The following is a 57671-nucleotide window of genomic DNA, read 5'->3' on the forward strand; positions in this document are numbered from 1 at the left end:
ATCATCATTTGATAATGGATGAAGTCAAAGAAATGCAAATCGCCCGGTAACTCTTCTCCTGCCAGCGACTCGGCACGCTGAACTGCCTGTTTCGCAAATTCGGATTGATCGATCCGTTCGAAATACTGCCATAGGTAATAATAGACCGCCAATGACTCGTAACCGACAGTCGGCTTTCCTGTTTCCCGCTCGTATCGACCGGCCACTTGCCCTTGGTTAACCCATTCCTCAATCAGCCAGTTCTCGAATTCCGGAGATTCAATGCCCCGGTCATAGCGATTGACCGCAATCAATAATTGGTCAATCATATGGACTTCGTCGCTTTTCACATACCGTTTTTCATCGAAGTCATAATACTCAGGAAAAAAAACTTCAGTTTCCCCAGCATCCAGCATGGCAAACGATTTGGGAAGTACGGTCATTTCGTCGATCAGATAGCTGAGCGTAAGCCGGTTGCCTGCAAGCTGATAGGACCAATCATAATAATCTACGGCTATGCCGCCCTGATGTTGACGATCTTCAATCGCAGATGAAATTTTCCTGGAAAGTTCCAAATAGCCTGGTTCTGCAAACTGTTCTGCCGCGCCTTCCAAAGCCGATGCGATGCGCACATCATCGATCAACGCATTTACATTCGCTTCCTCGTATAAGCGCCAAGGAATAAACACCTGGCCACCTGTTTCGATTAAGAAACGTTCTTGCAAAATGGCCGCCTGCTTCGCAAAATTTTCTTCATCTTCAATTTGAAGCAAATACTCCAAATACAAGCCGAGACTTTCCGATAAATATTCAGATTCCCGGTTGTCTGGGTAGGCATGGATGACCCCATCATCATTTACGTAATGGGAATCGACCGTTTCTTGAACTGTAGTTCCTTGTCCATTGACCATTCCGCACCCCCCACTTACAATTGCCAAACTGACAAAAATCGCCACTAATAATGATTTACATCCTTTTGATTGCTTCAATTGAGCAAACTCCCCATTTCCCCGACTGTAGTAATCGCTGTTTTTTTAACTTCATATCCTGAAAGTTCATTCTGTGCTCCGATCGCTTGCTCAATGCGCTTCAATAATGGTTGAATGGCATCGCCATTAGCCTCCTTGACCAGTACATAAACCGCCCCTTTTCTGCTTGTGACGAGATCACGTTGTCGAACAATAGACAAGAGGGCCGCCCTCTCTAACTTCGAAATCATAATGGGGCAATTGACCGAAGGGGTTACTTCCATCAACCAAGCACGCTCTTTGCGCTTGCTCGTCTTCAGCATCCATAAAGCCTGTTCGACGAATTCCTGAAGATTCAATGCGCGAAGATCCCCACCCTTTTTCAAAAGAGACTGTCGCTGAGCTTCTAGTCGAATTGCCTCTTCTTCCAGCAACTTCACTTGCTCAGAAACAACCCAAAGTGAAAATTGAAAAACCGACAAAAGGAAATAAGATCCGATTGACGTCATCGAATCAGCAGGTTCCTGAGCTGCGATTCCAATCGAGACAATCAAAACAAGAAACAGAAAGGCCGGAAGCCATTTTCTAGGCAACAGCAAGATAAAAGGAACTGAGATGAAAGCTGCCGCTATGGCATTTTCATAAAACGGCCATCGAAAGAAAAGCAGAGCAATACCTGAAAGAAACGCTAAACATATGAAAAACGGTAAAAATTTATACTTATTCATTTTAATATCTTCCCCGTAAAATAATTGGTAAAAACTCAAAAAGGTATTGAATTTCATTACCAAAATTATCTTACACCAGCTGGCGAAAAAAAACTATGGGACAGAGAAAATCTCTGTCCCTTCCTTTTAATGTATTCCATTATTGTTTTTCCCAAAATTGACTATCCGTTTTGCGCCGGCCGATTTTCTTAATGAGCGCAAAAAGGGCAATGATGATAAAGATCGCAATTGGAATCGTTATCCACCAAAGATCCCTGGTCGTTTGGGCGAAAAGTACGCTCATCGGACGGGAAACATTGATTTCTCCATTTGCCGTTTCCACAACTATGCCGTCAACTTCCGTTTTATGGTCCATTTCCTTTAAATCCACCCACTCATATTGATCAAACTTCTCCAGTTTCTGCATCACTTCTTCAAAATTTTCAATTCCAAGGTATGGATGGTAGAAAAACGCTAAATAACTATCGCCGAATTGTGCAGTATACTCAGCTCTTTCAATCATCTCATCAACTGCATTCGGATTTTCAGGATCGATATAACCCAAAGTTTCAGGGATTACTTTCATGCCATAGAGATTGGTAGGCTTCGAGTCATAGACTGAGATGTATGTTCCATCATAGGTACGGTCGGATATTTGGATTTGCCCAACATACGTAGAGAAGTACTTTGCCAACTCTTTATAACCAGTTTCTGACATCGAATAATGTGGGGCTTCGAAAGCGATTGGATAAAGTCCTTCCGCTGTCATTTCATATACACCATTGACGATCGAATCATAAATATGAGTCTGTTCATATGGCAGACCAACGTTTCGGACAAATTCTTCATACTCCTCACCCGACGCGAAGTCATCACGCAACTTCACTTCGTCATCATGCGCTTGATAAATCGGACGATCATTCTCCACGTCCCAATATTCAAACCCCTCACCGGTTTCATCCGCCCGATATTGATGAAGATAACCATGCTGGATAAGACTAGCGCCATTTTTCTGCATTTCTTGTAGAACCTCAACCAGTTCGATTGCTTGGGACAAATGGATGCTTTGACCGGTTTCTGGATTCGTATAGACCGGCACGACAGTAACCGCATAAGGAATATTCCGCTCCGCTAAGTAATCACCAACTTGTTTAACCAATACAGGATCGCTCCTCGGATGGATATCTTCCAAGCGAATCAATTTTTTCGGCGGTGATTTTTCTTCTCCAAAAAAATCGAATAGCGATTCCCCAACAATATCACCGAGCCTTCCTGTAATCGAGTTGGTAGCTACGTAATAGAGATTATCGTCCTTGAATATAAGCGGATGACCTCCATCTGCCGCCTGCCCTTCATACAAAACTTCCATCTGCTCGATTCCGTTGATGAGCAGCATTTCCTTCTCTTCCTTTAAGTCGAACATTTTCCCATCTCCGCTTACTGCATCAATGTTACGGTAATCCCGGACACTGAGATCGGGGGCTTCTTTGAAGTATTCAAAATAGTTCCCGATGAACATTTTTTTGACATCATCATATTGGTCGACTATAAACAATTCTTCCTCAGTCAATTGCCGTTTTCCAAGGCCAAAGTAAATGACATGTGTGTAATCGCCTTTCACATATTCAGCAGCGGCATCTTCGATTGACTGTATCGTTATGTCAGAGCTAAAGTGCCCGACCAGCATGTCTAGAAGCGGCACCTCTTCTTCTTGAGTCTCTTCTTCTGCATGATACAAAATCAATACTTTCGGATCGTTGCCAGAAGTTTCATCAGCAAACGCTTGCCACGGAATGCTGGCTAATAGAATAATCAATACCATGGAAGAAATGATCTTTTTCATCAATAGCCCCCCTTCCCTACTTTGTCTCATCTTCCATCATGAGATGATAATGGATGAAATCGAAGAAATGCGTTTCACCTTCCCCATTTTCTTCTATCATATTCGTCGCACGAACTTTTACCTCTTCAGCCGCTTCTTCTTCACCGATAATAAGAAAATATTCATTCATGAAAAAGTACATCGCCAGTGATTCATATGTCACTGCAGGTTCGAGTGTCTCACGGTCGTATCTTCCGAATAACCGACCTTCTTCCGCCCACTCCGTTTTCAGCCATTCTTCAAAAAGATCTGAAGATAACCCGATGCGTTCACGATTAATCGCAATTAGCAGTTGATCGATTGGATGGACTACATCACTCTTCACATACACTTCTTCCGCCACATCGAAATATTCCGGAAAGAACACTTCATCAGTGTCTACATTTTCAAGCACTCGATCTGCATTCATATCTTTCGGGACATCATCGATTAAATAACTCAACGTTATTCGCTGTGCTGGAAATTCCACTTCCCAGTCATAATAGTCGACTGTGTATCCATTATTTGTTTGGATGCGGGAAATCGTTTCGATAATCCGGTCTGCAGTCTCGGAGTATTCAGGACGGTCGAATAATGCATCAGCTTCTCTGAGCGCTGCGGCAATGCGGATATCATCGATCAGCGCATTGACTGTCGCCCCTTCAAAAATAAGCCAATTGATGAAAAAATTATCGCCTTCTTCCACCACAAATTCGCTCATTAGATTCTCATACTGCTGCGCGAACTTCTCTTCGTCTTCCATCATCACCAAGTACTCCATATATAATCCGATACTTTCTGACAAATATTGTGAATCTGGAGCGGATGGATAGGCATGGATAAACTGGTTTTCATCAAAATAATTTTCTGCGAAATCTTCAGGTATCGCTTGCTGCTCGACCTCTTCAGTTTCAACAGGCACCTGCTCCTCTTCTGGAGGGGGGGCAGGTTCACTCGACTCCTCGCTGCATGCACCAAGGAGTAAAGCGAGCATCATACCCGGTAAGAGCCATTTCCTCATGAATCCACTCTCCCTTTGAAGCGCTGGGTTTTGTCCCAGGCAATCGTTTTTTTGCGCAATTTGCTCCATGTATAAGTGGCAACGCTGCGAATCAGCAGCAAGATAAATAATTGGGCGTAGGTGAAGTACATAATCAGCACGTACAGCACATTGGTCAGCGAGACATTCCGATCGACAACAAGCGCACTCAAAAGCTGTGCCGTATAGACGATATAGGTCATAAACCATAGCATCATGAGCGGTGCACCGATACTTGGGATATCAACACCTGCAATGCTCAGTATGAAGAAGATGTCCGAAATCAGCAGCATCAGCACGAAAATCAGGTACGTAAAGAGATGCTGCAAACTAAGCACGAAAGTTCTGCCTCTCCAGTGTGACCAGTCCTTCATTGATTTCTCCAGCAAATACAAGTTGCCGGTCAACCAGCGCGTCCGTTGCTTGATGAAAGCTTTAAGCGTTTCTGGCTCCTGCTCCCATGTACGTGAAGTTGGAATGACCGGCAGCACATAGCCAGCTGCTGTCAGACGGACGGTCAGTTCTGCATCTTCCGCCAAGGCATATACGTCATAGCCGCCCAACTTCTCAATCACTGAACGGCGCAGCAGCATGTTCGTCCCGGCGAGAGAGCCCAGTCTGAAAAGTGCCCAGCGCCCGCATTGCATAAGCAACTGGAATACTTGAAATTCGAGCGCAATCATACGGGTCAATACATTCGTATCAACGTTTTTCGTTTTGACATATCCGACAGCACCCGCAGCATTCGGCACTGTTTCCGCTGCCTGGACCAATTTCTCCAATGCGTCCGGTTCCGGTTCATTATCAGCATCATAGACGACAAAATAATCCGAATCCGTTACGCTCAAACCATAGTTTAAGACCCGGGATTTTCCCTTTGGATTGCCAGGCGGTACAGGAATGTAATGGATGCGCGAAAAGACTTCCGCAAATTCCTGGACGATTTCGGCAGTTCCGTCTTTGGAGCTGTCATCCAAAAGATAAACATCAAGCTTGCCTTCATATTTCAGCCGCGCCATGGCGCGCAATGTATTTTCAATGACGATTTCTTCATTATGTGCAGGAATCAACACGGCTACGCTCGGATAATGTTTGACCTTCGGCGGATTGCGGAACTGCAGCCGGTACCAGACACCGCCGATTGTCACCGCGGAATAAAACAGCAGCAAAATCCAAAACAGGACAACTGTGGCGGTGATGAGTATATTCATATGGCCTTACCTAAAGCACGTGACAATTCATTCAAATTGGACACCTGCTCCTTTCTGACTTTGTATGGTGAGTCCAACAAGTTCAATTCCTGCTTCACTTTGTCGCGGTAGCGCTCCATCATGAGGCGGACGCCTTCTTCGTCAATATCTTTGAGCAGCAAGTAAATCGATTGCCCAGTCGAAGTCGCCAAATCGAACTTCTGGCGGATCGTCGACAAAGTCGCCCGCTCCAATGATTCTTTAATATTTTGTTGAGTGCGCTTATTTTTCGTATCGATTGTGATTTCGACAAACCAAGCTTCTTCCTGGCGACGTTCAGTTGTCTTCAGCACCCATTGTGCTTGTTCAGTAAACTCGTTGACCGTTAGGATATCCGTTTCTCCGTGATACTTCTGGAGAAGCTGCACTTGGCGATGCAGTTCGCTCGCCTCATAGCCAATCTGTTTGATTTGGTTCAACAACAACCAGAAAGACAGGATAAAGCCCGTGAACAGCAGATGGCTATAAACATACATGATTTCCAATTCTGGCCGTTGCGTGAAGAAAAAGGCAAATACGGTCAAGAAAATCCCGTAACTCAAAATAATGCTTATACCATACAGGAACACATACCGTTCATGAATCAAGGTCATGAATAAGATGGATAGTCCTGCCACCAACAACATCTCAGTGGAAAAAGGCAGAACCAGCGAGAACAACGCCCAACCAAATCCAAGCACCATCAAAATTAAAATTCCGAGCTTTAAATTGTTTTTCATTCCGCCCACCCCATCGCATAGGTTAAAATACCCGTTATTTATTTCAATATTATAAATACTGAAATATCATAAACCTATACTACTACAGAAAGATAATTTAAACTAGTATAAAAAGTATTGTCAGTATTAATATCCTGTGATTTTTTGTTTATTATAGGTATAAATAATTATATAAACCAAATTTTCAGATATCATTTTCAACATGAAGAAAGACATAGTGCGCTTAACCCAAAGCTCATGAAAGCGGATACAGATATTGTCATTAATTTTTAAAATTTTTTTGTTTTTATTCATTCCTTATAAAAATGCAATAAAAAAACTGCCGGATCGGCAGTTTTTCTTACGATTAGTCAATAGTTTTTAATCAATTTCAAAGAGGTTTTTCCGTGAGGTCTTATCTTTTAGGAGGCGGAAATTAATCATAACTAAAAATAGGCATGCCAAAAAACCTCCGGCTTTTTCTTTTTTTTAGCAGGGGCAAAATGTGTTAAACTTTAGGTGCCACGGTACAGGGGCTTAGCCTGTAATCGTAGCGTAATTGGTGTGTGACCAAGTGGTGAATCGTTTTGAGCAGCTTGTTCATGCAGGCCACCACGGCAACCTTATGACATTTGTTATAAGGTTGTTTTTTTAATTTCTGATAATAATCCACCAGGTGGTTCTGAGACAGGCGCTTCTGTTTAAGCATGTTCATAATGATAATGTAAAGCAGTTTGCGGAGGTGTTTGTTTCCGCGTTTATTGATGCGGTCCCTTGCGAGAAACTTACCGGATTGGTAACGGCGAATGTCGATGCCGGCAAAGGCATTCAACTGCTTATGATTCTCAAATCGCCCGATATCGCCAATCTCAGCTAGCAAGCGAACGGCGGTATTGTCTCCGATGCCTGGAATACTTAACAGAATGGCATACTCGTCCAACGGAGAAGCAAGCGCGGCCATTTTCTCGATACACGCCTCTTTCAGAAAGACAAGCTCCTGGAACCGCTTAGCGTACAGTCGAACCAGCTCACAAGCAAGGTCATCGACCTTTACCGCAGGGTAGGAACTATTGGCGGCATCCAGCAGTTGGATGGCTTTTTCTTCTGCTTTTTTAGTGGACGTTCGCTTTTCAGTATTGGCGAGAATCCGGTTTCTAAGCAACGTTTTGGAGTTCCCTAACACGAGGTCGGGATGCGGAAACAACTGCACTAACCGAAGAAAGAGGTCCGATTTTGTCGTGAACAAGTCAGTCAGTTCCGGGAAAGTGAGCTGCAGTTCCGTGTGCAGACGTCCCCTGACGACGGCCAGCTCCGCATCCAGATCCGTGTAATGCCGGGATAGTTTCTTGAGTTGCCGGTAGACATCTAATGACGGTGTCTCCAGGCGACGTTCATTTTGGAAGTGGCTGCTTGCGAGCTGATGAGCGTCTGCGCGGTCCGTCTTATGTTTCCGCAACCGGTCATTCTGCAGTTTGGCTTCCAGGGGATTCATCAGATAATACGGATAACTGTTTTCTTGCATGAAGCGTTCGAGTTGGCGTGAATAAACGCCGGTGGATTCAAATACCAGGTGTGGCACCTCATCATAACCTGCGGTTAGGTCGTCAATCAGCAGCTTCAACGCAGCAAAATCTTCGCGCGTGTGCTGGATTTCTTTTTCAGCGATACAGGTTTTCAGCGCGTTATAGACCACAATATAGCTTTTCCCCATACTGACATCAAAAGCGATGACATGTTTCATCTCCCACACTCCTTCATTTTGATTGGAAGCTTCACCGATCCTTACCGATTCCCATTTCTTCTACACGATCTCAATGGATCCCACATACTCAAACCTGATTCAGATAAGGTGGGTGAAGGAGGTCCGTTTTATTTACGGATTCAAGATCCCAAAACTGCCTCGACCTCCGCTTCACCTCTACTATAAAAAAATAGTAGGACAAACCAATGCCTTGGTTCGTCCTACTAATCTTAGTATGTTTTCTTTTATAAGTACGTATACATAACTGGATTTTCCGTATTTTTCTTTAAGCGTTTAAATCCATTCTTTTTGTAATATGCCCTGATCTTCTTGTTGTATGCTTCGTCTTGCTTGGAAGTATTTGTATAATAACCTGGAATGACGACCAGCAATTCTACATCCAAGAACTTCAATTCCTCTAGCATTTTTTGCCCGAACGATTCCCCGATGCCTTTGTTCCGCTCTTCCTCGGCCACTTGCAAATCATCAAACACTGCCACTAGGCCAAAGACATCATCGATATCCGGTATATGCTTTAAATCTCGATAGACATCCCCCAAACCTTCGGAGATATGCTCTGCATACATAGCCAAAGACTCGAGCGAACTGCGCTGGGGATTAAACAGGTAGAAATGGGCATCCCCGACTTGCGGCTGTTCTTCCTGCCCTTTTAACACGCAATCGGCTTTACAAGCAAAAATTTCAGTACCCGGCCGCATCTCAATCCGGTAGTCGACGTGGATATCATCTTCTGTAATCATCAAATCTCCTCCTTCACAGTGTCCATTCAGCTGAACGTATATCAAGTATGTCATTTATTATCAGAAAATTCAATCACTATCACAAACTATTGGCCTGTCTTTTCCTCGGCCAATTTCTTCTCGAATAGCTCCAGTAATCGCGCTTTCAATTCGGGGCGCTGCAAGGCAAATTCAATCGTCGTTTCGATAAACCCGTATTTTTCGCCTACATCGTAGCGTTTTCCTTCGAACGCAAACGCCCGAACAGCTCGTATTGTATTGAGTTTTTCGATGGCATCGGTCAATTGGATTTCCCCGCCAGCCCCCGGTTTCTGCTCAGCCAGCAAGCGAAAAATTTCCGGTGTCAGCACGTACCTGCCCATGATGGCAAAGTTCGAGGGTGCATGGCCAGGCTCCGGCTTCTCGACAAAATGGTCGACTTTCATAAGATCCCCGTCGATTTCTGCTGGCGCAATGATACCATAGCGATGCGTTTCACTATCACTTACTTCTTTGACCCCGATAACCGGGCTGTCTGTTTTCTCGAACTGCTCGATTAACTGGTGAAGCGCTGGAGGATCGTTCTGGACGATATCATCTCCCAGTAGTACTGCAAACGGTTCATCACCAATAAAATGACGGGCTGACCAAATGGCATGCCCTAATCCTAAGGGCTGTTTTTGGCGGATATAATGGATTTCCACTTCGGATGTGGCAAGAACCGAGTCGAGCATATCGAGCTTACCTTGCTCTTTCAGAATATGCTCAAGTTCAAAGGCATGGTCGAAATGGTCCTCAATGGCGCGCTTTCCTTTTCCTGTGACAATGATGATGCTGGTGATGCCGGATGCAATTGCTTCTTCGACAATATACTGGATGGTTGGCTTATCGACAATTGGCAGCATTTCTTTCGGCATTGCTTTTGTCGCCGGCAAGAAACGCGTACCGAGGCCTGCTGCCGGGATGATTGCTTTTGTAATCTTCATGGACCTTCTCACCTTTCCTAATGCAATCGTTTACTTGAGAGTATAGCATTGTTTCGAAAAAGCAAAAAAGCCTCCAGCATAGTGGAGGCTCTTGCTTAAACGAAAAGATGCGCAAACAAGACGATGACCGGCAAAGTGATTGCTGTACGCAAGAGGAAAATAACTAACAGTTCCCAGAACTTCACAGGAATATTCGATTTCAGGATCAAGATGCCGATTTCCGACATATAGATTAACTGGGTGAGTGACATGCCTGCGATGACAAATTTCGTCAAATCACTTTCAATGCCGCTGCCAAGCACTGCCGGCAAGAACATATCCGCAAATCCAACCAACAAAGTCGGCGCCGCTTGTGCCGCTTCCGGCAAGCCTAAAAACGTCAATAGCGGAATGAGCGGATAAGCGATGATACGGAAAATCGGCGTATATTCCGCAATGACCAGCGCGGCCGTTCCAAGAGCCATAACCAGCGGGATTAACCCTAGCCAGATATCCATGACTGTGCCGATACCAGACTGTGCAAGTTTCTTGCCACTTGCGGCTCTGCTCGCTTTCAAGCGCGCCGCTTCAAATCCCCATTTGAATAAGGACACATTTTCAGGAACACTGTCGTCGATTTGTTTTCCGACACCTTCCCGGTATGTATCGGTTTTACGGGACAAAGGCGGAATGCGGGGCATGATGACCGCCGCGATAAGGCAAGCAACTGAAACCGCCAAATAAAATGGCAAGAATAGGTGGCCGATGCCAATAACATTTGCGACGACCAGGCTGAACGCAACAGAAGCGATCGAGAAAGTTGTCGCAATGACAGCAGCTTCACGTTTCGTGTAATAGCCTTCGTCGTATTGTTTCATCGTCACGAGAACGCCAACTGGCGCAGCGCCCATCCAGGAAGCCATCGCATCGATCGACGAACGCCCCGGAAGCGTGAACACTGGACGCATGATTTTATTGAGCAAAGTCCCGACGAATTCCATCAAGCCGAATTCAACAAGCAGCGGCAATAGAATGCCGGCAAATAAGAACCATGTCAACAATACCGGAGCCAGGTCATAAAGCACGACACCGCCTGTGTTGCGCGAAGCGATTGCTGCAGGACCGATTTCATAAAACGCCATGACACCGACCGCAAATCCGATAAAACGTATCGCCAAGCTGATAGGGCCGATAATGAAAATCGGCCGAAGCATCTCAGAATTTTGGATAAAGCCAGGTTTTACGATGCTCGCTGCTAAGCCCGCGAATGCAGAGAACCCGAGAAGAACCAGGATGAATCCAGGAATCCACTCTCCGAATGTACTGAGCAGGAATGAGGCCAAAATACCGACCCCTATTGTAATTTGCCCATCATATGAAACAGGCACTAAAAATAATAAAGCGCCGATTAATGATGGGATGATGAATTTCCATGTAGCAGATGGCGATAATGCCGGTTTCTCTTTTGGAAAGCTGGTCATGAACGTTTCCCCCTTTTGTATAATCCCCTTCGATTATGACTGCAAATTCGTTAATGCCTGATCCAGCACTTTGATGCCTTCGTCAATCTGCTCTTTTGTAACTGTCAACGGCGGAATCATCCGGATGACTTCCCCCGAATTGCCGCATAGATAGAACAACACCCCTTGCTTCAGGCAATCATCCAATACTTCCATGACCGCTTTCCCATCTGGGTTTTTGGTTTTTGGATCCATCAATTCGATGCCGATCATGAGCCCGACACCGCGCACTTCGCGAATGACCGGATGTTTTTGCTTCAACTTATCTAGCTCTTCAAGGGCATAGGCACCGAGCTTCTGGGTATTCTCCAATAGCTGCTCTTCTTTCAGCACTTCAATCGATGCAAGTGCCGCAGAACAGGCGAGCGGATTGCCGCCAAATGTCGTGCCATGCGTGCCAAGCGGCCATTGATCCATCAATTCTTTCGAAGCGACCGTGGCGCTGAGCGGGAGCCCGGCAGCGATGCCTTTCGCGACCGCCATGATGTCCGGAGTCACGCCAAATGTCTGTGCAGCGAACCAATTGCCGGTACGGCCAAAACCGGTCTGAACTTCATCGAATATGAGCAGGATGCCGTGGCGGTCGCAGATTTCACGCACTTTTGCCAGCCATTCTTTGGGCGGGATGATGTAGCCGCCTTCGCCAAGTACCGGCTCCAGAATGATACAAGCCACTTCTTCCGGCGTCACTTGGTGATTGAAGAGTTTTTCGATGTCGCGTTCCAGCTTTTCAGGGAAGAACACTTTCGGGTCCGCACCTTCTGGTAAATCATCTGGATGCGCATACGGCAATTGATAGGTCAGCCAAGATGGCTGCATATGCTTGCGGTATTTGCTTTTCGAAGTTGACACGCTGAGAGCTCCCATCGAGCGGCCGTGGAAACAGCCGGTGAACGAAACGACGTATGGGCGTTTCGTGACATATTTCGCAAGTTTGATGCCGCCTTCGATCGCTTCTGTCCCGCTATTGGCGAAAAAGAAGTTATCTAGTTTCCCCGGCATAATCTGCTGTAGTTCGTATGCCAGCTTCAAAATCGATTCATAGATGATGACCCCGGACGGCCCGTGGATCAGATGGTCCGCCCCGTCTTTGATCGCCTGGACGACTTTCGGATGGCGATGCCCGACATTCTCGACCGCGATGCCGGATGTGAAATCCAAATAAGTGCGCCCATCCGCTCCGTAGTAATAGCAGCCTTCCGCTTTGACGACCGGTAGATTCGGATGGTCTTTCGCCATGCTCGGCGCCAGCAGATTGCCGATAGAGTTCGTCATTTCCATCCAGCCCTGTGTTTGTTTCATTGTCATAAGTCTTCATCCTTTCCTGTTGCGATCGCGTGTTTTTTCAACTTGCGCACGACCGAAGGCTGGCTGATGCCCAGCCGTTCCGCCATTTCAGTCGTTGTGCGGTAGCGCTTTTTGGCATTTTCCAATACTTTTTTCTCGACCACATCGAGCAAATGCGGCAAACTGCGCCCTTCGAGTTCGATGCCGACTTGTTCGTCTTTCGCCGGGCGATAGCTCGCGGGTAAATCTTCGAGACGGATTTCACCGTGCTCGCTTTCGAGATAGCTGCGTTCGAGCACATTGCGCACCTCGCGGACATTGCCGGGCCAATCCAATTGCAATAGATGGACATATGCCGTATCCGCCAATTTTTTCCGGACGCCGTATTTTTCCCCGAGCGCTTCGATCGTCTGAGATAAATGCGCTTCAAGGTCTTCTGGCCGTTCCCGCAGCCCCGAAAGCCTGATGAGCGACACATGCAATAGATAAAATAACGCTTCCCGAAACCTGCCTTCTTGCGTGCGTTCTTCTAATGAGGTTTCACTGATGGCAATCAATCGGATATCGCGTTTTTCCCCAAGCAATTTTTCCAGCATTGACTGCGCTCGGCCTGACAACTGATCAATTTCATTCAAAACGAGCGTCCCGCCCTGTGCCAGGCCGAAATAGCCGCCTTCGCCTTCAAACGATTCAACGAAGATCGTTTCCGGAATTGCGCCGCAATCAACTTCGATAAAGGCTTCATCCTTTCTCGCACTGCGCTGGTGAATAAGCTTGGCAAATAAACTTTTGCCGGTTCCACGCGGCCCTTCGATCACCAAGGAAGCATCATATTCAGCCAGTTTCATCGCACTGCGCAGCGCGCGTTCGGTCTGCACGCTTTGGGCGATGACTCCATCGACCGATAATTGACGGCCCCGCAAATACGCCAATTCCCCCTTGACCCGGTCCATTTCCATTTCCAGTGATTCCAGATATTCTTTTATGACCATCAGTTCTGATACTTCATAGGAATAACTGATGACGTATTCTACCTCACGCTGCTCATCGAATACCGGCATCCCAGTAATGAGCATTTTTTTACCCGTTGCCGTTTCCTGGACAAGCACCAGTTTTTTCTTTCGTTCAATGACAAGTGGCGTGACTGCTGGCGTAAATATGCCTTCCTGCTCCAACTCGTAGATTGAGCGGCCAAGCAGGGCGGCGGGTTCCAATCCATAATGCAATCCGCTCATTTCCGTTACTTTAATGATGCGCCCTTCACGGTTCGTGATGATGATGTCTTCATCGTGCATCGCCATAACTTCTTCAACAGCATCCGGTACAAGTAAATGTCCGTGCATATTTCACCTCGATTATTCATTATTGTATAGACTATACGATAATGAATAATATAAAAGCAAGACAATTCGAACAATTTTTTGTTTTGTTGAAAAAAATCCAGCAAACTATTTAAAAGAAAATACCTTATAATCTAATAGACCTATTCTAAAAGTCACTATTCAAGACTATACTATTCTAGATATTCCATTTATTTCACATATAGGAGGATTTAAATGAAAGCTGCATTAACACTTATTACTTCCCTCATACTGGCTATAGCGATCGGAACAGTCCCGGCCTTCGCCATATCAGAGGATGACCGCGGGTTTAACCGCTTATTAAGCGAAATCGGCTGGGAAAAAGCGGATTACATCGATTATTTAGACAGCAAAGGCTGGACGCTGGATGATTTTTATTCTTCCGCAGATCTCGGCACGCCGCTCACAGAAGACAGCCTTTCACAAATTATGAGTACCTACGAATTGACACGCGCTGAATTGAACAGCCTGCTCGAAGAGTTCGGTGATTTGGATGCAGGTGTAGATGTATTGGACGGGGACTTCATCATTTTCACGGAAGAACTGGAAGATTCACTCGACTTCTATTTAAACTTTGAAGAAGAATTAACACCAATTACTGAAGCGAATTTGGCCACATTACTTGAGGATTTCGGTTTCACTTCAAAAGATGAGCTCGAAGAATTCCTCAATTTGTTTGATGATTCCCTCGCAGATTACGAGTTTATCGAGGACTTGGAGAGCTCTATCATGTTCTATCAGGAAGAATGGCTTTTCGACCTGGACATGGAAGGTGTATTTGCCGAATTCGGCGTGACCGAACAGGAACTTGAGCGCCTCGCAGAGCATTTTGAAACGCTCGATTATACGAATCCGGAATTCGAACAACGCTTAATGGCACTCAGCGAGCGCATGATGGCGATTGAAGATTTCTCAACGGTAACTGAACTGTCCGCAGAACAAATCGCAGAACTCTTGTCAATCTACGATGAATTCATGGAAATTTTCGAAATGGAAGCCAAGTATTATTTCGTCAAAGGCGATGAGAAAAAAGAAATGAGCGTCCAATCTCTCATCTCTCTCGAGTCGACGGATGGCTATGACCTGTTGATTGAACTTTATAACTTAGAAGGCGATTTTTTGGCAGATATCCTGTTGACCGCTGACATGTTCGGTTCTGATCTTATCGTCGACACCGGAAAAGAGTTGGAAAACAGCACCCCGACGGTTACCCCGCCACCTAAACAAACAGCGGATAACACGAATCAAACCGTCAAAGGCGGAAAACTTCCGAAAACAGCCAGTGATTTCGCGCAAAACGCAGCACTTGGGCTGGGCTTTATCGCTTTCGGCGCTTTGTTGTTCAGACGTGCACGGGTGAAACCCACGTCATGAACAAAAAGCGAATTTCCTGGTTGATGACAATTGCGGCGGCCGGAATGATCGTCTTCGGCCTATGGTTCAGTGGTACACAGGCTGCAACTTTCGCGAAGGGCTATCTTCTATACAAAGCAGATTCAGTCTCTGCAGAGGATTTTGCGCCCAAACTGCAGACGACAAACGCCAAAGTATCTTTGCCGGATGCAGAAGCTGTCGAATCCCCTGAGGTTTCAATTGAGGAACCAGAAATTATTGAAAAGCCAGCGGAAACAACACAGCTCCCGAAAGACATTCGCTATCCGTCCGATCCGCAAATAGGCGATTTAATGGGCGAACTGATCATCCCGAAACTGGGCGCAAGCTTGCCGATCATCCACGGCACCGATGAAGACGAGCTGGAAAAAGGCGTCGGCCATTATGCAGGCAGCGTCTTGCCCGGGGAAGACGATAATTCCGTCTTGTCAGGGCATCGCGACACGGTATTCCGGGAACTCGGAAAGGTCGGAAAAGGCGATGAGTTCATCGTCCACACTGCTGACGGCACGTTCACATACCGTGTTCGCCAAGTGCGCATCGTCGATGAAGACGATCGCACTGTCATTGTCCCAAAACCGCGTGCCACTTTGACCGTCTCGACCTGCTATCCTTTCGATTTCGTCGGCTATGCGCCAGAACGCTATATTCTCGTGGCTGACCTTGTCTCGAGCAGCTAAACAAAAGACCGCAGCTTCCCTTTGGGAGGCTGCGGTCTTTTTGCATGCAACAGAAAAGCCCTGAATTCGCATTCAGGGCTTTTCACTATTCTACGTTGACGATGTCGGAAATATAGAAGAATCCGTAATCGTCCATGACGATCGTATACACTTTCGTACGTTCCTGCAACGACCAATTGCCTTCCGCGTCCTTGAATTCAAACGCTTCTTCTGTATAGACAAGGGCATGATCTTCCTTGATCTCGATATTGGTGATATCAAGCTTATTAAAGATATGTTCCATGTTTTTACCGGCAATCTGGTCGATATACTCAATCATGCTATTGTAAATATCGCTTTGATAGACCAGCAAGTTCTGGACATAATAGAAATCTTCTTCCTGTAATGCCAATTCGTAGAATTCCTGATAGCTCACGACAAATTCCGTCAAAGACTCTTCCGTGAATTCATGCGTCGTGCTGTAGTCGAATTCATAATCTTCGTCTTCGTAGTTGCTGTCGAAATCATCGTAGACAGGGAAAATCTCGGCGACCGCTTCACGGCTCATTGGGTTTTTCGCCCATGCATCCAATTGGTCATACATCGAATAGAGCGGGATGGAAAATCCGATTGAATCCCCTTCCGGGAACAGCAGCGAGTTGATGCCGATTACTTTTCCGGTTCCTGCATCGAGCAGCGGCCCGCCGCTAGATCCCGGCGCCAGTGCAGCATCGATCTGGTAGATATTTTCGTAAGTGAATTCCTGGTAGAAATCACGGTCGATGCCAGTTAAATACCCCATAGACGCGGTATTCTCAAAACCGGAAGGGCTGCCAAGAGCGATAACTTCCGTTCCGACATCGGTTGCTCCCATCTCGACATCCAAAGGTTCGATGCCAGTCAAATCATTTACTTGGATTAAAGCAATGTCGGATTCAGCTGAAATCCCGACAACGGTTCCTTCATGGTCTTGGCCATTGATATTGCGTACAATGACATCCGTATAACCCGACACCACGTGGGCGTTGGTCACGACCATGCCTGTTTCCGTAAATAAGAACCCGGAACCTTGGCCGCCTTCAGCCAAAATCGTGTAGACACGTGATTGAGCACCTTTAATGACAGCCGTCTTGTCTTTTTTCTTCGGCTCGACTTTCTCTTCTTGGTCGGAAGGGTGAGTAATATTTTCTGCTTTGGTCACCGTGCCTTCAACCGGTTCTTCAGAAGATACTTGCGTTTCCGGTTCTTCTACCGGCATTTCTTCTTCAACTGGCTCTTCTGCTGGCTCTTGTGCCGGCTCTTCTTCCACCGGTTCTTCCTCAGGCACCTCTTCAGGCACTTCCTCCGCCGCTTCGGTGTCTTCCTGCGGCAATGCCACTTCCGGTTCTTCCTCTCCCAATAACTGGCCTAATCCAAATCCAAGCCCCAATAATACGGCCAACAACACGAGCGCATACATGAATTTATTGCGCTTCGGTTTGCGTTGCTTTCTTGTGGAAAGCGGAGCTCCGCAATTATCACAGAACTTTGCAGACTCATCATTCATCGTGCCACACTTTGTGCATTTCATAGCTGTACCTCCTGCCGGACATAATTTATCCCCGAATTTTCTTCATTATAAACCTTAGAACGCCAAACCTCCACCTTAGGTTGCCTTTGTAATATTTTGTCCTTATTTGGTAATAAATTTCAAAATTCTGAACGTTTTTGATGAGCCTTTATACTCATCAAAAATGCTTAAAGCGCCATTTTTCCTGACATCATCAGAAATCGAATAAAATTACCGTCTCGTTCTTTTGGGAAATGCTTTTGTAATAAGTGGATAGGAGATTAGAACTTGCCAGCTGCAATACATTATTAAGAGGTTCTTTCTTTCGGTGGTTTATGTTACTTAGTTGGACCAGAAAGCCAAATGAGTAGTTTGTTGTCTGTTTCACCTCTGAATAATCTCCTCGCTCTTCTGGGTTCACCTTAAGATTTCTCTGCATATTACGTGCAAGGAAATATTTCCGTTAATTGGATGTATCCGCTGGCAGTGGCCGCCTAGTTAGACTTGATAATCGCAAAAGCCTTTTGCGACTATTCCATTTGCCTTTATATGGCTGATTAAAACTGATCACGCTAATATAATTCGTTTGCTCTATGACACTTGAGACAAAGCATCCTTCCTTAAGTGCAATCTCCACTAAAAAAAAAGCAATGCCTCAGCATCGCTTTCTACACTTGCTTCTATGGGAATTCTCGGCAAGATCATCGGACGTCGATACCGGTGAGTGTCTCCTGTAGTTCCAGGGCCTCTCCGAATAACTGCGCATCCGCTTCCCCGCTTGCTTTCGCTTGGTCGTTTACGCGCTGCAGCAGTTCATCCAACTGTCCTTGAATCTCTTGATACTCTTCAATGGTCAATGTGCTTTTGCTGTCTACATGGCGTTCTAGCTGTTCCAATTCTTGTTCCACATCGCTTTGAGGGCCAAGGCGCTCAATTACTTCACGCCCCGGCTCATACTTTTTGCCGCCCGGTGAATTCTCGCTTGCAAACGTTACGGGTTCGAAATGTGCCATGAATACCATCCCAAAAGCGAGTGCAGAAAGTGAAATGTTCAGAGCAGAAATCTTCAAATGATCTTCCTCCTTCGAATTGGTCTGCTTTCACTTCTAGGCTAACCGATTTGTCTATCCTCGTAACCCCTTTATCGACAGTCTTCATCAATACTTAACAAACTTTACATTCTATTTTCAGCGCAAAGAAAAAAACCGCTGTATCAGCGGTTTCAGTGGTTTTTCTTTATCTGTAATCTGCACGGGTCATGCGCCCGTTATATGGCAACCGTTTTTGCTGCTCCAAATCACGTTCGCGGTTCTCGATCTTCGCGGCAACGATGCCGAGCAAGGTGCCGAATGCAGCTCCTGCGGCTACTTCGATCGGCTGATGACCGAGCAGTTCTTTTAACTCTTTATCGCGCTCCACAAATTCAAAACTCGGGAACTCTCCCGAAATTTTTGTAAAGCTGTCCTCGAGGTCATTGACCAAACGCGCGATTTCGCCTGTGTGGCGGCGTATGCCTTGCGCATCATACATGACGATGGCTCCGAATACGACTGCGAGTGCGGTTTCTGTATGGCGTGCGCCTTTATTGGAAGCGACGTATGCAGCGAGTGCCGATACACCTGCTGAGTGGGAGCTTGGCATGCCGCCAGTCGTAAATGCTTGCTGCCAATCCCATTTCCCTGCCACCACTTTATGCGTGACGATTTTTAATCCTTGTGCGATGCCGATCGCCCCGAGTGACGTGATCATTCCGCGGTTCATCTTTCTCATCTTTTCATCCTCCAATATAGTAGCTGCTGCGGCTTATTCTGTCCGTTAACTTCCTTTACCCTGAAATCCCTGAAGGTATGTAAAGGAAAGAAGGAAATATTTTTAGAGGAAAGAGTCAGAAAAATCCGAGCCATTGATTATTTTAATTGTAGGTCGATCTCAAACTTCACATCAGGTGTAACGGCGCCTTTACTGCCGAAGATTGTATACGCCGGATATGAAGAAAGTAAGCTTTTCGTTGAAGGTGGAATCGAGTTTGCGGCAGTCAAGAGAATCGGGGCGTCTGCTTTAGCTGCAAGGACTGCCCCCGCTAATGCGTCAGGGAAATTCGCACCGGTCGCAATATAAGCTTTCTGTTTCCCCATGGGTAAGCCCTGGTTAATCAATTTGCCAGTGTCAAAGCGATTGGCTCCACCATAGCGTGTGGCTCCAGGCAATTGCGCCATGACGGCATTGCTGATAGCCCCTGTGCCACCAGTGACGATTGTTGCGCCTTTACCGGACAGCGCCGCTTTTGTTTCTGCAGGCAATGTGCCACTGCGCGTCAGCAAAATCGGGATGCCATGTTTCGCTGCGTAAGGCGATACAGAGAGAACATCCGGGAAGTTCTGGCCATTGGAGACCACTGCCCGGTCACTCGTGATTCTTTTTGCAATCATGGCTGCTGTTTCATAGCGAGTTTTGCCGCCGATACGATCGACTTCATTGACCAGCTGCCTCACTTGAGTTTCAACCGTTGCCGAAAGTGCACCTTTGCTGCCAAGAAGTATGGCTTTTTCAGGTTTTAAACGGCGGATTTCAGCGACAGTAGCCGGATGGAGATGATCCCCTTTTGTCAGCAAGATCGGGGCGTTTTCCTGATAGGCGAGCGGCCCGCCCGCCAAGGCATCAGGAAAGTCATTCCCTGTAGCGATGATAACCGTCGAAGCAGAGCTCCAACCTGCCTTGGAGATGGCCGCCGCTGTTTCGTAGCGTGTTGCACCGGACAAACGGTTTGACCAATGGCTGGCGTCCAACGTCAATGCACGATCGATATTCAAGCGGCCGTGTCCGTAATACACGTCTTTTCCAGCAGCGCCAAGGTCTTTCGCAGTCAGCATCAAGCGCCCGGCGATATCGGTATTGCTGAGTTTTGGCTCATTCGCTTTCAATAGAGCCGCAGCACCGGAAACGATCGGTGTGGACATAGATGTTCCATCCAATCCGCCAAATGACTCACCTGGAAAGATGGAAAAAACGTTGGATCCCGGCGCCGCAATATCGATGGTTTTTCCGAAATTAGAAAAATCGGAGTGCTGGTCGGCGGCATCGGTCGAAGCTACCGACATTACATTTTGATAGGCCGCCGGATAATAAGGGGAACTAATGCCATCGTTGCCGGCTGCCGCCACGACAAGAACGTTTTTGGAATGCGCATACTGCACAGCTTCTCTCAAGAGATTTGTGTCTGAATAAGCAACCAGGCTCATATTGATGATGTCCGCCCCACTATCTACCGCGTAGTATACGCCAGCAGCAACATCTGAGATAAACCCATCTTCGCCGTCGAACACATCGATCGGCAGGATGCTCGTCGAGGGCGCCACACCGACTCCAAATAATTCATTGTTCATATTTCCCGCAATAAGCCCTGCTACATGGGTCCCGTGAATTTCTACACTGACACTGCCAGATTTTCCGGTGATTACGTTAAAAGGGGACAAAACCCTTCCAGACAAATCGGGATGCGCCAAGTCAAATCCATCATCAATCACCGCCACAAGCACATCAGCTTTTCCGGTCGTCTTGTCCCAGGCAGCTTCGGAACCGATGAGCCGATGATGGTATTGATATCCTGCATAAAACGGGTCGCTCGGTATCGCGGCCAGCTCCACACGCCCGTCGGGTTCTGCATACTCAACATCACCTTGACTAGAAAGCTCTGTGATAAACGATTCCACACTCTGCCCTGCCGGCACTTCAAGTGTGACGATTTGCGCGTTGCCTGTTTCCGCTGTCTCGACCTGCTGCGCGGCAGCTTTGTTTTTTAATGCGCCGTCATCTCGCAGTTTGACAATGACACGGTCCACCGGCTTGTCTGTTGCGGCTTGGGCTTGTCCAGCCGTTCCGATACCTACCAGAGAAAGGGCTAAGGTTATAGCCGCCAATGCTGTAGTTGTCTGTTTCATGGTCATTCTCCTCACATCCCGTAGTCTTCCACTCTTTATTTTCTGATAATTCAAATAGTTATTTACAAAAATTATACGACCTTTCAGGACAAATGCCTAGACAATGTAAAAATTCTTTTGAATTTAGATAAAAATGGATATTATTCTCTATCCTCTGAAACCCCCGACTTAGCACTATAGGCACAATTTTTATTATTTTAATCAAAAAAACAGCTTCTCGTCAAATGAATGACAAGAAGCTGTCGAAACTATTGATGCTTATTTACTTAATTCGGATTGAGGAGTCGGAATAACGGCTTCGTGGAGAAGGATTTCCAGCTCTTCCACATAACGCTCTTTCTGTTGAGTTGTCCAGTTGAAGACGCCTGCCATATAATCGGCAGCGGCTTCCTTATGGGCATGCACCCAATGGATATCAAAATACAGTGCGCCTGTACGGCGGATGAAGAAATCAACCGGTTTGCAAACTGCTTCCGATTCGATACCGTATTGCAGCATTGCATAGACGAGCGGATCGAGATTATGCGATGCGGCATCAGCCAAACCGTCTGTATAATGACTCAGCACATGGTCGACGTTCGCGCCATAGCGATTGACAAGCATTTCCATCGCATCTTCGGTGAGCCCAAACTCGGCCGCCCGTTTCAAGCGATCGGTTTTGAATTCCTTGAATCCTTTAGAACCGCCGACTTCTCCGCCGGAAAGCGCCATTTTCTTCGTCGATACTTTCTTGAAAGAAGTACCATATTCCTCTTGAAGCTGTTTGGTGACCAAGTCCATGATGCTCTCGCCCATTTTACGGTAGCCGGTGAGCTTGCCGCCCGCGATTGAAATCAAGCCAGAATCCGATACGAAGATTTCGTCTTTACGGGAAATCTCGGATGGGTCTTTGCCTTCTTCGTGGATCAGCGGACGCAATCCTGCCCAGCTCGATTCGATATCAGCCGCTGTAATCGAGACGTCCGGGAACATGAAGTTAACGGCTTCGAGAACGTAGTCACGGTCTTCTGTTGTCATCGTCGGGTGCGCGATATCTTGTTTGTATACCGTATCAGTTGTGCCGACATAAACTTTGCCTTGGCGCGGGATGGCGAATGCCATGCGGCCGTCCGGCATGTCAAAATAGATGGCCTGTTTGAGCGGGAAGCGCGACTGGTCAAATACCAAGTGAATCCCTTTTGTCAGCTGCAACGTTTTGCCTTTTTTCGATTTGTCTTCTTCGCGCAATGTATCGACCCAAGGGCCTGCCGCATTGACGATTTTCTTCGCAAATATTTCGTGGATCGAGCCGTCAAGCTGGTCTTCTGCTACGACGCCGACCACTTTGCCGTTGTCGTAAAGGAAGCCTTTCACTTTCACGTAGTTCATTGCCAGCGTGCCTTTTTCAACAGCTTTTTTCATGACTTCCATCGTCAAGCGCGCATCGTCTGTCTTGTATTCGACATAATAACCTGCACCTTTGAGTCCCTGTTGTTTCACAAGCGGCTCGCGGCGGATTGCTTCATCACGCGAAAACATGCGGCGGCGTTCACTTCTTTTGACGCCTGCCAGGAAATCGTAGACGCGCAAGCCGACGTTTGTGCTGAGTGGCCCGAATGTGCCGCCTTTGTGGAATGGCAGCATCATCCATTCAGGTGTCGTGACGTGCGGCCCGTTTTCATAAACGATTTCGCGTTCTTTGCCGACTTCTGCAACCATCTTCACTTCAAATTGTTTCAAATAACGCAAACCACCGTGCACGAGTTTCGTTGAACGGCTTGAAGTCCCTGCTGCAAAATCCTGCATTTCCATGACTCCTGCACGGACGCCGCGTGCTGCAGCATCGAGCGCGATTCCCGCTCCTGTGATCCCGCCCCCGATGATCAATACATCAAGTGGCGCTTGTTTCATTTGTCCATAAGTTTTTGTGCGTTCTAGGCTTGAGAATTTCATTCTTAACCGACTCCTTTTCCAATATATTCCATATTAAAAAGAGAGACCTGTACACAGCCGCAGAGTTATATCTGCTGTCCTGGCATGGTCTCTCTTCGTCTCCGGCCATTTATCTCTCGTGTGATTAACTTGTAAGTTTAGTTGACGGGCTTGAATGTGCGAGTTGCGGCTACCGCATTTTGCCAGCCTGTATACAGTCGCTCGCTTGTTTCGTCGGACATTTCCGGCTCGTAAGTTTTATCCAACTGCCATTGTGCGGCAATCTCGTCTTTGTCTTTCCAGAATCCAGTAGCCAGTCCTGCCAAGTAAGCAGCCCCAATCGCCGTCGTTTCTTGAATGCGTGGGCGTTCAACAGGTACGTGAAGCAAATCCGATTGGAACTGCATCAGCATATCGTTGCCGACTGCGCCGCCATCAACGCGCAAAGTCTTCAATTCAATCCCTGCATCTTCTATCATAACATCTACAACGTCTTTTGTCTGATATGCGAGCGCCTCAAGTGTCGCACGAATGAAATGTGCTTTTGTCGTGCCGCGCGTCAAGCCGAATACAGCGCCTCTCGCATCGGTATCCCAATAAGGCGTACCGAGGCCGACAAATGCCGGCACCATATAGACGCCATCTGTCGATTCCACTTGTTTTGCAAAATCTTCGCTCTCAGGTGCCGTCTCGATAACCTGCAGCCCGTCGCGCAGCCACTGGATTGCAGAACCTGCCACGAAAATACTGCCTTCGAGAGCATACTCAACTTTTCCATCAACACCCCAAGCAAGTGTCGTTAACAAGCCATGTTCGGATTCGACTGCTTTCTCGCCAGTGTTCATCAGCATGAAACATCCAGTTCCGTAAGTGTTTTTCGCCATGCCTTTTTCAAAGCATGCTTGGCCGAATAAGGCTGCCTGCTGGTCGCCGGCGATCCCTGCAATCGGCACTTCATGTCCGAAGAAATGATAATTAATAGTATGTGCATAAATTTCAGATGACTGGCGTACTTCCGGCAGCATGCTCTTCGGCACTGTCAGGATGTCGAGCAGTTCATCGTCCCACTCAAGATCGTGGATATTGTACATGAGCGTACGGGATGCATTGCTGTAATCAGTGATGTGCGTCGAACCGCCTGATAAACGGTAGACGAGCCATGTGTCGATGGTGCCGAACATCAAATCGCCATTGTCCGCTTTTTCTCTCGCGCCTTCGACATTGTCAAGGATCCATTTCACTTTCGTGCCGGAGAAGTACGCGTCGATCAAAAGGCCGGTTTTTTTGCGGAATGTATCGTTCAATCCCTGGTCTTTCAATTCGTTGCAAATGCCGTCCGTTTGGCGCGATTGCCAAACAATCGCTTTATAGATCGGCTTGCCTGTATTGCGATCCCATACAACAGTTGTCTCACGCTGGTTGGTGATCCCGATACCCGAAATTTCAGAGGGATCGACGTCTGTTTTGCGCAAAACTTCTGCGATACACGCCAGGACGGAAGTCCAAATTTCATTGGCGTCGTGCTCGACCCAACCCGGTTTCGGGAAAAATTGCTGGAACTCCTGCTGGCCCGTACCAACAATCTCGCCTGCATGGTTCAACAGGACCGCCCGTGAACTGGTTGTTCCTTGGTCGATCGATAAAATATATTTTTTACTCACTGGAATCTCCTCCGCTAACTTATTAAATGGTTTTTTCTTTCAATTGCTTGGCCTTCGCTCGACCATTTTTCAATTCTACACTGGCTGTACCGATAAATACCAGGACAAGCACTAAACTTAATGCGAAGAATGGCAAACCGTAATCTCCAGTGAACAAGGCTTTGTAGAAAACTGCCCCGTAAATCCCCCCGAAAGCCGGGCCGACAATCGGCACCCAAGCGTAGCTCCAGTCAGACTTTCCTTTTCCTGGAATCGGCAGCAACGCGTGTGCGATACGCGGCCCTAAATCACGAGCAGGGTTGATTGCGTATCCTGTTGTGCCGCCAAGCGACATGCCAATCGCGATGATGAGCGCGCCGACGATCAACGGGTTCAAGCCTTCCGTAAAATCATTGGCGCCGATGAACAACAGACCCATGACCAAAACGAAAGTCCCGACGATTTCACTGATCAAGTTGGAAAACGGGCGGCGGATAGCCGGAATTGTTGCAAAAACGCCAAGCTTTGTTTCCGCTTCTTTCGTTCTTGCCCAGTGAGGAAGATAGTTGAAGAAGACGATGACGGCACCGATGATGGCACCCAGAATTTGTGCGGTTATATAAACCGGCACCTGTGACCATGGAAGTTCACCGACAGATGCAAAACCTAAAGTGACTGCCGGATTCAAATGCGCTCCCGAGAAATTCCCGACTGCGTAAACGCCCATTGTTACCGCGAGCCCCCACGCAATCGTGATGACGATCCATCCTCCGTTCTCCGCTTTTGAGTCTTTCAACGTTACGCCTGCTACGACACCAGCACCAAAAATGATAAGGATCATCGTACCGATCAATTCTGCTAAAAATATTGTCATTTTCCATACACCCCTTTTTCAGATCCTCCGCTTTTATCGAACCTGCCGAATGACAAGGCACGCTGTCCAACAGAATCTCCATGTATAATCAAAAACCGGCCACAAAAAAATCCGCACTGAACGAAGGCCCAATAGACTGGGCCTTGTCCGATGCGGATCTCTTTTCTCCTGCACGGTCCTTAACTTGTAAAATCAATTTAGCAGTTTTTGAAAACGCTGTCAACAATTAATTCGGGCTTGTTTAGGAGTACTGGAAACTGAAAAAATCGGCACGCCTTCTTTGTGAAGAACGATCGCAGATGGACGGGCTTTACAGAATCACGTATCCCATAGTTCTGCCTGGGATGTTGAAACGGCTTCTGCCCCGCCTTGGTAGGCAAGTTCGATATCTTCTCTTGTGCGGATCAAGCCGCCTGCAATGATGGGAATGCCGGTACGTTCGTGCACTTCTTTGATGATCGACGGGATGAGCCCCGGCAACAACTCGATGTAATCAGGTTTTACTTGATCGATCAAGCTCAAATTATGTTCAAGCGCATGGCTGTCGAGCAGGAACAATCGCTGGATCGTTGTCAATTTATTTTTCTTTGCAAGAGCGATGACATTGCTTCTTGTTGAGACGATGCCGTCCGGTTTCACTTCCCGGACCAAATACTCAATGCCGTAAGCGTCCGTCTTCAAGCCTTGAATCAAATCGGCATGCAAGATGACTTTCTTGCCAGCTTTCTTGGCAGCAGCGACAAGCGGCTTGAGCTGGGCGAGCCGGACTTCCAGAAAAATGATGGTTTCCTGGTCACTGGCAAGCAGCCGTTCAAATTCCTTCAGGTTGCGCATGACAGGCACTACGCCTTTTAACTTAACCAACACTTTTTCCTCCTCAGTTAAAAACAATCTACGGACATTATGCGCCAGCTTTGTTTCCTGCACAACTATTTGCCCCCCAGCTTCATTTCATCGGCCGATTGCGCTAAAATGACAGTAATCATCCAAAAGGAGTTGGCGGTTATGCGGGTCAAGAAAGTGCAGAATGTCTATCAATTGGCTTTTATGCCTAGAGTATTTCCGGTGAATTGTTATTTGGTCGAAGAACAGGAAGGCTTGACGCTTGTCGATTGCGCTTTGGGATTCGCGGCAAGGGATATCGCGCTGGCGGCAAAAACCATCGGCAAACCAATTACAGAAATCGCGCTGACGCATGCCCATATCGATCACGTCGGTGCACTCGATGCTTTGAAAAAACAGTTTCCCTCGGCACAAGTTTCGATCTCGGAAAGGGAAGCAAAAATTCTCTCGGGGGACAAAAGTGCTTCGCCTGAAGATGCAGGCAAACCCGTCAAGGGCGGAATCCCGAAAAATATCCAGACAATACCCGATCGGCTGCTGCAAGAAGGCGACCGAGTCGGCTCACTTGAAGTCGTCCTATCTCCTGGGCATTCCCCAGGATCCATTTCCTTTTTCGATAGACGCACCGGCGTCCTCCTCGCAGGAGATGCTTTTCAGACATGTGGAGGCACTGCAGTTTCTGGCACTTTCAAGCCGCTGTTCCCGTTTCCAGCCCTGGCGACATGGGACAAGCAAACAGCACTCAACAGCGCTAAAAAGTTGACTTTACTGCACCCAAGCTTTCTCGCCGTCGGTCACGGCAAGATGCTCGACCACCCGATGCGCTTCATGGAACAAGCCATCCGCGATGCCGAACAAAAATTAAAACCCTAGCCGAAAATGGCTAGGGTTTTTTTCGTTCCAGTTGCTGGCGCCCGACGCGCATAAACCACACCGGCCGTGTAATTTCTGAAACTTCCTCTACTCGCCGGATAATTTCAAACCCGACCTTTTCGTAGGCACGAATCGCCGGCTTGTTGCGGATATCGGGATCGGTGACGCAGCAAGTCAAGGAACCGTCGCGAAACACCACTTCTTCCAAAAAGCGCCGGATGATCGCTTGGCCGAAGCCTTTGCCGCGATAGGCAGGCGCGCCGATGAGAATATCCAGGCCAGCTGCTCGCTGTAATTCCTCAAATTGTTCACTGCCTGGATAATCGCTCCAGCGAAATGTCTGGATATATCCAATTGGTTGCTCCAGGTAATAGATGAGATACGGCTTTGTCGGATCCCGTCCTTTGATGCTGCCGACGAATTCGCGCACGAACTCCCCGTAAGTGCCATTATAGCTATAGCCCCAAAACCGGTTGATCTGCGGCTCTTTCGTGATCCATTCATAAAGCTGCGGCAAATGTTCCCGACGCAAACGTTCGAATCTGAGATTTTCAAGCTGTAAGGCCATGAAACATCCCTCCTCTTGGGCGCGGCTACTCCCGGTCTTTATCTACCGGTGTCCGCAAATATTCCTCCAATTGCTCATTCGGCAGTGAAAACATTGATTCTACAGGCGAATAATTTCCGGCAAGCCGTCCAATCGGTGCAAGTTTTTTCGTATCGATTCTTCCCTTGTCATATAATTCATCGTCGATATGGAAGCGCAGCACTTTGCCGATGACGAGATGATCGTCGCCAAGCGGAATGACCTGCACCAATTCACATTCCATGCTGACGGGCGATTCTTTTACGCACGGTACTGAAACCACTTCAGATGAGACAGGCGTCAATCCAACATAAGCGAATTCATCGACATCCGGCGCGACATGCTCGCCACTTTTCGCCATTTCATTCGCGAGTGGTGCCGAAACGATGTTGACGACAAACTCGCCCCGCTCCCGGATATTCGTGAGAGTGTCTTTTACTGTCCCCATTCTTGCTTCGACCCCTTCACCTATCGAAAAGATCACCATCGGCGGATTGCGCGAAGCGACCGTAAAAAAACTGAAAGGCGCCAAATTCAACTCGCCGCCGGACGATACAGACGATACCCAAGCAATCGGCCGAGGCAACACACTGCCAATCAGCAATTTATAATTTTCCTTGCTCGTTTGTTGTGCAGGATCGATGATCAAAAATATCCACTCCCTTTTCTATTCCTCCGAACCGTTATGCCTCGCATGATCGATCGATTTCTGAAGCACATAGCCGAACAATGAGATTCCCGCCAAATACGGCAGGATCATCATGCCGAAACCGGTCCCGAACTCTTCCATAGTTCCCGTAGCTTGAAGATACAGCCCCCAAGCTATGTAAAGTACATACCCGACTGTCACGAAACCAAGCCAGATATACCGTTTCAGCCACCATGGCAATAATAGCGGCGCCAGCACAAATACTCCCAACTGGATATGGCCCATCCATTCGTATACAAACTCCACCTCTTTCACTCACCCCTTACAAAATCATGAACCTAAACTGTCATTGCCAATATACAGTGTCTTTGTAATTTATAGATGTATTTTAACTTTCGCTACAAAACAGCTTTAACCCTCTTTCAATGAGTTTTTTCCTATACTTACATTAGATATATCCATCCAACAACACTCCGTTTGAAATCAATTAATACACAAGCTGAAATAATAAAAAAGACCTATACAACTAGGCACGCTTTCTGTCATTTCTGACAATATAGGTTTATAATACAGTTAATAATTAGGGAGGTGTCCTATATGGAATGGGAACGCAAGCTCGCCCAGTGGCGTGCTGAAGGGCTCATCGATCAAGAGACAGCTGAGCGCATCCAAGCGTTTGAAACCCGACAGCCGAAAAAACGCAAACTGCCTCTTTTGCTCATCATTGGCTTGATCTTTTTCGCGCTCGCTGTCTTCAGTTTTATTGCCGCGAACTGGCAAGCTATACCGGCTATCGCGAAAGTCGGCATGGTCGTATCGCTCATGTGGATTTTCTATGTACTCGCGTATTTCTCCGAGAAAAAACATTTTGGCCATCCCGTCATTTTCCGCATACTCGGATATGTGATGTTCGGGGCAAGTTTAATCGTCACCGGCCAAACTTTTCATCTCGGAACCGGTTCCAGCATTGTGCCATGGGCCTTGTTCATTGCCGCTATTGCACATTTCTTCATCTGGCGCCACTCCGCCTTTACAGTATTGGCGTTCATTAGCGGGATCACCATCCTGACCTCGGCAGCTCCTGGCATCGGCTTGATCGAATGGCTTCTGTTCATTGCCGTCACGCTCGCTTGGTTCTTCCTGAGCAAAGATGGAACGACGATGATCTTCAGCTGGCTGTTATTGCTCGGTTCTGGTTTTCTTGTGTGGAGCATATGGGATATCGACAGCCCGCTTGTGCCGATCTGGACCTTGTTTGCGCTAGTGTTGCTCGTGCTGCTGATCCCAAAAGACAAGCAGAAGCTATTAAGCCCGCTTTATCTGATCATTGGCGGGATCCAGCTCATCGTCTTCCTGGCGATCCGCGGGGAAAGCGATATGGCTTTCGCCGAGTTGTCCCTGCCTGAATCAATCGCCCTTGCAGCAGCGGGAGCCCTAGTGATCGCAGTCGCTTACTTCCGCGAACGCCATTTGATGTGGCTTGGCACGCTCGGGCTTGTCGGCTTCATGCTCTTCGATGAAACGGCCATTGCCCTGGCCATCGTTGCAGAATTGACCGCGCTCGCCTATTTGATCATCGCCCAGCGCCAAGACCAGCCGCTCGCTTTGGGCTTCGCTTATTTCATCGTCGTCCAATTTGTCATCTATGTCATCTATGCGTGGGAACGGCTCGACATGTCGCTGTTCTTCCTGATCGGCGCCATCCTGCTGTTCGTGCTGTCAGGCATCGCCTGGTGGCTTAACCGCAAGAAAGAAGGTGCAGTGACATGAAGAAATGGCTAATGCCTGCCTTACAGACTGTCTTCGTCGCATTGCTCGTCGTCAGCTTCTACGCCACTTCCTGGTTCGGCGATCAATACTTATTGCGTGCTGAACCATTCGACCCGTTCGATCCATTCTATGGTGAATACGTCATGCTGCAATATCCGGACCTCGACGCGCCTGCCGGAATTCGCGATGGCGCCGTCTACTTCACCTTGACCACAGGCGAAGATGGCTACGCCGTCATCGACCGCATCGAAGAGCGCCCGTTCTTCGGCGCTATCAACGGCAGCAAATACGACCGCCGTGTTGTCGCGCCACAGCTTGAAAACTTTTACGTCGAGCAAGGCCGAGGCCCTGAACTTGAAGAAGCAGTCGACCTCGAAGTTACCATTGACGTGGCGCCTTGGGGTTCCATCCGCCCAGTCAGCATCGCCCCAAGACAAGAATGAGTCATAAACAAAACCCGGCATGCTTATGCCGGGTTTTCGTTTGGCTTAAGTTTTGCAATCAGGAAACTGATGAAGTGCAAGCCGATTTCACTGCGCTTCGCCGAGCACACTCGATCGTTCCAGCAGGCAGCTTCGGTAATATTGATCCATCTCTTCCCACAAAGTTTCATTGCTGAAATTGTGGCGTACCCATTCCTGGCCTGCAGCCCCCATGGCTTCACGCAATCCAGGATCGCTGATCAACTTATCCAGTTTCCCCATGACATCTGCATGGCTGTCGGGATCGACCAAATAGCCGGTTTCCCCGTCCACCAAGGTATCGCGCGCGCCCGTGACGTCCGCAGCAATGACCGGCATTCCCGTCAGCGCCGCTTCCGCAGACACATTGCCGAACCCTTCACGCTTTGTCAGGAATAAAAACAAATCCATTAAATAATAAAACGGTACCGGGTCCAATTGGTAATCCTCGTGGACGATATACGGATGATCCGTGATCGTCTTGCGTGTCCACTCAGAAACTGCATCTGCCGATTCGTAATTGCCGACGATGAGCAGCCGCAAATGCGGATGCTGCGCGTGCAGCTCGGTAAAAGCACGCACCGTTTCGTCGATGCCCTTGTCTTTTGTGATCCGCCCCATCGACCCGAGTACAAGTTCGTCGCCGGTCCATCCATATGCTTGGCGCTTTTTCTCCACACGCCCTTGCATATCGTCATCCAGTTCAAAACGCTGCAGATCAAAGCCGTTGACGCTGCCATGACCGAGAATCTTGATTTTATCAGCGGGTGCAATGCCAAGAGCGACAATCTGGCGTTTTAGGCTCGGCGATACCGCAAGCAGGTGGGTCGACGATGCAGCGGCGATTTTCTCTGCCATCAACAGGATTTGACGCTTGATCCCTCCGGTTGTCTCGAGGCGCAACCCCAGCACATTATAGATGCGAACAGGCACCCTGCAGAAATAAGCGGCAAGTGACACAATCAGCCCCGCTTTTGGCGTTCCGGCATTGACGATATCCGGCTTTTCGGAGCGAATGACGCGTATGCAGGCAAACAACGACTTCAGGTCTTGTTTCAAGGCAATTTCACGTTCCATATTGACGTGCAGCACCTTCACGCCTTCTTCTTGTTCAAAGATTTCTGCGTAACTGCCTTTTGAACTCAAAGCTTTCACCTCATAGCCGCGCATTTCCAATGTCTTTAATTGCCCCTTCACCAGTTGTAGGCTTTGGGCAATGGTCATGGCGTACAATACTTTCGCTGACATGATGGACCGCTCCCTTTCAGGCCCCTCGCACCGCTGGGGCAGGTGCAATCGGGCTGCCGATTTGTTCCAATAATTCCGCCGCATAATGGGTAGCGTTATTCTTTTTCACCGAGAATACTTTCTCGCTGCCCCGGATCAATTTCGTCAAGATTTCACGTTCATTGGCAAGTGCTTGGTCGATACTCAGTTCGGGATTGAAAAATTCATAGGCCGTGAGAAGCGGCGAGCGGAGATAGTTAAAAATATAGCGATTTAAGTTCATTATTTTTTGCAAAGACTCTATTTCAGCCGTTTCTCTAACTAGATTGTCTCCTCTCTCAAGAATGGCGATATGCGTGACTTTATTTATTCCAGAAAGATGAATATGGCTGAGATATTCAGCCATCTCTTTTTGATGTGCGCCTCTATTATTGAAATAGCTGCCGATCGATGACAGTCTATTGATTACATGCGAAGATTTGGACTTCCCGGTAAGGTCCTTTGCAGAATAATCTCTGAAACTATTGGTCCACGGGACAGAATGGATCGCATTTCCGTCTGTGATAGCCATATCTTCCGCAATAAATTCTGCGCCATACTGCATACATGCGGTCATGCAACTAAGGGTTTTTCCCGTATTGGAAGGCGCAAAAACTGTCACTGTAGAATTATCTTTTTTGAACGCAGAACAATGGATGGGCGCGTACCCTTTTTTCAATAGCAATAAAGTGGCCAAATCAGTCATAATATAAGGTATGGAGTGAAGGTTCATGATCCGGTGAATGATAAGTTTATAATAAGCGTGGTTAACGGTGATTTTCGGCTCGTCCGTTAAAAATCCTTCTGCCCGAATACGCATGCTGCCTATCCCTGCATAATTGCGTGTGTAATAGATTTTATCCGCGCCAGGCATGCCGCTGAAATAATGATATTTCCCCATCCCTTCGTGTTCGGCATCATCATTGAATTCCTTCAGCTCGACCTGCATGCGGACCACGCAGCGTTCGTATTGTTCCATGGTGCCTTCGGGGATATTATGCCCGTAAGACCATCCGAATTTTTTGATGTTTGTTTTGACTCCAAGGACCCCTGGAGATGCAATATAATAATGTGTTTTCAAATGAAACTCCCCTTTGTTTGTGATTTCCCCCGCATGGCCGGATCCCCTAGTTTAATTCGCCTGCTGGCACCAGTGATTCGCCGAGGCAGGTTTTATAAAAACTGTCCAGTTCTTTCCATAGCATCTCGTTGCTGAAATTGGCACTCGCCCATTCACGCCCGGCTTCCCCAAACCGAATGCGCAAACTGTCAGAGGCGATCAGCCTATCGATCGTTTCCGTGATTTCCTGCAAGTTTTCAGGATCTACCAGCAAACCGGTCTTTTCATCGATTATCGTATTTCGCGCACCCGTGACATCGGAGGCGACGACCGGTAGCCCGCACAAGGCTGCTTCAATGGACACATTGCCAAAACCTTCACGTTTCGTCAGGAAGACGAAAATGTCCATTAAATGGTAGTACGCTACCGGATCAGCAACAAACCCTGTTTTAATGATTTTTGGATTGCTCTCGATTTCCTGCTTTACGCTTTCTTCCACCGGATCGTCGTCTTCGTAATCGCCAACAATCAGCAAGCGCAGCTTTCCGTTTTTTTGGCTAAGCAGTTTAAAAGTCGCGACCAGTTCATTGACTCCCTTGTCTTTGGTCAACCTACCGACAAACCCAAGAACGATATCGTCTTTGCTGAATTTATAAAGATCACGCAGTTTAATTGCGGCTGCCTCAATTTCAGGGCTAGATTGGAATTTCGCTACATCAAATCCGTCGCCGCTGCCTTTGCCGAGGACGGTGATTTTTTCTTCAGCGACGATGCCGAATTCAATCGCCCGCTCCTTCAAACTGTCGGATACCGCCAAACAATGGGTTGCGGAAGAAGCGGCGATTTTTTCCATATTCAATAACAAATTGCGCTTCCACCCTACTGTTGTCTCCATTCTCAACCCCCGCATCGTGTAAACCCTGACAGGCACATGGCAAATACGCGCCGCCACGGTTACAATGAGCCCCGCTTTCGGCGTGCTGGCATTGACGACTTGCGGCCGCTCCCGGCGAAATAATGCAATGCAGCGGGCAAGCGATTGCAGATCATGGAGCGGCGAGATGCCCCTATCCATCGGCAATTCAAGCATTTCCACTTGTTCGCTTGATTGAAACTCTTCGAATCCGGGACCTTTGGAACTCAGTGCTTTCGGTTCGAATCCACGGCCTTTCAAATAGCGCAATTGGCCATCCATAAAGCTCAAACTTTCTGAAATGGTTACGGCGTGAATCACTTTCGTCGTCATGGCACTAACCTCCGCTCAGTTTTTTCCGTAGATTTCCTCGGTCCGAAACACCTTGACCACCGTCTGCATTAAGATATACAAATCGAGCCGCAAGCTTTTGCGATTGATGTAGTCGATATCGATATCAATTTTTTCATCCCAACTTAAACTATTGCGGCCGCTGACTTGCGCGAGGCCCGTGACACCTGGTTTCACCGTCAGCCGCTGCTTCTGGTAGTCGTTATAATTATCGGTCTGGTCGGTGACGGTCGGGCGTGGGCCAATGAATGACATATCGCCTTTAACGATGTTGATCAGCTGGGGCAATTCATCGATGCTAGTTTTCCGGAGAATATTGCCGACCTTGGTAATGCTTGGGTCGCCGTCAAACGGCGTGCTGTGGTCATGCTTGTTATCTCGCCCATGCTCCATCGTCCGGAATTTGTAGATAGTGAAATGGCGCCCATAAAGCCCGCCTCGCTGCTGGGTAAACATGGCCGGCCCTTTAGACTCGAGGCGAATCAATATGGCGACTGCCAGCAATAATGGCGATAAGCCCAATAACATCAAAGCGGCGGTTACAGCTTCAATAAATCTCACCACCGCATCCCATCGCTTCGGCTGCTTTTTTTCTTCACTGAAGTCTCCAATTATCATGGGCTGACCCCTCCTCACATTCTCCATAATGTCACCTTCTCCGGCTTCTCATCCCGTTCGAGTGTACTTTTGACATCAAAGACATAACCTTCATTGCCTTCAAGCAAGGGCTCGAATAACTTCCACCCTGCTCTCCGGTAAACTTCGTGCGGCACCGCGAGTATGACCGAAACCGCCGGAAGCAGTTCCGCATGCCGCGTCAAGAAAATGCCTCCCGTACATTCTGCCTCCGCTTGTTCAAGTTGGGCATCCGCAACCTGGACATCCACGCCGTATTCCTGAAGCTCTGAGACGAGTTCCAGCACTCCGGCTTCCGGCGCGCTATTTGTTTCGTCTTGTTTCGCGATGCCTAGCACCGTAATGCGTGCTTCATGGATGACGACTTCGTTTTGAATCAACTTCTTAATGATCCGCTGCGCTACTTGCCGCCCTTTCTGCTCGCCCTTGCACCAGATATGGCCCATCCCATATCTCAGCACAGATCGGTCACCGAGGAGATCAGGTTCAAATTTGATAAATTCCCGCTTCGTATTGGCTGTTTCCAACACATCATGCGTGTCGATTCCCTGCTGGTTCAAGCTCATTGCCACTTCATTCATCAATGCGATATTCACTTCTCTCTGGGCGATTTCAAGCAATTGTGCAGCTTCAGCGACACGGATTGACTTTGCTTTGTAAATGCCCCCATCATGGATCGGGGTGAATAGATCGGCAAGATAATCGATGACTGGGCCGCTTTGGCCAGCGATTACTTTGCGACTTTTCCCCTGCTTGCGTTGTGCTTCACTGCTTTGCCACCTAGAAGGCGCAAACCCAACGAAGAATTCCTTCCCGGCGATAAAACCGGAATGCTGCTCGAGCAGGGGGATACAGATTTCTTCTGTGGTGCCCGGATAAACCGGTGCTTCGAAAATGAGCACCGATCCTTTTTTCATATGCATTCCGACAATTCGGCACAAGTCCGAAAGCGCGTCCAATTTATACGCTGGACGCTTCGAACCAGTCATCAGGAGGATGCCGGCGTCTGCCAGTTCACTAGCTTGATCGGTAAAAACAATGCCATTTTCGTCAAATTCCGCTTTTTTGGAACGATCCGGATCGAATACGATGACTGGATAAACGGTGCCGAATGCTTTGGCTGCCAACAAACTTGTTTCGCCGGCCCCGATTATCGCGATTTTCAAGTTTTCCATCATGAGCCCACCTTCTCCCCCTTCTTGCCTGGCCATTTCATTTTGGTGAATTCCACCAATTGCTTGCTATTCGCTGCGGCGTAAGACAGTAATAATAGCGGGATGATCTTATTGCGGTGGCGCATCGCCGTACCGGCACTTTGCGTCCCGTATGAGTAGATGAAAACGGTCATCCCGATTACTAGCAAGATGAATATTTTTGTCCGGACCGGCATTTCGCTCCGATAGAGCCCGTACAATGTCGCACCGATCAGGAATAAGTAAACGCTCGAATCAAACAGGAAACTGATCATATCTGCACCTCCCCGCCAATCGAGCGGAAGTGGGGAAAACAGGAAGTAGAACATTTTAAGCGGCGCGACGAGCAGTGCTGCTATACCGGACAAACCACTGAAGCTTGCCAAATAAACCGAACCGCCCTCAGCGAAAATTTCATAATCGACCGTCCCGCCTTCTTCCGTAACGAATTTACTTAAGAAGACGTCGGCATTTTGAAAAACGATAAACAAGATCCCTCCGACAAATAACAGATAGATAAGCGGCGTGGATATTTTCCTGCCCATCTTCGCGCGCTCCAGCCAGACGAATGATGCGATATAGACGAGAAGCAATCCGATCATGCCGGTATGGAACATCATTGCCAGAATCGACAACACCACTGCCCAGCCGAATTGCAGGAACGACCTCTCGCCGATCCAGCGCAGGAAATAATAAAGCGAAACGGTCGTGAAGAAAATGATCAGCGCTTCCCGGAGCAGGATGCTCGACATGAAAATGCTGTTCGGCATCAGCGTGAAGATGAGCAAGGCGATAAAGCTTAATTTCTTCTCGATTTGCAGATAGTTCAATGATTTGAAAAGGAATACGGCCGAGAATACCCAACAAGCGATGTTGAGGAATTGCGAGTAAGCCCGCTGATCTCCAATCATGTAGTAGAGGCCTGATAAAAATGGCACATAAACCGTATGGGTCTGGTCGAGCGGGTATTGCCCATTCGCCACCAAAACCGATACTTCATGGAAATACTCCGTATCCGTTCCACTCGAGAAAATCCCGATCGACGGAACATACAAATCGATAAATAAAACGGCTACCCGCACCGCGAACCCGGCAAATATGATGAACAGCCATTCATTCTTCAAATTGCGGTATAGATATAAGGAAATGGCAATGATCCCGGTAAAGACAAGGAGCATTGCATATCCATCACCTGGCGGAAGAAAATCTTTGATCAAAAATGTTGCGAGAATCTGTATGGCAAAAAATCCTAGTACATAAATCATGAACCTCCCCCCTTTCTTTCAACGTCTGGCCAATGCCATCAACCGGGCTTTGTAATACGCCATATCGCTTAATTGCAGCATCCACAGCATACTGGCATACACCAATACGCCCGTTAAGACGCCGATGGATAATGCCGGTATATCGCCCATCGCCAGCAAGGAAAACGTAAAGGCCGTTTTGGCCGAAATGCCCATGACGATTGCAGCCAGAATGCCTTTCACCAAATCGGCCATCAGCTTCCTGCTGTTGAGCGAACCGATTTTCCGGACGAGAGATGCATATAGAAGGACCGTACTGACGATTGCCGCAATACTGGTCGCAAGCGCCAGGCCGTTCAGCCCCATGACACGCGATAACACCAAGTTCAATGCGACGTTCAAAAACATGGCGCCGAATGCGTTGATCATGGGCGTTCGCGAATCTTCCAATGAATAAAATACTTTCGCCAGTACTTCCCGCAAGCCAAACCCCAGCAGGCCAAGCGCGTAAAAGAACATCAAACCAGCAGTCATCTCAATTTCGAACTCATCGAACTCTCCTCTGCCAAACATCAACTCTGTAATCTGCCTAGAAAAAACCATCATCCCGACCGCCGCTGGAATAACGATGACCGATACTGTCGTAACAACCTTTCCTACCACGTTCTTAAGTTCCCCTATCTCTTTTCTTGCAGCTAATTTTGAAATTTTTGGAAACATGACTTTAACTATGGCTAGCACAAATATCGCTTGGACAAAAAAGACCAGCCTATGTGCATAAGTTAAGGCAGAGATTCCACCCTCTGTAATCTGTGAAGCGATTGTCCTGTCCACCAAAACATTTATTTGATCAGCTGATACCCCGATGATTACCGGAATGGCAAGAACCATCATGTTTTTCAAATCCCGATCTTTAAAGTCGAGTATCCATCGGTGCCGGTAACCACTTTTCTTAATAGCGGGAACCATGCTTAAAAATTGGACAACAACCGCAACTACAGTCCCTATTGCCAGTACATACAGCCCAAGCCAGGAGCTGATTGCAATGGTGGCAATCAATACGATATTCAGGGGTAATCCGCTTAATTCTGTTGTAAGAAAACGATTTTTCACTTCCAAGTAGCTTGTGAAAATAAAAATTAATGCGGTGAAATATAACGTGACTGAAATAATGCGGGTAAATATTACGGCTATGCGCAAAGTTTCACCTTCAAAACCAAATGCAAACAATTTCACGATTGGCGTAGTGAAGCACATAATCAGGAATACCAAGATGGTTGTTAGCAACATCACTGCATTGGTAACATTTACAGTGAATTTTTCTGCCGGCTCACTGCCACGCTCCTTAAAAATTTTCGTGTAAACAGGAATATAACTGGCCGCAATGCCCATGCCGATGAATGCGAAGATGACAGTGGAGATATTGGTGGAAATTAAATAAGCATCTGTAAGGCCATTGGCTCCGTAAAAATAGGCAAGGAATATATCGCGTGAAAATCCCATAACCTTCGTTACAACAACTATGAACATGATGGAGATAACGGTTTTTTCCATAGTTTCAACCTCTTTTGCGTTCATTCTGGAAGCAAGGATCCCCTCCCGAAACTCTGATGCAGTTGATCATGGTCCTGCGATCTATTTGCTGCGGCTTTCCTCCTTACATCTGGCACAGACCGAATCTTGTTGTTGTTAATCCTAGTCGGCAGAGGTTAAAAGAGGGTTAAACTGTTTACGCCTTATAAAAAAACTTTGTGCGGCACGTCCAGGCAACTTCATCGTGTAGCCAGCGGCAGAGGCTCAGCACACAAGCTTCATCAAGAAAAAACGGATAACTCCTCATGTCCGGCTGCACGTTTCATGTGAATTTTCTCCATCACTATCGAAGCAATTAAAAACACCCGCCAAAACGCGGCGGGCGCTTGCTGACTTTTTTCAATTTCATACACTGCTCAATTGCTTGCAGGCATTTGCACGGTAAGCCGGGAAAAAAGAATCTTCCGGATTGGCTCCCGACTTCTTGCACAGCTCTTCGTAAATTTTATCGTTCCATATTTTTTGCCCGGTATAGAAGCGATAGCCTGTATGCTGGCCGAACTTCTTCTTGAACTTGTACAAGGGATCTTCCTCGTCATTCGTACGCCCGCCACCTGCATGGATCAATTTGACACCATTTTCTTTTCCCCACCGCACGGCACCATATTGCAAGACATAAATCGGCGACAATTGATGGAATTTCTGGATAGTGCCCGATAAATGCGTATGCATAATGCCGTCATACAAAAAGTGCAGCTCTGCGGCGATCACTTGCCCTTCATAAATGGCTTCTGCCAAAATAATTTTGTCCGCGAATTTCAGCAGGCAGCTATCGAAATAAGTATCATCAAAGAAATAATAGGAATCGGCATGAACCCGGCTCATCGTTTCATGATAGATTTCCTTGAAACGGCGAAGGTTGCTAGGTGCTACGGTGATACGGGACGTGACACCTGCGTTCAGGGAACGGCGCAAGGTTTTTCTGGCGGATTTTGAAAACTCTGCTGAAACCGGATCATCGAATCCTTCAAGTGTCGTGCCCACGGTTTCACGCTGGTACTGGATGTCGTAGCAATTCGAGAAGTCGCGGGCATTGTCGAAGATTGGATGGAAGCGGATAAATTCGCTGACGATGCGTTGGCTTTTGCAGTATTCTCGGAATGCTTGTTCAAAAGCAGCAACCAAATCGGATTGGCATCCTGCAGCACAGTTCATGATCCGCGGCCCTCCGTAGCCGTATGGGGTAATGGCATCGAACCATTTCTCGCCATGAATCAGCATTGGGATTTCACGTTTGATAAACAGATGCCTAATTTCACCGTGTACGCTCCGGAACAAGAATTCTTGGCATACACCGTGCTCCATCTTTTCGTAAAGCTTGCCGTACGCTTTTTCAAAAAATAGGTCATTCAATGGATACACTTCCTTTCATCATGCGCCGCTTGGAGGCGGCTCGTTTTCACAGGCTTTTTGCTACGGGAAGCAGAAGCTTTGATTCCGAATGGCTACTTGAACCAGAACAAGTTATCTTCCTTGGCGTTGGCTGCGCCTTAGTGGCGGTCAGCATTCTCTTTCTCCTAGTTGACCGTTAAAGGCCGTAATCGTTTAAGCCCCTTGATGTATACATCCAGCCTGCAAAATATTTCCAGCACTTAGCGACAAATTGTTCTTCGTTATATCATTCGGGGCATCAGCCGTGTTCCGCCACTTCATGTAATCCACTAGAATTTTTCCAAATACAAATCTTTCATCCGCTAATTCTTTGCTTTCTCGTTATTGAACCTCACTCGTTTCTTTAGCCGGCCGTTTCCGATAAGCAGGAAAGAACTCATCCGTTGGGGGGATGTTGACCTCTTTGCAAAGTTTGTTGTAAATGTCTTCATTCCAAACCTTTTGGCCGCTATAGAATGAAAAGCTCGTGTGTCGCGCGAATTGTTGTTTGAACCGCAACAAGTTATCCACCGGGCTATTGGTCCGCCCGCCTCCCCCATGAAGAAGATTGATGCCATTTTCTTTAGCCCATAGAACTGTGGCGTATTGCATGATATACACCGGTGACAGGTGATGAAACGCTTCATACGTTCCGGACAAATGCATATGGATCAAATCGTTGTAGACAAATTGCAGCTCCATGCCGATCACTTCACCCTTATAAAGCACTTCAACCAGTAAAAGCTGCTGCCTGAACGACTCCAGCAATTGCGTAAAATACCGATCATTAAAATAATAGAAAGAATTTGCTCGATTGCGGTCCATTGTCGCAAAGTAAATCTGCTGGAAAGCCTTGAGATCATGCGGCCCGAGTGTCACACGGTATTCGACTCCTTCACGCAACGCTTTGCGGATGTTCTTGCGCGCAGATGCGCTGAACTCCGCTTCTACCGGATTGTCATAAGCCGCGATCGACGTTCCGGCCGTATCACGCAAATAGCGAACTTCGTAGCTCTTTTCGAAATCCTGCGCATTGCCAAGAACCGGATGGAACCGGATAAATTCACTGACCACGCCTTCTGCTTCGCAATATGCAGCAAATGCTTCCATAAAAGCGGATGCCAGTTCTTCCCGATGTTCCGGCGCACAGCCTGTCATCAGCGGGCCGCCGTATCCATAGGGCGTGACAATATCGAAGTAGCGTTCAGGCCCGAGCAATATCGGAATTTCGCGCTTGATGAATAGATGCCGGATGCGCCCACGCGGATGATCAAATTCAAATACTTTGCATATGCCTTTCTCGATTTCTTCGTACAACTTGCCATACCGCTCATCGAAATACAGATCCCCCATAGCCCTTTCCTTCTTTCTCCTTGTAAGGTAAGTTGCGTGCTCTTTCTCTCCAACGGCTCCCAGCTTTCCTGCTACCCCATACATTCATTTCCAAGCGAAACCCTTTAACAGCACCTATACTAAAAGCCCCAGGTTAAAGCCAGGTTAAACAAGTCTATTTTTTCCAGCCGTATATATAGACAAAAACGCCCGAAAAAGAGACAACATTCTTTGCGAAAATGAAATAACTTACTTAATATAGGGAATATAGAATTTTTAAAGAAGAGGTGTAAACCGATGAAGCTTTATAAATGGCTTGGCAGTGAACAAGAAACCGATACGCTGAAAGAAAATGGCTGGTTCGTTTTAACAAGCGGCAGTGATGCAGTAGCCATCAATGAACAGGAAATCCCAGTTGGTGAACAGGTCGAAGCTTATGAGGTGCTGGACCAAAAAGGGCAGCTTGAAGTCGGGGCTTTCGCCGTTTTCAACAATATCCCAGTCACTGAAGAAGGCCGCGAACTATTCGAATCCCGTTTCCAAAACCGGGCCGGGCTCGTTGAAAAAGAACCGGGCTTTGCAGCGATCCGCATCTTGCGGCCGCTCGATTCCGACACTTATGTCATTCTCACGATGTGGGAAGACGAATCCGCCTTTACTACTTGGCAGTCGTCCCAAGCTTACTCGCACGCACATAAAAAACGCGGCACATCGGAAGGCATCGACAAACGCCCGAACATCTTCCCGCGCCCATCATTCGTCACCACTTATTCCAAATAGCAAAGAGGCTTCCAAATGGAAGCCTCTTTTTCTGTGGAGAAGTATATGAGTACATCGATGTGTTTGAGCCATGCGTCAATATTGTTGACTTGCAGCGAAATCTCTTCCACATACATTTTTGCATCAATTTTTAAAAACAGCTTTGTTCTATCCCATCAGTCGTATATTTTACAATTTTTTAAAGAGAACCCGCCCTTCATGATCCAAAAGAAAAAAACCGCAGCAGCTGCTGCGGTTTAGTTCACTTTTTCCCCTGCCAGATAGCGGGCGAGTATCATATCTTCACCGTTTTCCGAAACGACTTCGAGCGTCCGGTTAATCTCGCGGATCGTTCCATTCAGTTCCTCTATCGTTTGGCATACGATATTGAAACGCCCCAGCATCTGTGAATAGGAGCCGGTCACCGTGATTTCATCGCCCACTTCACGTGTCGGCACCCAGGAAATCACTGATGGAAAATCCAGGATTTGTTCCACCCCTTTGATTTCACGGACAGTTCCCGGGCCAAGGAGCACTGACAAATTACAAGATGGATAACGGATAAACCCATCATCGAAATTGCTTAAATCATATTTTGAGATATCTTCCCCGACTGCAAAGTCAATCATCATTTCCAGTAAATTGACGTCGGTTTGGCGTTTGACAACCTGGTAATGTTGCTCCCCGCTCAATCTATATCCCATCTCGTACATAAAGAATTCCCCGCCATCATAGAGCGATTGGATCATCACTAGCCCATTCTTGAGCCCCATGCCTCTCAACATCTCCCGAATATTGGCGTCATGAAGCGCGATGAATTCAGCGAGATGGCTCGACGGGTAAATCGTAGCGACCGGCAGCGGCGGGCTTTGCCGCCCTTGGTTGTAGACAAAACGATCCGTGACAGCAGATAAGATAACTTCCCCGTTTTGCAAGGTATAGTACATTTCGACGCCATGATTTGTATCGACAAAACGTTCGACAAGAACGCGGCCATGGCGTGAAAAGCGCTTGGCTTTTTCGGTTGCCTCGTATAATTCCGCTTCATTTTGGCATACGGTAATTCCCTTGCTCGCATAGCTGTCGACTGGTTTAACAATGACCGGGTAGCGAACCGGCACCCCGTCTCCCTTTTCGTATTGCTCGATTACCGGAACACCGAATCTCCGGCAAAATTCCTTGAACCGGTCTTTATTGGAACTTATTTCCAAGTGTTCTTTGGTTGCGCAGAATGGCAATCCAAGCCGGTCTGCCAGCAATTGCGCATTCCATGTGTTGATATCGTCAAAAGCCGTCAGAACCCCATCGATTTTTTCACGTCGCGCCATGTCTTCCAAGGCGTAAATGTCTGCGGTGCTAATGGGATAAGCTTTGTCGGCATGTCTTTTAGCCGGCGATTCTTCGTGATTGTCGGTAACAATCGTATAAAGTCCCATGTTTTTCGCAGTTTCGACTACATCGATCATGTGTGTAATGCCGCCAAGAATGAGCAGCTTTTTTTGTTGTCGCACAGGAAACACCCCCTTCAATCATTTCGGGTATTATTGACTAGAAATTTCTCTGATCGCCGAAAACCTATCGTTTTTCGCCTTAATTTGTAGAACAAATTTACCAACCAGAGTGCTGTCTTGTCAATCTGAAAAAATATAATTTTCACATAAAAATCTTTACCTCTTTTTAACCCGAAAACCCTAAGGTGGAAGGAACAAGAATTTCGTTTATTTTAAGGAGGTAGAGAGCCATGGCAGTACCAACTAGGCAAGCGGTGCCGGACATCTTCTTTACGCCCGAATGGAACGAAGCATACGCTGCACATGCAGGAGGGGAATACCAGCAATTCGAATGGAAAAGTGAGCTCGGCCACATTATCCACCCTTTCATCAAACGTCCGGTACCGCTAGTAGAAGGCTGGTTCGATACGATTACTGCATTCGGCCAAAGCGGCCCTGTCATTCTTGATGCCGAAGAAGGAAAGCGCCGTAACTTGATCGACGAGTTTGACGCGGCTTTCCAGGACTTTTGCGAACAGCAGCACATTGTTTCTGAATACGTCCGCTTCAGCTCATGGGTCAAGAATGCTGAAGATTTCTTTCCGCTCTACGGCCTCGACATGCGCGGCATCGTCATGTACATCGACTTAACCATCGACGACCCTTTCCGTTATGAATTTTCCGCTGCTGCCCGCCAACAAGTGCGCCGGGCACAGAAAAACGGAGTGACGGTCGAATATGACTTTACAGGAGTCAGCTTGGATGATTTTTGCCGGTTGTATAGCTTCACCGCCGACCGCAACGAGTTTCCGGATCACTCTCTATTCAATCCGGCATTATTGAAGGAATCCTTTAGATACCTAGAAGGCAAGCAATTCCTGCTCAATGCGAAATACGCCGGCAAGACCATTTCTTCCGCGTTGATTGTTCACCACGGCGATTATATGCATTACCATTTGGCCGCCGATGACCCTGATCATTTTCGCTGTGCCGGAAATTCATTGATCTTGTCGGAAGCATGCCGCTATGGCATGGAACACGGGTTTTCGCAATTTCATTTGGGGAATGCCTCAACCGATGCGCTCTACCGCTTTAAAAGGCGTTTCACCAAAACGGAACCGCTTGAAATCTTGACTGGCAAACGTATTCGTAACAGCGATATGTACGGTAGGCTGACCGAGCTGAAAAGACTCCAATTTGGCATTGAAAACATTGGCCATTTCCCGTTATACCGAGGATAGAAAAAGCGCAGGGCCCAATATTTGGGTCCTGCGCTTTTTAATGCCGATGTAAAGACAAAAAAAAGGGGAAATTCTTCCTTCCACTGCTTTTTGCTTATATTACGATACCCCCACTTTTACCGGTTGGAAACGGGCCATGATCATGTCCGGCCATCTTCAGGACGCTTCATAACACGAGACATTACTTCCGGGATTGCAGTCGTTGCTTCTATTCCGCGACTTTTCGTAATCGTGCACGGACCGAGTAACAACGGCAAATTGGCGGTAGGATACGGCATCTGCGCATAGCCGAATTGCCCAATCAGATAGCTGAGTCTTCTCCGAGATTACAATAGCATCTCCAACTAGATGGCCAACTGGCTGCTTGTGGATAATCTGATAATGCTGCTTCTCCATTAAAACGGCAGCCGATTTCGCAGGTGTACATCTTCCTGCCCACGTACATCGTCTGGATGAATACTAAGCCGATTTCGATCCCCCTACTGCCTTTTTTGCAATCTCCTCTTCCTTATAGCACACCGTGATGCCTTTGCTTGCAAAGCTGTCGGCCGGCTTGACGATGACCGGAAATTTCACCACGGGGAACTCTAGGCCCTGGACTGGGTCACAATCGTATTCTTCAATGACCTGCACACCGAACGTCCGGCAATATTCCTTGAAACGTTTTTTATGCGAAGTGATCTCAAGCTGTGCAGGCGTGGCATAAAACGGCAGATGAAGCGTTTTGCACAGCGCGACTGCATGCCATGTATTGATATCGTCAAAGGCGGTGAACACGCCATCGATTTGTTCCTTCCTGCCAATTTCAGCAAGTTTTCGGATATCTGCAGTGTTGATATCATACGATTTATCGGCAATTTTCTTCGCCGGCGAACCGAGCATATTATCAGCGACAATCGTATAATAGCCTATGCGTTTAGCTGTCTCGACCACATTGACCATATGGAATGTGCCGCCCAGGATCAAAATTTTCTTTGCATCCATCTAAAACCCTCCATTTCGCAAAATCGTGTAGATATCGCATAAGTTCTAATTCGAAACGACTAAATAAATGAATTTTACTAATACAAAAATACCAATTAAAAGAAGTTTCGTCAATAAAAAACTGAAAATTCAGGTATAAAAACCTACTTAATCCAAAGGCTCTGTATACGAAACCATCCAGCTCTCATCCGCTCTATTGTAGTAGGCGATGATTTTATAGCCGATTCCTGCAGGCGCCATCACGCCTTCATTGCCAGGCCGGTTATTGACCTTGGCGTCGTCGCAGATAATCCGCACTTGCTGTCCGCCGCTATGTTCAACGAAGATTTCTACTTCTTCGCTGAATTTATGGGTCGGCGCTGGCGGCAGTTTGACGGTTTCAGCTTCAGTCGCGCCATCGATCTTATTGACTGTCACGCGCGGCTCGTCTTTCATATCGAGCGAAGAGCGTCCTCCTTCAGGTACATATTGATGCAATCGCCCATTGTAAAGGATGCTCGTCGTATTGTAGTGGTATTCTTCATTATACAAAGACGTGATCGAGGCAATGCCGACTCCCACGCCGTCGCTCGGTTTTGCGAGGAGCGGTTCGATGATGCTAAGTCCTGAGGGATAGTCGAGCAGTACATTCGCATAGCCGTTATTTTCAAAATAGCTATGGTTAATGGTGCCGGAATACGCAGGCGTCGTGTTGATGGCGCCGCTGCCAATATGAATCCCGGCGATGCCGTTCGAATCGAAATTACCGCCCTGTATATGGTGGCCGTAAAGCCCGCGCACCATCAAGCCAGTGGCTGCGTTGCCGACAAAATGGCAATCGTAAATTCCGTAGACATTATTATCACTGCCACGGTCCGTCTGTAAACCGCAGCCCAGATGGATTTTATACGGGGTTCCCGGAAAAATCGCTTCTTTCAAAGGCGGCGACACAGTGACGCTGCGTGGGCCGACTTCGTCGATGTGGTAGACAGACCCATCCCCCGACCCCACTTTAAAGTATGCGCCGACATGCACATCACGCGCGGCCGGCTCAAGTTGCAGGAATGAAATATTCGTCCCCTGCCCTGACGCTCCGCTGCCTTCGATGATTGAGCCATTTTGGGAAAACTGGCACAGCCGGTCGAAAACGCATAAATTATTATTGCCTTCCCCTAGAATCTGCAGGCCATGTACCGATCCCCACATAAACGCAGCGCCCGAGAACAATTTATCACGGATCCCGCTTGCGACCATGCACACTTTGACAAGCTGTATATAGCCGTTTTCGGGGTCCGTCCCCATGAACTGGATGCCTTTGACAGAACCGCTGCCACCACGCATGCGCACTAAATAATCCATTGGCTCGGATGGTACAATGCGTGTCGTCTCCGAGCTATGGCCGATCCACGAAACAGCTGTACCGCTCCCCCATTCCGGCACTTCGACCGGCCCGCTGATGCGATATAATCCTGGCGGAAAAAACAGGTTGCCGCCTTTGGATGTGCCATAAACTGCATCAATCGCTTTTTGCAGCGCTTTCCGGTCATCAGCCTTGCCATCACCGATAGCGCCGTACGATTTCACATTGAATAATTGGTCAGATGTCTTTTTAGGGCTCCACATTTCGCGAATGATATCCTCTTTATTGCGTGGAAGCAATTCCGTCTCCCGTGGTTTTCTCCAAAATGCCATGATTGAGCCGCCCCTTTGCTTACGGAATGTTGTATGAAAATTATACCTGCTAAATGTTAAAAATCGGTTAAGCGCTTTGAAACGGAAAACAGCTCCACAAACCGGTTTCTGCCGGCGGAAGCTGTCCATGAAACATTTTAATTTTCAAGCTTCGGCGCATGCCCTTTCATCAACTCCATGGCTTCGATTGGATGAGCGGCGCCAGTTCGCCGATGGATTTCTGTGCGAGTTCATTGTTCATTTTTGCTCACCTCCCGGATTGTGAATGCCGAATGTCATATGAATCCGCCATTCCCCAATCTGTCTGAGGTGTAGGTCCTGCTGTTTACGGACAGTTTACCATTTGCAGGCCTTAATTAACAGAATATTCCTTCGTAAACTAAAAAAACCGGCAGCTTCAATACGCCGCCAGCTTTTTTAGTTATCGATCCCTCGTGAGTTTGGGCTTGTTGCAGGTTGACTCGTGATTTTTCGCAGTAATTGCGCATAGTTTTATCGCGCCCCCATGCCGCCATCGATTCTATACTGGCTTCCCGTAATGAACCTTGAGTCATCACTAGCCAAAAAGATGACTAGCTTAGCGACCTCTTCAGGTTGACCGTAACGCCCCAATGGTATTCTCGAAGTTATTGTTTGCCTGACCCGGGCAGGATCGTCCCTATTTATCGATTGCTCAATAGTTTCCATCATATTGGATGCAAGGGGAGCCGGATGGATCGAGTTTACCCTAACGGAATCTTTTGCAACTTCCAATGCAGCTGTTTTTGTCAATCCGACGACCGCATGCTTAGCAGCCGAGTAAAGGGAATTCCCGCTGCTTCCCATTAATCCCGAAACAGAGGAAGTGTTGATGATACTGCCATTTTGTTGCGCAATCATGACTGGCAAGACATATTTAATCCCTAAAAAAACACCGCGCACATTCAAATTCATCATTGCGTCAAAATCCTCGCTCGTTTGTTCGGTGAGGGGGGCAGTCTTCCCGATAATGCCTGCATTATTCATAAACACATCGATACTTCCCCAGCGCTCCACCACTCGCTCCACATAATTTTTGACTTCTTCCTCTCTACTGAGATTGGCTACCAAGCCCATTACATTCGCCACATCGTTGAATCGGTGCACCAATTTATCCAGAGCTTGTTGATTAAAGTCTACAAGTGCGACCTTTGCGCCTTCTGCCAATAGCTGTTCCGCTATGGCAGTACCCAAGGCACCTGCAGCTCCAGTGATTACCGCTACTTTGCCTTCCAACTTTCGCTCCATGGTTGCCCTCACCCCCTCATCCTTTTTATCTGCTTTAAACACTGTTCAGCGATCCAGCTGATTTGCGGTTCCAGTAATCCTGCTGCTCACACAATTCATCGTATTCTTTTTTTAGTATGCCCACGATGATTCGATCATAGTATCGATTGTTGCGATATGCATGCTCGCGGATTCTGCCTTCTTCTTTCCATCCGCATTTTTGGATAAAAAGATTATAGGATGGTATATTATGCTCCACAATATCACCATCCAACCGATGCAACTGAAGTTCTTCAAACGCATATTTCATCGTGGTCATGACGGTATCACGGCCATAGCCATGCCCTTGCATATTCTTTTTGCCGATAATGATCCCATGATAAGCTGAACGGTTTTTCAGATCGATGTTCGTGATCGTGGAAATGCCGATAAAACCATCTTCTTTTGTATCAATCGCAAAGCGCAAATTCTGCGTATCGAGCGCCTGCCGATGAAACCATTCGTTTTGCTGCTCTGATGAAATAGGATGTGACCAGCCCCCCAGCAATTGGCCGACATCCGGATCGTTATGAAAACTTCTCAAACTCTCCATGTCGGATTTTTCCAGAGCGCGCAAGATGACTTTTTTTCCATGAATATTCATTAAAACCACTCCCTCCACATAATATGAATCCTCGCTATCGTTTGTTAAGGTTTTCGATATAATGGAAAAAAACCGCTTTCCCCTGTGCAGCCATTCAATTTTGTAAGCTCCTCATATAATGAATCGTGGTAAATATTGGTCCCCAAATAATAATCATAATTGTTTTGGTTGGTAAACGACGATTTGTACTTGAATAAGGAATCCCCTTCTTGATACCCCCCTCCCAAATGCAGTAATTCACAGCCTTTTCCCTTTGAAAAAGCTACCATGAAATCGAATAACAAATTATTCGGCCGCATGCTCAAAAACCTTTCATCAGATGCTCCCAAATGATAATGCGCAAAACGTTCGGCCGTGAATAATATCGCTGCGGCAATTACCTGCTCTCCGTGGTAAACGAATATCAAATGTGACTTGGAAATGGCCGTATCCGCCAATTGGTCTTTAAGGCGTGCCGGACTGAAATAATAATTGTTTGCAGCCGATTTTCTCTGCATCGTTTCGTTATAAAGTTTAAGAAACAAGCCGGTATGCTCCTCATTTTTTTCAACCTCACGGCAATAAAGATGATGGGAATAAGCCTTTTTGATATTACGCTTCGTCATGTGGCTGTACCGCTGTTGGATGGCCGAAAGTTCACCTGCCAAGTCTACTGCTGTTGTTTTCCGGATATATTGCAAGCTACAATAGCCATCCAGGTAACGGGCATTCTCCAGAAGTGGATGCATGCGCACAATTTCAGATACGATATGTGTTCTTTTGCAATACTCTTCGAATAATTGGCCGAATTCCTCGAGTACCCCGGGGTCCCCCGAGATCAATGGCCCTCCATAACCATAAGCTGATGTAATGTCGTAAACAGGCTGTCCGGCAAACTCGAAATCAATTTTTCGGACGATAAAAGGATAAATCACACTGCCTAGACTATTTTGGAAATGCACCAGTTTAGCAATTCCTTTTTCCTGTTTGGCATTCCACTCGTTGTATTCATAAGTATAGTAAACGTCCTGGACAGCAAAATCTTTTACCGTTTGGTTCCAAAGTTCTTTTGTTTCAATAATCGCCATGCTTGGAACCCGAATGTCCAACGTCATCTTTTCACCCCCACCAATCAGAATTAGACATCGATATTCTGTATCTATTGGCATTATTCACCTGCAAGGTTAAAGACTAGTTAAACTTTTCATTTAAAAGCAAATGTATATCTAAAAAAATAAATCGATTCCATATTCTCTTTTTATAACACTGAATATGGAATCCACTTTCATTAACACGCAATGCGGCAAACCGCCTTGAAGATTCAAGCTGACCTACACTTTCCAATTAAAAAAGACGCAGCAAGGGTGCGTCTTTTGGTAACTGGATCCATATTTATTTCGCCGTCACGCCACCGTCTACCGGAAGCTCGATGCCCGTGATGTGGCTCGCTTCATCTGATGCGAGGAACAACATCGCATTGGCGACTTCGAGCGCGTTGCCGAGTTCAGGCAGCGCAATCTGTGCGAGGAAATGCGGGCGGAACTTATCGCTTTCCATATATTCTGCGCTCATCGGTGTCACGATATATCCCGGGTGCACCGAATTGACGCGGATATTTTGTTTCCCATAATCGACAGCTGCCGCTTTGGTGATCGACCGGACAGCCCCTTTGGATGCCGTATAAACGCCAGCCCCGGACATGCCAGTCAAAGCTGCGATCGATGACACATTGACAATCGAGCCACCGCCGTTTTCAATCATGTGCGGAATCGCCAGCTGCATGCCATACATGACGCTGTTCGTATTGATCGCAAAGCCTTTTGCAAAATCCGCTTCCGTCTGGTCCAGAAAATCTTTAGCGACGGAAATGCCTGCATTGTTGACGAGGATATCAAGCTTGCCGAAAGTTTCGACGGTCTGGCTGATGACAGCTTGCCAATCCGATTTATCGGCCACGTTCTGCTTCATCGCCACAGCTTCAAAGCCTTCTTCCCTAACTTCTTGCGCCACCTTTTCCGCTGCTTCCAAATTAATATCGGTAGCGACAACTTTCGCTCCTTCTTTCGCAAACAAGCGTACAGCCGCTTCTCCCATGCCGGACGCGCCACCAGTAATGATAGCGACTCTGTTTTCCAACCTCATTGTGATCACCTCGAATTAAATTTTGATAGTATGACTATCAATTTATTTCAAGTATACTCCCACCACGCCATTTCATCAATTAAAGCGCTATACTAAAAGCAAGGAGTGAAATCGTTATGCCATCAAAACGACAAGAAAACAAACAACTGCAAACCGATAAAATCGTTGAAGCCGCAAAAGAACTCTTCACGGAACGCGGGCTGAACGACGTGCAAATGAAAGACGTCGCTGAACGCGCAGGCGCCGGCGTGGCGACCGTCTTCCGCTATTTCCCGAAAAAGGACGAATTGATCGTCGAAGTCGCCATCCGTTCTTTGGATGCTGTGGAAATCGAATTCCAGCGCATTGTTTCCATGAAATCCAGCGCATACGAACGGCTGGAACAATTGCTCGATACCTTACTGGACGCACAAAAAGCCGAACAGTATAAATCCGCACGTTTCCGGGAAGCATTCGAAAGCTACGCATCGTTCCGCAGCGACCCGCTTCCTGAAATTGACCGCTACTTGGCAAGACAGCGCCAGATCATGGATTCGCTCGAACCGCTCATCAAAGACGGCGCCACGGATGGCTCGATCAACCATTCCATTTCCATCAAACCGCTCATCATTACGGTCATCAATAGCTACTCCAGTTTCACGAACAATGTTGCGCTTAAATCATCCATCTCGTATTTGGACAAAGACATCCAACCCGAAACCCAGCAGCAAGTGCTGAAGAAAATCCTGCTCGACTATTGCAAGGCTTAATAGGAAAGCTGAATTGATCTCTCTCTCCTTTTCAGCTCATCAGTTGGGCCCGTCTCCTATTTCCATAACCAATCATTGCCCGATGCCATAATGGGGAAGCGATTCCCCCACTCGCCGGCAACGTCACATAGAAGCAGATCTGATTGAACTCGAACTGATTAATGAAATTTCTCAGCCGCCCGGCGCCACGGGTGAAGCGAAGACGTAAGACAGGTGCTCTTTCTGGCTTACGGCGAGAGCTCAACCCGAAGCAAGGCGGCGACTACCTAGGTGAAACAAAACAGAAGAACGGAACAGTTCAACATGCAAACACTCACGATCTTCTCAACACTTGTCCAGGGAAGCGATTCCCCCACTAGCCGGCAACGTCATATAGAAGCAGATTCGATTGAACTCGAACTTATCAATGCCATCTCTTAGCCGCCCAGCGCCAAGGGTGAGCCGATGCCGGAAGACAGTTGCTCTTTCTGGCTTACGGCAAGAGCTCAACCCAAAGCAGCTCGGTGAATAGGAAGATGAAGCCCCAACTAAAGCAACGGATCCATGACACAAAAAATTTTCGCTATCTTCATTCAAATGAAAAGACGCAGCTCATCGCTGCGTCTTTTCATAATTCAATATAAAATCGGTGCACGGAATAGCCCGTCCGGCTGCTCCAGATACTTGTCCCATACTCTCGCCGCCTTATCGGCAGGAAGCGGCCGGCTGAAATAATAGCCTTGCCCGATGATTTGATACTTTCTCATCAAGCTTACTTGCTCGATCGTCTCGAGCCCTTCAACCACAACATCCGCCCCCAGGTTTTTCCCAAGCTCGATAATCGTCGCCAGAATCGCCATGCTGCGCTCGCTGCCGAGCACTTCATCGACCAGGGATTTATCGATTTTCAATGTATCGATCTGGATATTCTTGATTGCGTTGAGCGATGAATATCCAGTACCGAAATCATCGATAGCCAGTTTGACACCAATTTTCTGCAGCTCCTCGACCAAGCCAACTGCAGTATCGAGATCGATCATGACGCTTTCGGTAATTTCAATTTCCACGCATTTAGCGGGGACGCCCGTTGCGGTTAAAATGCGCGCCACTTTTTCGGGAAACTCCGGATCCAGGAATTGCTTGGCCGACACATTGACTGAGACGTGGATATCAGGCCGGCCTTGCTGGCGCCACGCATTCAATTGCTGGCAGGCTTCACGGAGCACCCATTCGCCAATCGAATGGATCGCCCCGCATTCTTCTGCGACCGGAATGAATTCAGATGGCGGTACAGCGCCCAGCGCAGAATTCCACCGAAGCAATGCTTCAAAGCCGATCACACGCCCGCTCAACAACTCGATTTGCGGCTGATAATGGACCGAAAATTCGCCGTTCGTCAAAGCCTGCTGCAGCGCTGCCGTTATTTCCTGTTTCCGGATTGAGCTGTCCAGAAGTTCTGGGGAAAAAAATTCATAGGATTCCTTGCCGCCACTTTTCGCCATAAACAGCGCCAAATCGGCTTGCTTGATCAAATTCTCTTCATTAAGTTCTGTGATTTTTTGGCAACTGATGCCAAGGCTGAGACCAGAAGACACTGACCGGCTCCCGATTTGGATTGGCTCCTCGCTGGCCAGCAAAATCTTTTGGCAAAGCTGCTCAAGATAAGGCTTCTTCACATTTGGCACCGCAAATACGAATTCATCTCCGCCAAGCCTGGCGAGCGTGACGCTTTCCGGCAGTACCGCCTTCAAGCGCCCGATGACTTTTTTCAGGAACTGGTCGCCGCCATCCTGGCCAATCAGTTCATTGATTGATTTAAAATCATTAAAATCGAGCAGTACCACACCGATTGATTCAACTTCTCCATCCGCAGAATCGAGCAACTCCCGACAATGGGCAAAAAACCAATGGCGATTTGGAATGCCCGTCAACTGGTCGGTATATGCGAGTGTCCGGAACCGGCTTTCGCTGGCTTTAACCTGCTGTAGCAAACCTGTCTCTGTTTCGAACGCATGCAAATCGACCAAAGCCAGATTGGTCGCAGAGAAAAGCAGCAAGCTCACAATCAATGCCACAAAAACAGCGATACTGATAACCCACATACTATCTGCCGCTGCTTCCGGAAGAGCCATATTCGAATAGAAAGTGTTTGTTGAAGTGTAATGAAGTAAAGTGAGTACTCCCCCCATGATAGCGGCATTTCTAAGCCGTTGGTTCTCAGTCACTTGTTTAATATTGGATTGTGAGACAAAGCGGAAGCCGAAATAGCTGATCCCGAGCGCCATTATCGCCGACATGGCATAATAGCCTGGTGAAATCGCCGAAAACTGGACGTTCAATACTCCCGATAATCCGAGAAAATGGACCGCCTTCACAAAAAAGGCTGTCACGAGCACTCGCTTTGCCATGTCGCTACGGCTCCCAATACCTTTGGGCAGAAATTTTAAGACGTAAGCCGCTAATAAACAAGCGGTTATCAGCCCGAGCACAAGCAGCCATAAACGCGGAGTGAAACGGTATTCCGCTATAAAGGTCAGGATGCCAATCAATTGAATCCCAAAAAAACCGCTGCCCAGAGCCAACACTGCAAGCAGCTTAGTGCGCGGATTGATAGCCTGTTTCCGCTTGCTTACATATTCAATGAGGATCAACACTGTGTAGCTAGTAGCGATGGAAACGACCATGGATAAAAAGATTAAACTCATATGGGGGAACATAGCCATGGTAAACCTCCTGACTTGGCGAACCAAAAAATTGTTGTTCAACTAAATATTTTGATGTTTTTCGGCATAAACCTATCGGAAAGAGGACTTTATAATCATCAAAAAATTTAGTCAGTGATTCTTAACGCTCTTTTTTCTGGAATATAGTAAATATTATACCTTTGTTCTCCTTCTTTTCACATAGACCTTAATACCTCCTATTTACTCATAAAATTATCATTCTCTTAAATAAGCAATGTCTATTCTCCTGCTATAAGTGCTTATTTAAAAGTTTTATCCGGAAATTGAAAAAGCGCTGCCATCGCAGCGCCACTTGATATCCACCATCATCCCCCTGATTTCCCGCTGCTCCCTTTCTTCTTCAATGTCACCGTCATTCCAGCTTCGGCTTTGCCGGCGACAATGAACTGCAATAGGCCGCCTGTCTCGACTGCCCCCACTACGTTCAATTCGATTGTCTCCACTTCATAGCCTTCGAAACCACGTACCATCTCTTCCAATTTGTCACGGGAAATCGGTGCGTGCCCGCGGCTTTCAGTTTCGGATGCCATCTTGAATTGTTTGATGTTCACGCCGCTCCCCTGAGCCTGAAAATCAGTTACTTGATCTTCTTCGATGACCGGCAGCCAGATGAACGGCTCCTTGGATTCCGCCATACCCATCCTCCCCTTTCGCTTTGTCTCCTGTATTCCATATTTTCTGCCAATTTCCTGCCGTGGGGTGACCAATGGACATTTTTCCCTTAGAATAGAGAAAGACACATCAAAACGCATCAAGGAGGAACTAGGATGGCAACTTTAAGCGACATCGCTCTAGCTGATGATTTAGGGCAATTTGAAATAAAAGAAATTTACGGAGCGACCCACCAGCTCCTGCAGGAAATGCAGCAAGCGAAAGCCGAAGCTTTCCCTGGCCGCATCAATGCCATGATCAATCATTTAAAGGAGCGCTTGCAAGGGAAAGCAGCATATCCGCTCGCCGTGCTGCTTGAGACCAGTTATCTATCGATCCAGCACCAGCTGAAAAAAGACTGGAACTCCGACTTGAAACAACGGCAATTGTATCTATACGACAATACGATCGAATCGTACCGTGGCCGCATTCCGTCGAATGTCTGGAACCAGGTGTGCTTGAACTATGCGGAAACGCTTGTCCACACCGGACGCTCGATCGATGCGCAAGCAGTCCTGAAAGAAATGGTCAAAGATGAAAACGATCCGTCTTACCAGCGATTGAACGGCGAATTCGGCTGGACCTTGATTTTCTATTCGACTTTCCTGCCCGTCAAAGCCGAACGTCTTGGCGCACTTGAAAAAGCGCTCGATTTATTCAAGACGGCCAAAACCGACATCAAAGATGAAAAAGGCCAAGCCCTTTACGACGAACGCATCAAACTTGCTGGGAACATGATCGATCAGCTTGGCGATGTGGATCCCGTGAAACTTGCCCAGCAGCCTGAACCAGCTGCCGACGAACAGCGCTACCTCAACTGGTGTGCCGAGCAGCAATTATTCCTTAACAGCGGCAATGATATCGAGCCGGACACGATGGCGAAGCGCGATCTTCCACTGCGCATCCAGAACAACGCGTTCCTCGGCAATTTCCTGGACTCGTTGACGCATGAATTCACGGCAATGCGTCGTTCTCTCTACATCGCCACGAACAGTGACGAAGTCGCGGACGACCATAAGATGGATGGCGACAATACGCGCTATACGAAACGCCATGAAGATTTGAAGCAAGTTTACCGCCAAGCCTATTCTCTCTTCGACAAAATGGCGCTGTTATTGAACCAGACGATGCAGCTCGGCGTCGAAGAGCCACGCGTCAATTTCCAACGCATTTG

Annotated in this window: 50 protein-coding genes (2 of these 50 running past the window's edge); 9 read left to right on the forward strand and 41 right to left on the reverse strand. The window is 47.5% G+C overall.

Translation table 11 applies throughout. From position 1 onward, the window contains the following. The 12 genes from G3255_RS12375 to G3255_RS12430 form a co-directional block, all read right to left on the reverse strand. Positions 1–890 carry the 5' portion of a hypothetical protein gene (locus tag G3255_RS12375; protein ID WP_211654737.1) on the reverse strand. Its footprint begins 13 nt before the window's first position, so only the first 890 of its 903 coding nucleotides appear in the window; it begins with the start codon at positions 888–890; the stop codon falls past the left edge of the window. Positions 891–964: 74 nt separating this feature from the next. Then, positions 965–1675 (reverse strand): hypothetical protein, encoded by a 711-nt coding sequence (locus G3255_RS12380; RefSeq protein WP_211654738.1) that lies wholly within the window; start codon positions 1673–1675, stop codon positions 965–967. A 139-nt stretch (positions 1676–1814) separates the two neighbouring features. Then, complete coding sequence (locus G3255_RS12385; RefSeq protein ID WP_211654739.1) at positions 1815–3497, reverse strand: polysaccharide deacetylase family protein; 1683 nt, start codon at positions 3495–3497, stop codon at positions 1815–1817. Positions 3498–3513: 16 nt separating this feature from the next. Then, on the reverse strand, positions 3514–4536 hold the full coding sequence (locus G3255_RS12390; protein WP_211654740.1) for a hypothetical protein: 1023 nt from the start codon (positions 4534–4536) through the stop codon (positions 3514–3516). Continuing rightward, positions 4533–5765 (reverse strand): glycosyltransferase family 2 protein, encoded by a 1233-nt coding sequence (locus G3255_RS12395; protein ID WP_211654741.1) that lies wholly within the window; start codon positions 5763–5765, stop codon positions 4533–4535. Before G3255_RS12395 ends, G3255_RS12390 begins: the two co-directional genes overlap by 4 nt. Then, the gene (locus tag G3255_RS12400) at positions 5762–6523 is read right to left on the reverse strand and encodes a hypothetical protein (RefSeq protein WP_211654742.1); all 762 of its coding nucleotides are present in this window, start codon (positions 6521–6523) and stop codon (positions 5762–5764) included. The genes G3255_RS12395 and G3255_RS12400 overlap by 4 nt, the downstream gene beginning before the upstream one ends. A gap of 487 nt (positions 6524–7010) precedes the next feature. Beyond that, the gene (locus tag G3255_RS12405) at positions 7011–8243 is read right to left on the reverse strand and encodes an IS110 family RNA-guided transposase (RefSeq protein ID WP_211654158.1); all 1233 of its coding nucleotides are present in this window, start codon (positions 8241–8243) and stop codon (positions 7011–7013) included. A 245-nt stretch (positions 8244–8488) separates the two neighbouring features. Continuing rightward, positions 8489–9004, reverse strand: a complete 516-nt coding sequence (locus G3255_RS12410) for a hypothetical protein (RefSeq protein ID WP_211654743.1) — start codon at positions 9002–9004, stop codon at positions 8489–8491. Positions 9005–9090: 86 nt separating this feature from the next. After that, complete coding sequence (galU, locus tag G3255_RS12415; RefSeq protein ID WP_211654744.1) at positions 9091–9969, reverse strand: UTP--glucose-1-phosphate uridylyltransferase GalU; 879 nt, start codon at positions 9967–9969, stop codon at positions 9091–9093. A gap of 95 nt (positions 9970–10064) precedes the next feature. After that, entirely contained in the window at positions 10065–11429 is a 1365-nt protein-coding gene (locus tag G3255_RS12420) for a YjiH family protein (protein ID WP_211654745.1), read from the reverse strand. Positions 11430–11462: 33 nt separating this feature from the next. Further along, a complete protein-coding gene (locus tag G3255_RS12425; RefSeq protein ID WP_211654746.1) occupies positions 11463–12776 on the reverse strand; it encodes an aspartate aminotransferase family protein in 1314 nt (437 codons plus the stop codon). Further along, positions 12773–14098 carry a sigma 54-interacting transcriptional regulator gene (locus tag G3255_RS12430; RefSeq protein ID WP_211654747.1) on the reverse strand — a complete coding sequence of 442 codons (1326 nt, stop codon included), beginning with the start codon at positions 14096–14098 and terminating at the stop codon, positions 12773–12775. Before G3255_RS12430 ends, G3255_RS12425 begins: the two co-directional genes overlap by 4 nt. Positions 14099–14311: 213 nt before the next feature. Between G3255_RS12430 and G3255_RS12435 the strand changes: the two genes are divergently transcribed. Next, a complete protein-coding gene (locus G3255_RS12435; protein ID WP_211654748.1) occupies positions 14312–15490 on the forward strand; it encodes a processed acidic surface protein in 1179 nt (392 codons plus the stop codon). 44 nt (positions 15491–15534) lie between these two features. Continuing rightward, on the forward strand, positions 15535–16188 hold the full coding sequence (gene srtD, locus G3255_RS12440) for a class D sortase, LPxTATN-specific (RefSeq protein WP_442757091.1): 654 nt from the start codon (positions 15535–15537) through the stop codon (positions 16186–16188). Positions 16189–16273: 85 nt separating this feature from the next. Here srtD and G3255_RS12445 read toward each other — a convergent pair whose 3' ends face one another. The 8 genes from G3255_RS12445 to G3255_RS12480 all read right to left on the reverse strand — a co-directional run bounded on the left by G3255_RS12445 (position 16274) and on the right by G3255_RS12480 (position 26943). Then, entirely contained in the window at positions 16274–17737 is a 1464-nt protein-coding gene (locus G3255_RS12445) for a trypsin-like peptidase domain-containing protein (protein ID WP_211654750.1), read from the reverse strand. Positions 17738–18417: 680 nt separating this feature from the next. Next, positions 18418–18786, reverse strand: a complete 369-nt coding sequence (locus G3255_RS12450) for a hypothetical protein (protein WP_211654751.1) — start codon at positions 18784–18786, stop codon at positions 18418–18420. A 166-nt stretch (positions 18787–18952) separates the two neighbouring features. Further along, entirely contained in the window at positions 18953–19486 is a 534-nt protein-coding gene (locus tag G3255_RS12455) for a divergent PAP2 family protein (protein WP_211654752.1), read from the reverse strand. A 137-nt stretch (positions 19487–19623) separates the two neighbouring features. Beyond that, the gene (locus G3255_RS12460; RefSeq protein WP_211654753.1) at positions 19624–21654 is read right to left on the reverse strand and encodes a S8 family serine peptidase; all 2031 of its coding nucleotides are present in this window, start codon (positions 21652–21654) and stop codon (positions 19624–19626) included. A 258-nt stretch (positions 21655–21912) separates the two neighbouring features. After that, positions 21913–23586: a glycerol-3-phosphate dehydrogenase/oxidase gene (locus tag G3255_RS12465; protein WP_211654754.1), complete on the reverse strand. Its 1674-nt coding sequence runs from the start codon at positions 23584–23586 to the stop codon at positions 21913–21915. A 137-nt stretch (positions 23587–23723) separates the two neighbouring features. After that, entirely contained in the window at positions 23724–25226 is a 1503-nt protein-coding gene (gene glpK / locus G3255_RS12470) for a glycerol kinase GlpK (RefSeq protein ID WP_211654755.1), read from the reverse strand. 22 nt (positions 25227–25248) lie between these two features. Further along, positions 25249–26079, reverse strand: a complete 831-nt coding sequence (locus tag G3255_RS12475; RefSeq protein WP_211654756.1) for an MIP/aquaporin family protein — start codon at positions 26077–26079, stop codon at positions 25249–25251. Between the two features lie 318 nt (positions 26080–26397). Beyond that, a complete protein-coding gene (locus tag G3255_RS12480; protein ID WP_058383237.1) occupies positions 26398–26943 on the reverse strand; it encodes a glycerol-3-phosphate responsive antiterminator in 546 nt (181 codons plus the stop codon). 141 nt (positions 26944–27084) lie between these two features. Between G3255_RS12480 and G3255_RS12485 the strand changes: the two genes are divergently transcribed. Beyond that, entirely contained in the window at positions 27085–27795 is a 711-nt protein-coding gene (locus G3255_RS12485; protein WP_211654757.1) for an MBL fold metallo-hydrolase, read from the forward strand. A 10-nt stretch (positions 27796–27805) separates the two neighbouring features. Here G3255_RS12485 and G3255_RS12490 read toward each other — a convergent pair whose 3' ends face one another. From G3255_RS12490 to G3255_RS12500, 3 genes are read right to left on the reverse strand one after another with little or no spacing between them, the layout of a single operon-like run. Beyond that, positions 27806–28363: a GNAT family N-acetyltransferase gene (locus tag G3255_RS12490; protein ID WP_211654758.1), complete on the reverse strand. Its 558-nt coding sequence runs from the start codon at positions 28361–28363 to the stop codon at positions 27806–27808. Between the two features lie 25 nt (positions 28364–28388). Next, positions 28389–29030 carry a flavin reductase family protein gene (locus G3255_RS12495; RefSeq protein ID WP_211654759.1) on the reverse strand — a complete coding sequence of 214 codons (642 nt, stop codon included), beginning with the start codon at positions 29028–29030 and terminating at the stop codon, positions 28389–28391. A gap of 18 nt (positions 29031–29048) precedes the next feature. Continuing rightward, the gene (locus G3255_RS12500) at positions 29049–29336 is read right to left on the reverse strand and encodes a hypothetical protein (protein WP_211654760.1); all 288 of its coding nucleotides are present in this window, start codon (positions 29334–29336) and stop codon (positions 29049–29051) included. A gap of 291 nt (positions 29337–29627) precedes the next feature. On the opposite strand from G3255_RS12500, the gene G3255_RS12505 reads away from it, so the two are divergent. Both G3255_RS12505 and G3255_RS12510 read left to right on the forward strand, forming a co-directional pair. After that, positions 29628–30800 (forward strand): DUF2157 domain-containing protein, encoded by a 1173-nt coding sequence (locus G3255_RS12505; protein WP_211654761.1) that lies wholly within the window; start codon positions 29628–29630, stop codon positions 30798–30800. Further along, positions 30797–31243 (forward strand): GDYXXLXY domain-containing protein, encoded by a 447-nt coding sequence (locus tag G3255_RS12510; protein WP_211654762.1) that lies wholly within the window; start codon positions 30797–30799, stop codon positions 31241–31243. Before G3255_RS12505 ends, G3255_RS12510 begins: the two co-directional genes overlap by 4 nt. A gap of 87 nt (positions 31244–31330) precedes the next feature. Here G3255_RS12510 and G3255_RS12515 read toward each other — a convergent pair whose 3' ends face one another. From G3255_RS12515 to G3255_RS12555, 9 genes are all read right to left on the reverse strand, one after another. After that, positions 31331–32509, reverse strand: a complete 1179-nt coding sequence (locus G3255_RS12515) for a glycosyltransferase family 4 protein (RefSeq protein ID WP_211654763.1) — start codon at positions 32507–32509, stop codon at positions 31331–31333. 16 nt (positions 32510–32525) lie between these two features. Beyond that, positions 32526–33608, reverse strand: coding sequence for a hypothetical protein (locus G3255_RS12520; protein ID WP_211654764.1), 1083 nt, complete (start codon positions 33606–33608; stop codon positions 32526–32528). A gap of 46 nt (positions 33609–33654) precedes the next feature. Beyond that, positions 33655–34833: a glycosyltransferase family 4 protein gene (locus G3255_RS12525; RefSeq protein WP_211654765.1), complete on the reverse strand. Its 1179-nt coding sequence runs from the start codon at positions 34831–34833 to the stop codon at positions 33655–33657. 15 nt (positions 34834–34848) lie between these two features. Beyond that, positions 34849–35469 carry a sugar transferase gene (locus G3255_RS12530; RefSeq protein WP_211654766.1) on the reverse strand — a complete coding sequence of 207 codons (621 nt, stop codon included), beginning with the start codon at positions 35467–35469 and terminating at the stop codon, positions 34849–34851. 14 nt (positions 35470–35483) lie between these two features. Beyond that, positions 35484–36662: a UDP binding domain-containing protein gene (locus G3255_RS12535; protein WP_211654767.1), complete on the reverse strand. Its 1179-nt coding sequence runs from the start codon at positions 36660–36662 to the stop codon at positions 35484–35486. Next, a complete protein-coding gene (locus tag G3255_RS12540; protein WP_211654768.1) occupies positions 36662–37945 on the reverse strand; it encodes a glycosyltransferase family protein in 1284 nt (427 codons plus the stop codon). The genes G3255_RS12535 and G3255_RS12540 overlap by 1 nt, the downstream gene beginning before the upstream one ends. An 18-nt stretch (positions 37946–37963) precedes the next feature. After that, on the reverse strand, positions 37964–39478 hold the full coding sequence (gene murJ, locus G3255_RS12545) for a murein biosynthesis integral membrane protein MurJ (protein WP_211654769.1): 1515 nt from the start codon (positions 39476–39478) through the stop codon (positions 37964–37966). A 384-nt stretch (positions 39479–39862) separates the two neighbouring features. Further along, complete coding sequence (locus tag G3255_RS12550) at positions 39863–40870, reverse strand: GNAT family N-acetyltransferase (protein ID WP_211654770.1); 1008 nt, start codon at positions 40868–40870, stop codon at positions 39863–39865. A gap of 360 nt (positions 40871–41230) precedes the next feature. Beyond that, complete coding sequence (locus G3255_RS12555) at positions 41231–42241, reverse strand: GNAT family N-acetyltransferase (protein ID WP_211654771.1); 1011 nt, start codon at positions 42239–42241, stop codon at positions 41231–41233. Between the two features lie 276 nt (positions 42242–42517). On the opposite strand from G3255_RS12555, the gene G3255_RS12560 reads away from it, so the two are divergent. After that, positions 42518–43000, forward strand: coding sequence for an antibiotic biosynthesis monooxygenase family protein (locus G3255_RS12560; RefSeq protein WP_211654772.1), 483 nt, complete (start codon positions 42518–42520; stop codon positions 42998–43000). Positions 43001–43236: 236 nt separating this feature from the next. Here G3255_RS12560 and G3255_RS12565 read toward each other — a convergent pair whose 3' ends face one another. Next, positions 43237–44490: an ATP-binding protein gene (locus tag G3255_RS12565; RefSeq protein ID WP_211654773.1), complete on the reverse strand. Its 1254-nt coding sequence runs from the start codon at positions 44488–44490 to the stop codon at positions 43237–43239. Between the two features lie 230 nt (positions 44491–44720). Here G3255_RS12565 and G3255_RS12570 point away from each other — a divergent pair, with 230 nt between their 5' ends. Further along, the gene (locus tag G3255_RS12570) at positions 44721–45710 is read left to right on the forward strand and encodes a GNAT family N-acetyltransferase (RefSeq protein ID WP_211654774.1); all 990 of its coding nucleotides are present in this window, start codon (positions 44721–44723) and stop codon (positions 45708–45710) included. Between the two features lie 459 nt (positions 45711–46169). Here the strand turns inward: G3255_RS12570 and G3255_RS12575 are convergent, their stop codons facing one another. The 6 genes from G3255_RS12575 to G3255_RS12600 all read right to left on the reverse strand — a co-directional run bounded on the left by G3255_RS12575 (position 46170) and on the right by G3255_RS12600 (position 52374). Next, positions 46170–46694 (reverse strand): ATP-grasp domain-containing protein, encoded by a 525-nt coding sequence (locus tag G3255_RS12575; protein WP_211654775.1) that lies wholly within the window; start codon positions 46692–46694, stop codon positions 46170–46172. Between the two features lie 147 nt (positions 46695–46841). Then, positions 46842–48365, reverse strand: a complete 1524-nt coding sequence (locus tag G3255_RS12580; protein ID WP_211654776.1) for a glycosyl hydrolase family 28-related protein — start codon at positions 48363–48365, stop codon at positions 46842–46844. A gap of 492 nt (positions 48366–48857) precedes the next feature. Next, positions 48858–49631 (reverse strand): SDR family NAD(P)-dependent oxidoreductase, encoded by a 774-nt coding sequence (locus G3255_RS12585; protein ID WP_211654777.1) that lies wholly within the window; start codon positions 49629–49631, stop codon positions 48858–48860. A gap of 34 nt (positions 49632–49665) precedes the next feature. Then, positions 49666–50253, reverse strand: coding sequence for a GNAT family N-acetyltransferase (locus G3255_RS12590; protein ID WP_211654778.1), 588 nt, complete (start codon positions 50251–50253; stop codon positions 49666–49668). Between the two features lie 44 nt (positions 50254–50297). Beyond that, positions 50298–51347, reverse strand: a complete 1050-nt coding sequence (locus G3255_RS12595) for a GNAT family N-acetyltransferase (RefSeq protein WP_211654779.1) — start codon at positions 51345–51347, stop codon at positions 50298–50300. 277 nt (positions 51348–51624) lie between these two features. Beyond that, on the reverse strand, positions 51625–52374 hold the full coding sequence (locus tag G3255_RS12600; RefSeq protein ID WP_211654780.1) for an SDR family NAD(P)-dependent oxidoreductase: 750 nt from the start codon (positions 52372–52374) through the stop codon (positions 51625–51627). A 116-nt stretch (positions 52375–52490) separates the two neighbouring features. Between G3255_RS12600 and G3255_RS12605 the strand changes: the two genes are divergently transcribed. Next, positions 52491–53123 (forward strand): TetR/AcrR family transcriptional regulator, encoded by a 633-nt coding sequence (locus G3255_RS12605; RefSeq protein ID WP_211654781.1) that lies wholly within the window; start codon positions 52491–52493, stop codon positions 53121–53123. Between the two features lie 614 nt (positions 53124–53737). Here G3255_RS12605 and G3255_RS12610 read toward each other — a convergent pair. Both G3255_RS12610 and G3255_RS12615 read right to left on the reverse strand, forming a co-directional pair. Further along, on the reverse strand, positions 53738–55825 hold the full coding sequence (locus G3255_RS12610; RefSeq protein WP_211654782.1) for a putative bifunctional diguanylate cyclase/phosphodiesterase: 2088 nt from the start codon (positions 55823–55825) through the stop codon (positions 53738–53740). Positions 55826–56151: 326 nt separating this feature from the next. After that, positions 56152–56481 carry a hypothetical protein gene (locus tag G3255_RS12615; RefSeq protein WP_211654783.1) on the reverse strand — a complete coding sequence of 110 codons (330 nt, stop codon included), beginning with the start codon at positions 56479–56481 and terminating at the stop codon, positions 56152–56154. 132 nt (positions 56482–56613) lie between these two features. Between G3255_RS12615 and G3255_RS12620 the strand changes: the two genes are divergently transcribed. Then, positions 56614–57671, forward strand: partial view of an LA2681 family HEPN domain-containing protein gene (locus tag G3255_RS12620; protein WP_211654784.1) — the 5' portion only. Its footprint extends 343 nt past the window's final position; the window shows 1058 of its 1401 coding nt (coding positions 1–1058); the start codon lies at positions 56614–56616; the stop codon falls past the right edge of the window.

It is taken from the genome of Planococcus sp. MSAK28401, assembly GCF_018283455.1.
GTDB lineage: Bacteria > Bacillota > Bacilli > Bacillales_A > Planococcaceae > Planococcus > Planococcus alpniumensis.

Coding starts and splice junctions, on each gene's coding strand:
- G3255_RS12395 (WP_211654741.1), bottom strand. CDS start 5,765: ATGAATATACTCATCACCGCCACAGTTGTCCTGTTTTGGATTTTGCTG.
- G3255_RS12605 (WP_211654781.1), top strand. CDS start 52,491: ATGCCATCAAAACGACAAGAAAACAAACAACTGCAAACCGATAAAATC.
- G3255_RS12490 (WP_211654758.1), bottom strand. CDS start 28,363: ATGGCCTTACAGCTTGAAAATCTCAGATTCGAACGTTTGCGTCGGGAA.
- G3255_RS12505 (WP_211654761.1), top strand. CDS start 29,628: ATGGAATGGGAACGCAAGCTCGCCCAGTGGCGTGCTGAAGGGCTCATC.
- G3255_RS12595 (WP_211654779.1), bottom strand. CDS start 51,347: ATGACGTTGGACATTCGGGTTCCAAGCATGGCGATTATTGAAACAAAA.
- G3255_RS12525 (WP_211654765.1), bottom strand. CDS start 34,833: ATGACGACGAAAGTGATTCACGCCGTAACCATTTCAGAAAGTTTGAGC.
- G3255_RS12390 (WP_211654740.1), bottom strand. CDS start 4,536: ATGAGGAAATGGCTCTTACCGGGTATGATGCTCGCTTTACTCCTTGGT.
- G3255_RS12530 (WP_211654766.1), bottom strand. CDS start 35,469: ATGATAATTGGAGACTTCAGTGAAGAAAAAAAGCAGCCGAAGCGATGG.
- G3255_RS12460 (WP_211654753.1), bottom strand. CDS start 21,654: ATGAAACAGACAACTACAGCATTGGCGGCTATAACCTTAGCCCTTTCT.
- G3255_RS12610 (WP_211654782.1), bottom strand. CDS start 55,825: ATGGCTATGTTCCCCCATATGAGTTTAATCTTTTTATCCATGGTCGTT.
- G3255_RS12410 (WP_211654743.1), bottom strand. CDS start 9,004: ATGATTACAGAAGATGATATCCACGTCGACTACCGGATTGAGATGCGG.
- G3255_RS12580 (WP_211654776.1), bottom strand. CDS start 48,365: ATGGCATTTTGGAGAAAACCACGGGAGACGGAATTGCTTCCACGCAAT.
- srtD (WP_442757091.1), top strand. CDS start 15,535: ATGATCGTCTTCGGCCTATGGTTCAGTGGTACACAGGCTGCAACTTTC.
- G3255_RS12385 (WP_211654739.1), bottom strand. CDS start 3,497: ATGAAAAAGATCATTTCTTCCATGGTATTGATTATTCTATTAGCCAGC.
- G3255_RS12455 (WP_211654752.1), bottom strand. CDS start 19,486: ATGAGAAAGATGAACCGCGGAATGATCACGTCACTCGGGGCGATCGGC.
- G3255_RS12515 (WP_211654763.1), bottom strand. CDS start 32,509: ATGTCAGCGAAAGTATTGTACGCCATGACCATTGCCCAAAGCCTACAA.
- G3255_RS12435 (WP_211654748.1), top strand. CDS start 14,312: ATGAAAGCTGCATTAACACTTATTACTTCCCTCATACTGGCTATAGCG.
- G3255_RS12615 (WP_211654783.1), bottom strand. CDS start 56,481: ATGGCGGAATCCAAGGAGCCGTTCATCTGGCTGCCGGTCATCGAAGAA.
- G3255_RS12510 (WP_211654762.1), top strand. CDS start 30,797: ATGAAGAAATGGCTAATGCCTGCCTTACAGACTGTCTTCGTCGCATTG.
- G3255_RS12465 (WP_211654754.1), bottom strand. CDS start 23,586: ATGAAATTCTCAAGCCTAGAACGCACAAAAACTTATGGACAAATGAAA.
- galU (WP_211654744.1), bottom strand. CDS start 9,969: ATGAAGATTACAAAAGCAATCATCCCGGCAGCAGGCCTCGGTACGCGT.
- G3255_RS12590 (WP_211654778.1), bottom strand. CDS start 50,253: ATGAATATTCATGGAAAAAAAGTCATCTTGCGCGCTCTGGAAAAATCC.
- G3255_RS12380 (WP_211654738.1), bottom strand. CDS start 1,675: ATGAATAAGTATAAATTTTTACCGTTTTTCATATGTTTAGCGTTTCTT.
- G3255_RS12420 (WP_211654745.1), bottom strand. CDS start 11,429: ATGACCAGCTTTCCAAAAGAGAAACCGGCATTATCGCCATCTGCTACA.
- G3255_RS12560 (WP_211654772.1), top strand. CDS start 42,518: ATGAAGCTTTATAAATGGCTTGGCAGTGAACAAGAAACCGATACGCTG.
- G3255_RS12445 (WP_211654750.1), bottom strand. CDS start 17,737: ATGAAATGCACAAAGTGTGGCACGATGAATGATGAGTCTGCAAAGTTC.
- G3255_RS12485 (WP_211654757.1), top strand. CDS start 27,085: ATGCGGGTCAAGAAAGTGCAGAATGTCTATCAATTGGCTTTTATGCCT.
- G3255_RS12425 (WP_211654746.1), bottom strand. CDS start 12,776: ATGACAATGAAACAAACACAGGGCTGGATGGAAATGACGAACTCTATC.
- G3255_RS12475 (WP_211654756.1), bottom strand. CDS start 26,079: ATGACAATATTTTTAGCAGAATTGATCGGTACGATGATCCTTATCATT.
- murJ (WP_211654769.1), bottom strand. CDS start 39,478: ATGGAAAAAACCGTTATCTCCATCATGTTCATAGTTGTTGTAACGAAG.
- G3255_RS12575 (WP_211654775.1), bottom strand. CDS start 46,694: ATGGATGCAAAGAAAATTTTGATCCTGGGCGGCACATTCCATATGGTC.
- G3255_RS12400 (WP_211654742.1), bottom strand. CDS start 6,523: ATGAAAAACAATTTAAAGCTCGGAATTTTAATTTTGATGGTGCTTGGA.
- G3255_RS12555 (WP_211654771.1), bottom strand. CDS start 42,241: ATGGGGGATCTGTATTTCGATGAGCGGTATGGCAAGTTGTACGAAGAA.
- G3255_RS12600 (WP_211654780.1), bottom strand. CDS start 52,374: ATGAGGTTGGAAAACAGAGTCGCTATCATTACTGGTGGCGCGTCCGGC.
- G3255_RS12405 (WP_211654158.1), bottom strand. CDS start 8,243: ATGAAACATGTCATCGCTTTTGATGTCAGTATGGGGAAAAGCTATATT.
- G3255_RS12570 (WP_211654774.1), top strand. CDS start 44,721: ATGGCAGTACCAACTAGGCAAGCGGTGCCGGACATCTTCTTTACGCCC.
- G3255_RS12585 (WP_211654777.1), bottom strand. CDS start 49,631: ATGGAGCGAAAGTTGGAAGGCAAAGTAGCGGTAATCACTGGAGCTGCA.
- G3255_RS12540 (WP_211654768.1), bottom strand. CDS start 37,945: ATGATTTATGTACTAGGATTTTTTGCCATACAGATTCTCGCAACATTT.
- G3255_RS12430 (WP_211654747.1), bottom strand. CDS start 14,098: ATGCACGGACATTTACTTGTACCGGATGCTGTTGAAGAAGTTATGGCG.
- G3255_RS12535 (WP_211654767.1), bottom strand. CDS start 36,662: ATGGAAAACTTGAAAATCGCGATAATCGGGGCCGGCGAAACAAGTTTG.